Below are 49,161 nucleotides of genomic sequence, written 5' to 3'. Positions count from 1 at the left end.
GCCCTCACAAGGTCTGTACTTACACCGCGCCATCTCTTGACCCTACTTGTTTCAAAGAAGAGCATCGAGAGTACGAGATGAGGAGAGAGGACGAGAAACAGGAAAGAGTTCTCGTCTTCTCGTGAGCGCAGCGAACTCTCGATAATGCTCTTTCCCGATGCTTCTTATTGGTCTCGCAAGGCAGAAACTGGTCTGTGCGAACAGACAGGCTTCAAAATCGCCTCCCGCCGAAGGCAGCCTTGCGTCCCCGGATGCTTTTCCGGGCATTGCATCCTTGCGCGATTTTTGCCAGCATCGCGACCTGGGATTTTCTTCCCAGCCTTGCGTCCGCCGATGTTCTTTCGGCGCCTTGCGTCTAATTTCAGCAGTGACTGGCTTTTCTCTCGTCTTCTCGTGAGTGAGCGAACGCCTCGACAGTGCTCTTTCTCGACGGTCTTATCAGTGAACGGGTTCATGATCTTGAACGGTCAACGGCGAACCATGTTTTAGAGCGATCAGCGGGTCCTCGTTCTTAAGCGCACAGCGGATCTTTGAGCGAGAAGACGCTTTGAGTTTGAGATGAAGCTTCGCTTCGAGAGAAACCCTATTCGAGACTACGAAGAACAGGGAGAAAAAGCAGATCCCGTGCAGGTGCATCACGGGATGACCAGGTAAGTGGATTTAAGGGAAGGTTCTACGGGGATGACAGTCTTTTCTTGCTTTTCGTCATTCTGACGAAGGTCCTGGTCAGAATCTCGATCCACGCGAAAAACGCGAACAGTTGCATGTGCAATGTTGCAAGTTATAAGAGCAAATGCTAAGAAAAAGGTTCTCGGGTTTGATTTCAACGAAGACGGCTCTAAACAGCGTTCAGCGGGTCTTCGTTCTTAAGCGCACAGCGGATCTTCGGTGGACGGAGGACCGTTGACGGACAACGTTTTCTTCGTCAGCGTTCAGCGGTTCCTAGCCCGCGAAGCGGAACTGGCCACCGAAGGTGACTGGCTTTCAGATCGCTTCCTGCCGAAGGCAGCCCTGCGTCCGCCGATGCATTCCGGCGCCTTGCGTCTTACTCCGCTCTTTCCTACCCCCAACCTGCTACCCCCGACCACGTTTCTGCCCTCTGATCCCTTCGGTCAGCTTTCCTTCCCGGCCAATCTTATGCCTTCTTTGGGGCTGTCGACAATATGCAGGTCCAGCTGGCTGAACGGTATCTCTATTCCGTTTTCATCGAATTTCGATTTTATGATCTTCGCGAGTTCTGTGCTTGAGGTGACGAAGTTAGGCCTCTCCACCCAGAATCTCACGACGAAGTCGATCGAAGACGCGCCATACCCGGTGAACTGGATCATGGGTTTGTGATTGTCGTCTACATATAGCTTTTCATAAGAGTTGACAGAATCCTCGAGTATCTTCATCACTTTGTTCAGATCGCTCGAATACGAAACGCCTACCGTGAGATCGTTTCTTCTTATATTTTCGGGCCAGAAGTGAATTATCGTTGCGGCCCAGACGTTTCTGCTCGGTATGGTTACGAGCTTGCCGTCCCAGGTTTTGATCAGTACGTGATTCAGTTTTATTTCCTGAATCCCGCCTGAGGTTCCGCCAATGTCCACGGCTTCCCCTTCGTAAACCAACTTGTTGATCATTATAAGAATTCCACAGATGAAATTGTCTAGAGGCTCTTTGACTGCGAGACCTACAATAATACCTGATACTCCGAGTCCGGCAAGCATAGGAGCCAGATTCTTGAAGAGAACCGAGATGATTATGAAGGCTGCCAGCGCATAGAACGCCAGATTGAAAAGCGTTCTCATGGTCTTACGATACTGAGTGGAGACAACGGTTGTCTTCTCCGCGAATTTCATGAATGCTTTGTAGAAGAGACCTGCCAGCCATTTTGCCAGCAGCAGGATTACAACGCTAATCCCTATTCTGATGGCCCACTCGATAATTGTACTGAGTACTTCATTCATGGTAATCCCTCCTATAGTCTCATGTAGTTATTCTTACATACGATCCTTCAAAAACCCAAATTCGATGAAAACGGAAGCCTTTCTACCGCCTAAGCAGTTTAGAGAAAGCGGCCGAGGTTCTAAGAATCGGAGCGTTTTGCCTTTTGATTACATGGACTGTGAAAAGCCGATCTCTTTCGAGAAGGGGCAGACCCTAATGCAAATACCGCAATCGGTTCCATTCGACCTCCAATAAGAGTAACAGAGCTCGTGACTAATTCTCCATTTCCTGGTTCCGTTGACGATCTCCTTTCCATTGACGGGTATTGCAGAAGCCGGGCACTTTGTCGAGCAAATACCGCAGCTGCCGCAGAAGCTCTCTAGGTCAACAACGATTGACTGGTCGCACTTCAAAGGCATATCCGTAGTTACCAGTCCGAGTTTTATTCTTGGGCCGAACCTGTCAGAGATGAGAAGGCCGTGTCTTCCGAAAACGCCAAGTCCTGAAGCTTCCGCCACCAGAGGGAGAATTGCGAGATAATTTCCGTCCATATGATTTCTAGCCGAGTATCCAAGACTTCGAATGAAATAGGAGATGCTTAGTCCGATCGTGGCTGCCTTCAGATACGTTCTGGAGCTCTCGACCATTGCGGTCATCGCCGGTGCGCTGTCAATCATATCCTTCTTTATTTCAACCGCGAATGCTATTCCAAAAGGAAGTAGATCGCTTATTTTCTTTCCGTAGTGTTCTCGATGCCTGCCTCTGTGGCTGTAATAAAACTCCGGTTTCATTTCTGCCACACCTACTAGATCTGCACCAAAATCGCGGGCGACCCTTTTGACTAGATCGGTGAAGCTTGACGAGTCGGATCGAAATTTGTTATTTGATGGCATACCTTCGCATAGAGGCCGAAGATCTTCTACAAGGGAGAAATTCGAACGGATTTCTGAAGCTTCAATCAGATCATAATAGAGGGAGCTTACGTCGCACAGATCCAGTTTGCTACGCAGTTCGTCATCAACCTCTTTCAGCTCGGGATGTCTAGAGTAGTAGTCACGGTACTCGGGAGATCCTGCTTCGTAGTTCATCCTGGCAAACATCGTGTCACGCTCATCGTATCTAGTCATTCTATTCACCACCGGCCTGCACTGATCATACAATTATACTAGCAGCGACTTTTGCATCCTATGCTGTCGACTGGATTTAAGACAGGCGCGACACAGTGACGGCTTCAAGCAATTTCGGCTCCCGATCACAGACTCTTTCCTTCATTTGTTTTGCTTTGCCCGATGCTAAACTTGTGAGGTATCCAGAGATTCAGTGACTCCAGAGGATCTATAACAGTGAGCAGTTTTTCAGCCTTCTAAACGGATTGCTCGGCCGTTCTGGCTTCATAGAAAAGCAGAACAGGACAGGTTTTCTCTGCCCGATCCTTTGTGGATCATCTTGGTGAGAAATCGCTTAGTCTCTTTCGAAAGAAGATTGAACATAATCACCAACTCATGGCCGATGAAGAGATCAAGAATCGGGCCTTTTGCTTTCAAGTGATTGACCGGGAAAAACAGTGAAAACTGCATGTATGTGGCGAAAATTAGGATGGTGATCAAATGAAGGATGGTAGGAAAAAATTCGACGCGATAGTTATCGGTTCCGGTCAGGGAGGCACTCCTCTGTCGCTTTCGCTTGCAGATGCAGGATGGAAGGTCGCACTTGTGGAAAGAAAGGCAGTTGGAGGTACATGCGTCAATGAAGGGTGTACTCCAACAAAGACTATGATAGCCAGCGCAAGAGTAGCGCATCTGGTAAAGCGCGCAGGAGATTTCGGAGTTCATGCCGGGGAGTTCTCGCTCGATCTGGAGAGAGTTATCCGGCGGAAAAAAGAAGTGGTTGAGAGTTTCAGGGAAGGAAGCAAGAAAAGGATTCTCGATTCTCCAAACCTATCATTGATAGAAGGCAGCGCGCGTTTTGTAAGGGAAAGACAGCTCGAAATAAGTCTTCTAAGTGGAAGTACGGAGTTCTTTGAAGCAGACATCATAGTGATAAACACCGGAACGAGACCTGCGAGACCTGAGATAAGAGGTCTGGATAATTCAGTGGCTTATGACTCGACTTCGATAATGGAGCTCGATGAGCTTCCGGAACACCTCATAATCGTTGGTGGCGGCTACGTTGGTCTCGAGTTCGGGCAGATGTTCCGACGTTTTGGAAGTGAAGTAACCATTATTCAAAGGGATAAACAGTTGCTCTCTCGCGAAGATGAGGATATCGCCGGCATGGTTTTGGAAATCATGAGGGACGAAGGTATCGAGGTCCTTCTAGATAGCGAACCGCTCCAGGCCAGAAGCGCCGGGGGCAACAGGATCAGCCTGAGAGTGCAATCTTCTGAGAAGGAAACGACATTAGTGGGAAGCCATCTGCTGCTCGCGACCGGCAGGTTACCCAATACTCCCGACCTGAATCTGGAAAAGAGCGGGGTTAAGGTTGACGATAGGGGATTCATAAAGGTAAACAACAAACTGGAGACCACGTCGGAGGGAGTTTACGCGATAGGAGATGTTAAAGGCGGACCGGCCTTCACACATATTTCCTACGACGACTTCAGAGTATTGAAACAGAACCTCTTGAACGGAGGAAGCTCGTCGATAGAAGAGAGGGATGTCCCTTATGTAGTATTCATTGATCCTCAACTTGGAAGAATAGGCCTCACCGAGAAGGAAGCATCGAGTCGGGGGTACAGCTATCGCGTGGCAAAGCTGCCTTTTGATAGGGTGGCTCGGGCCATTGAAACGGACGAGACACGGGGAATGATGAAGGCGCTTGTCGACTCAGAGACAGACCGGATTATCGGTGCCGCCATTCTAGGAGTTGAGGGCGGAGAGATTGTATCTGCAATTCAGATTGCCATGATGGGCGGGCTTCCATTCACTTCGCTCAGAGACGGCGTCTTTGCACACCCAACGCTCGTGGAATCATTGAACAATCTCTTCATGACGCTGGATGGCTGACCGTATTTGCAAGAGTATATTAGAATGCTCGCGGAATCTCTTTCGGGGTTAGTCGATGGAGGTAGCCCTTCGGGAAGAAAGGTGGTTGGATTTCGTGGCATTTAAAAGTCAATATTCCCTCGTGGGGTTCTAGTTGTAGCCCCGAATCTTTGTTGGTCTCTGAAAAGATGAGAACAACCTGTGCCTCTCTGTGAATCAGCTGCTTTCAGATTCTCCCTTTTTGGGGTTATCTGTCTGAGCCGAAATGGGAAAGAGGGAGAAACCGGATCTCAGATTCTGGGCTGGAGCTTTCAGTCGGAACATGGATATGTCAACAGAGACAACTGCGCATTGAAAACTTTCAGAGATAGTGTACAATTAAATGGAGTATAATTATCGGCAATACGAATTATGGAGGTAGGTTGTATGAAGAGAATAATGCTGATTGCACTGATACTAATGACGGCCATTGGCTTTGCACTGAAGGGACCGATTACGGTCGCATCGAAGATAGATACCGAAGGCGCACTGTTGGGACAGATGATAGTGATAGTCCTGCAGAAGAATGGCTTTGAAGTGAACGACAAGACTGAGTTCGGAACTACGAGTGTTATCAGAAAGGCGATCATTGCTGGAGAGATCGATATATATCCCGAGTACACCGGCAACGGAGGTTTCTTCTTCGATAACACTGATCCGGGTATATGGAAAAACGCGCAGCAGGGATTCGAGACAGTCAAGAGACTCGACTTTGAGAACAACGGCCTGGTGTGGCTGACCCCCGCCCCTGCCAACAATACATGGGCTCTGGCGATCAGGAAGGATCTTTCCGACAGTGAAGGAATAAAGACACTTGAAGACCTCGCGTCTTACCTGAATCGCGGCGGCTTCATTAAGCTGGCCGCTTCAGAGGAGTTTCTTACCAGACCGGACGCTATGCCGGCTTTTCAGGAGGCTTATGGCTTCGAGCTTTCAAATGAGCAGCTACTTGCCTTCTCTGGAGGAAATACCGCTCAGACCATAAGGGCCGCTTCCCAGAACATTGACGGTGTAAACCTCGCGATGGCATATGGTACTGACGGCGCCCTCTCTGCTCTCAAGTTGGTGGTCCTTGAAGACACCAAGGGAGTTCAGCCCGTTTACGAACCCGCTCCGATCGTTAGAAAGGAGATACATGAAGCCTATCCGGAAATCGAGGAGCTCCTCAAACCCGTTTTCGAGGCTCTTGATCTCGAGACGCTGCAGATGCTGAACGCTTCGATAGCGATAGAAGGTTTAGATGCGGGATACGTCGCCGAGCAGTTCCTCATATCGAAGTCTCTGATTGACTAGAGTTATGACGCTGATTTCCAGACGAAGAGACATGATGGCCATTCTAGGAATGGCCATCATGTTGTTGTCTCTCCTGGTCCCGGGATTCCTTTCAGTTAAGGAGACGAGAATCTCGGAGACATTTCCCGTAGCTTTAGGCAGCTTCTCAAATGTGGGCCTCTCTCTCCTGCTAGTGGCCTCATTTGCAGTCTTGTTTTTGTCCTACGCGGGATTCAGCTTTTTGATGGGCCTCGTGGGAGGGATTGCCCCCGTCTTCGGCTTCTTTCTGGCCGGAAGACATGCCGCCTCTATAGCTTCAAAGGCAGGTCCCTTTGCAAGGGTCTCCCCTTCCACCGGTTTGTGGGTTCTTCTCCTGGCCGGCTACATTGTTGTATTCGCTGCCAGAAGAAGACTGAAGGACAGGAAGATCATCTCATCGCTTCTGGTCTTGGTTCCGATTGGCCTGTTCCTGTTGCTTCTCGGCTCGGGTCATCTGAAAGACCTTGCAATAATGAAGGAGTACGCAAACAGAAGCAACAGATTTCTTGAAGAGACTGTGAGGCATCTCGTAATTGCAGGAGGAGCAGTTCTCGTCGGAGTGCTTATAGGAGTGCCGCTTGGAATAGTTGCCAACAGGTCTCCAAAGATCGAAAGACCTGTATTCGCTGTTGTGAACTTCATACAGACGATCCCGAGTATAGCCCTTTTCGGCTTGCTAATAGCTCCGCTATCCTACCTTTCACGCAGTCTGCCATTTCTTAGGGAGATAGGAATAACGGGTGTCGGCTGGGCTCCGGCCATGATAGCTCTCGTCCTGTATTCGCTTCTCCCGATAGTCAGAAACACTTACTCAAGTCTGAAGGTTATTCCCACAGATACCGTGGAGGCTGCCAGGGCGATGGGAATGAGCAGAATTCAGGTTCTCGGAAAGGTCGAGATTCCGATTTCGCTGCCGGTTGTCCTTGCTGGCGTTAGAACAGCGGCCGTTCAGGCCGTGGGGAACACTACCATGGCGGCCCTGATCGGAGCAGGAGGCCTAGGGGTTTTCGTATTTCAGGGTCTCGGTCAAGCCGCAATGGATCTTGTCCTTCTAGGAGCGTTGCCTATAGTTGCTCTCGCTTTGATAGTCGATTCCCTAATGCAGCTGCTTATAGGAATACTGACTCCTAAGGGGTTAATCTCGGAGGGAGCCAATGATTAGATTTGAAGATGTTACAAAGAAATACGACGAGAATACGCTGGCCGTAGATTCGATTACCTTCGAGATCCCCTCGAACGAACTGACGGTTCTAATCGGGCCTTCGGGATGTGGTAAGACGACTACGCTCAAGATGATAAACAGGATAGTCAGACCGACAACGGGGAAGATCCTGATAGACGGCAACGACGTAACCGTCATGGATGTGAAGCAGCTCAGGAGAGGAATTGGTTACGTAATCCAGAACGTGGGGCTCTTTCCACATATGTCGGTGAAGGATAACATTGCCACCGTGCCGAGACTGCTGAAGTGGGAGAGATCGAAGATAGATAGAAGAATCTCTGAACTGCTTGAGCTTGTAGGGCTTGAGCCGAAATCTTATGCAAAGAAACTTCCGAAAGAACTGTCGGGCGGCGAGGCCCAGAGAGTCGGCGTTGCGAGGGCGCTTGCAGCCGATCCCCCGATAATACTTATGGACGAGCCCTTCGGAGCGGTAGACCCATTAACTAGAGTGAGGCTCCAAGACGAGTTTGCCAGAATTCAGGAGGAACTCCACAAGACGATCGTCTTCGTAACCCACGATATAGATGAGGCGATAAGGCTTGCAGATAGAATCGCGGTCATGAAAGCGGGCAGAGTCCTTCAATATGACACTCCCGAAGAGATCCTGGCGCATCCGAAGGAGAAATTCGTCCACGACTTCATGGGATCAGATAGAGCGCTGAAGAGGCTCTCGAGGATCCCGGTCGGGGAGTATATAGAGGAGAGCTTCGCGATAGACCTTTCAGGAAGCTGGGAACAGCTAGGCAAGATCGAAGAGGAGTTCGTCTGGGCGCTGGACAAGGATAAGAGACTTGTCGGCTGGGTAGATGTCTCCCATTCGAGCAGGGAGAAACCGGTAAGAGAAGCTCTGACTGAAATGAAGGAAGAAGAGATCTTGAGTCCGGACAGCACTGTTAAGGAGGCGCTTTCCAGAATGCTTGAAAGCGGAACCGCGGCGTTGCCGGTCGTCGAGAGAACGGGGCGTTTTCTCGGCCAGATAAGCATGACCAGAATCCAGGAGTTGACCAGAAGTGACAGAGAAGAGAAGTAGAGTCTTATCCTGGGTCTTGTTGGGACTGTTCTTGCTGGCCTTCGTCCTTCTCATCTCTAATATGGCATGGTGGGAGAGCTTTCTGCGATGGTTCTTTCCCGGAGAGAAGCAGGTTCTTCATCCAAGAGGGACTTTGTTGGAGCTAGTGGCCGAACATCTCTGGATGGTCATCGTATCCAGCGGACTTGCCACCATTATCGGCATCTCGATAGGAGTGCTGGTTACACGTCCGATGGGCAGGCAGTACTTGCCTCTCGTTTCAAACCTGAGTTCCCTCGGCCAGACCTTCCCTCCCGTCGCTGTTCTCGCTCTCGCCGTACCGTTGCTGGGATTTGGATTCAAACCGACGGTCGCCGCTCTGCTGCTTTATGGACTGCTTCCCATCTTAAGAAACACAATAGTGGGAATTGAAAGCATCCCCGCAGATGTGCGTGAAGCAGCATATGGAATGGGTATGTCTTCGTGGCAGGTGCTGTTTAGAATTGAGCTCCCGCTTGCGCTCAAAGTAATCATGTCGGGGATTCGGATTTCGGTCGTAATAAACATCGGAACGGCAACTGTGGGGGCAACCATTGGGGCCGGTGGCCTCGGGTCGCCCATTATCGCCGGGCTTGTCGCAGAGAATCCCGCCTTTGTACTTGAGGGGGCCATTCCTGCGGCGCTTCTCGCATTTTCAGCCGATGCGTTGCTCGGTAATATCGAGAAAACGATTTCTACAGCGTAGGATTTGCCTCTTGAATCAGGTGTCCTTTTCGGCGTGCAACTGCGGGCTTTCCGTAAAGAGTTCCTCGGAGTTATCCTGTTCATGCCCTTGCCTCTTGCCGACAAGAAGATCTCCCATCGCCCTCAGGTCGTTTCCCGAAGGATTCTGGAATACCCTCAGATCGAAGTGAGGGAGTGTAGCAAAGATGTGATCGAAAATGTCTGACTGCAGAGATTCGTAGTTAACCCATGATGTGTCTTTACTGAAGGCGTATATCTCCAGAGGCAGCCCGGTATCGGTCGGCTGCAACTGCCTGACCATCATGATAAGATCTTTGTTTGTCCCGGGATGATTTCTGAGGTAGGCGGTCAGGTATGCCCTGAAGGTCCCAATGTTAGTCATCCTTCTGCCGTTGACCGGTTCGGTTACGTCTACCTCGTTCATTCTGTTGAACTCCTCGATCTCCTTCTTTCTGCTTTCGAGGTAAGGTCTCAGAATCTGGATCTTGTACAGCCTGTCATACAGGTCGTCATCGAGAAAGCGGACGGAAGAGGTGTCTATGTAGACAGATCTCTTGATTCGCCTTCCGCCGGCCTGAAACATCCCCTTCCAGTTCTTGAACGATTCAGAGATTATCGCGTATGAAGGGATTGTAGTTATCGTCTTGTCCCAGTTCTGAATTCTTATCGTTGTAAGGGTAATGTCGATTACATCACCATCGGCCTGGTATCTTGGAACCTCTATCCAGTCCCCGATGCTCACAAGGTTGTTCTTAGAAATCTGGATGCTGGCGACGAGCCCGAGAAGTGAATCCCTGAATATGACGAGGAGGACGGCGGTCATCGCACCGATTCCGCTCAGGATACCCCACGGAGAAATCCCCGTCAGAACGGACACCGCAACGACGCCGGCTATGATATACACCATTAGTTTCACAACGGTCATGTAGCTCTTTATCGGCTTATCCTTAGAGGTTTCCAGAGACTGATAAGCGCTTGTGAAAACGTCCAGGAAGGCATCGATCACAACGGCGGCGATGAATATCAGATATGTGGTTACCAGCCTGTAGATTACGTCGCTTATCGCGGGGAATGCAGGAGCGAATAGCGCAATCACGATGGCCGGTATCATAAGGGCAATTTTGTTGAGCAGTTTGTGTTTTACGAGAAGGTCGTCCCATTTGAATGCAGATTTTCTCACAATAAGCTCAATAGGCTTAATCAGGACCTTTTCGAAGATGTATTTGGATAAGAAGGCGACGACTATCATGATTATTCCAACAACTATGTTGGCAAGTACCAAGTCAAAAGTCTCACTGAGTCCGAGAGCCGAAAACCACCCGGCAAAGATATTGACCACTAGATCGCCCCCTCAAAGATATGGTCACTAGATAGCCCGCTCAGACAATAATAACATCACTGACTCCATAACTGCCTCTTCACGTTGGGCTTCCAACATCAGACACTTATCGATTTGCCAATCCCCAAAGTCGAGAAGTGAATGGAATTATTCCGATCAAAACGTCAATCTGAATGGAGGCTTTCAGAGATCGCCACAATGTCGTAAAATAGTGTATTGGAGGTGAGTGAGTTGAAATGTCCCGAATGCTACTCTAGTGACAGTAGGGCGACGCCGCTGAAGAACCCCGAAGATTGCCTCTTGAACCACGTTCAATACGTTTGTTCCACCTGTGGAAGGGCGATCTGTATGGATGACGACGAGCGGGAAAGGCACGGCCCTCGAGCTTCTTTCAGTTCCTTCAATGACGCTATGCTTTACCTCCGGGCAGCCGAGGCGCTGTTCAACGGACCATGCGGGATCTATGAACTGACCGACGGAACGAAGGTCTTCTACAAGATCTTCGTAGACAAAGACGGGTTAATGAACTACCTAATAGAGAATCCCGAGAAAAGGTGCCCTCTGGGAGAAGCTCTTCACGAAACCGAGGAATTCAGACCTGCATCCAAAGGACAGATTCAGAGACTGGATGAAGAGAAAGTAGAGCAGTACATGAAAGAGAAAGAAGAAGTAGATGGCTAGCTTCGAGATTGTCTTTCTTCTCGTTGTCTATGGAATCAGTCTCTTTGAACTAACGTTGCTGTCTCTAAACTACAGGAACGCCAGACTCTCGAGGGTATCCCTTCCCGACAACTTGCGCGACGTCTTCAACGATGACCTCATTGGAAAGTCCGTAGATTACACGAGGGCAAAGGGCTCTCTTGCCATCACCTCGTCGATTGTGAGTCTTGCAGCGTTGAGCGTAGGCATCTTCTGGTTTTTCAGAGCCGTTGAATCCTTAGCGGTTAGAGCGGCGGAAGGGTTCGTGATTCAGGGGCTTTTGTTCTTCATCGTCATTGGAGCGACCGCCTTTATCATCACTTTGCCCTTTTCTATCTACTCGACGTTCGTTCTCGAGAAGAGATTCGGATTCAATCGGACGACACCGGGAACGTTCGTTGCGGACAAGCTGAAGGGAATAAGCCTGGTGGCTGTAATCGGTATCCCTATAGTAACTCTGGTTCTACTAGCCATCGACTCGTTTGCTTACTGGTGGCTGTATTTGCTTATCGGAGTCATAGTCTTCGAGCTTCTGGCCCAGCTGATATTTCCAACAGTAATCCTGCCCATCTTCTACAAGCTCAAACCTCTCGATGATGAAGACCTTATGGGCAGGCTAAGGGCTATCGCCGAAAAGGCAGGCTTTGAAGTGAAGTCGATCCTGGTCATGGATGCTTCGAGAAAGACCGGCCACACGAACGCCTTCTTCACAGGGATAGGCCGCGCGAAAAGGATCGTTCTATTTGACAGCTTGCTAGAGAAGCACACTTCAGAAGAGATACAGGCGATCTTCGCACACGAAGCAGGCCATTTTAAACGCAAACACATCCTGAAGGGGATGCTAGTTTCAAATGCTGCTGCAGCCTTTGCGGTGGTCTTGCTCTGGCTGATCGTCGAGAGCCCTCTGGCTTCTGGTATTTTCGGAATTGAGAAGAAGTTCACCACTCTTCTGTACGCAGGTGTTTTCCTCTCATCGGTCTTCACGATGCTCGACTGGATAGACTCGTTAATAAGCAGAAGATGGGAGTTCGAAGCCGACAGGTATGCAGCCGAGATGCTGGGCACATCGCTGCCCATGATAAGCGCGCTGAAGAACCTGTCCGCGTCCAACCTGTCAAACCTGAGTCCACATCCGCTATATGCGGCCCTCAATTATTCCCACCCGCCGCCATGGGAGCGAATTGAAAAACTGAACAGCATAGTCTCTAATATAAATGAGAGAGAGTAGGGGGTGAGAGCTTGAAACTCAAGTTCATTAACAGCATTACACCTGTGAACAGGCTTGAATGGATTGAAGAGTACCTCGAACTTCCGTTCGAACTGTTCTGCAAGCATGATGAATTAACGGGTTTCATTACGAGCGGAAACAAGATCAGAAAGCTCGAGTATCTTCTGAAAGATGCTCTGGAAAAGAAGGCAGATACGGTATTCACCTGCGGGGGCATTCAGTCTAATCACTGCAGGGCAACGGCCCTTGCCGCTAGATCGCTCGGAATGCAGCCTGTTCTCTTCCTCAGGGGAAGGCCGATGGAGATCCCCCAGGGGAATGTTCTTCTTGACACAATGGTGGGCAGCGATATCCATTATGTGACAAAAGAAGAGTATTCGAAGATAGACGAGATCTTCGCCACGAAGAAGGAAGAATACGAGAAGAAGGGCAGCAAAGTCTACCTGATCCCCGAGGGCGGCTCAAACGCGCTTGGCGCCAGGGGATATGTGGATGCTGTTAAAGAGCTTTCAGGACAGATCAATCTCGACGGTGTCGAAGCCATCTTCACAGCGGTTGGTAGCGCGGGCACCTATGCGGGCCTCGTGGCCGGTCTAAAATCGCTCGGATATAACACCAGAGTGATCGGCATAAACGTCACGAAAGATCCCTCGTCCTTATTTGTGGAAAAGACGAAACAACTAATAGAAGGCCTGAAAGAGTACGGGATAGCCGTCTCGCTTGAAGGCAGTGAAATCGAAATAGTCGATGACTTCTCTGGACCGGCGTACGCCGTGCCTTCGGAAGAGGATATGGATCTCATAAAGAAACTTGCGAAGGAGAGAGCATTCTTCCTTGATCCCGTCTATACGGCAAAAGCCTTCAGAGGCATGCTCGAAATCTCTAGAGGGAGATTTGCCGGAAAGAGGGTTCTCTTTATCCATACAGGCGGATTGTTCAAGCTGTTCGACAATCCGGCAGCTTATGTGAAGTGAAGCCCTGCGTCGCAGGGCTTCATGCTTTCTTTAGATCTTCAAGCCTTTCAAGAAACTTATCTATATTGTCTTTGAACCTTCTGATCCTGACTTCGGCAGATTTAAGATATTCAAGGCCCGCTTCGGTTATCTTATAATTCTTCCGGGCTGGACCTGTGTCTTCAGTATCCCATTCAGAGGTTATAAGACCCGTTTCCTCGAGACTCCCGAGCACCCGGTAAAGACTGCCCATCTGACCGACACCAAAGATAGGGATCTCGAAGTCGTTGATTCTAGAAGACAGTTCATACCCGTGGCCCGGTTTCTCAGCGATGAGGAGAAGCAGATACAACTCGATCCATGATCTGCCCATCCCCATTCGTCTTCCTCTCATACTTCTCATATATGCTCCGTCGTCTTTTTTCTAGTGATTGTGGAACTTTCCATGGTCTTCGGGCTCGTATTCAACGCTGGAAAGTTCGCCTTCAATGTAGGTTCTTACTAGCGCTTCGACGGTCCCGCTGGCCCCGGTAATGGCATGTACGCCCAGCGTCTCGAAGAACTGTCTTGCCCGGCCGCCCATGCCTCTTGTTATTATCACATCGGCGCCTTTACTCTTCACGTAGCCTGGAATCTCGCCCGGCTCGTGCTGTTCAAAAGGGTTCGCTTCGATTTCGTGAGAGACAATCTCGTTGTTCTCCACAGTTACGAATGCGAAGAACGGAGAGTGACCGAAATGCTCTGAAATCTTGGATTTGAGACCGTTATTATCAACAATGGGAATTGCGATCTTCACAAAAACTACCTCCTTACCTATATTCATCTAACATATATTATAGCATTCGAACAAGACTGAGTTATGATAGCATCTGCGATCTGATTTGCTCTTCCTCAAGGGGAGATCAGTTTCACGGCTTTGCCGGAAAGAAATGACTAAAATGCCTCCTGTTTTGAGACTGTCCATCCGTTTCTGGTGAAGCAATAGTTCTTGAGGGAGGAATGAAACGACGGCCGTCTGAATGAGTGATTGTGAGAGAATCATCATGGAGGAGGTGCGGCATGAAAAAGACTTTTGCTTTACTGATAATTGCGGCACTATGGATCACTGCACTTGCGAATGGTCTATTGGTAATCACTCTGAAAGACGGTTCGATTTACGAATTCTACTTGGATGAGATCGAGAGTCTGGTATATGTTGCGGACGATGAGTTTCCCTTGGAATCCAAGTACATGAGCCTTGACAAACTTGTTTTCGTTCCCGGTGAAGAGATCAATCTCTATTTCTTCGGAACTTCGGGACTAGAGTCTTACGCCTGGATCGGAATCGTTCCCTCTGATATTCCACATGGAAGCGAGTCCGAAAACGACCTGCACGACATTCAGTATGCTTACGTCGGCGGCATGACAGACGGTTTGATAGTATTTACCGCTCCATGGGATGCCGGATTCTACGACTTCAGATTGAATGACTCGGACAGCGGTGGTGTAGAGATCGACTTCCTCACGTTCGAGGTCAGGGAGTAGCCCGCAGAGCAACTTTTCATTGTTTGAAAGCTGCTCGGGGCGTCGTTCTGCTCTTGAAAGGTAATCCCAACTGTGATAGAATCTTCGAGTACGGGGCATAGCGCAGTTGGAAGCGTGTCTGCATGGGGCGCAGAAGGTCGCTGGTTCAAGTCCAGTTGCCCCGACCAAGAACCCTCGATTCGTTCGGGGGTTTTTTATATTAGAACGGGTTATACTTTAGATGTCCTTCTCAAGAAGACTCTTGGTTCATGCGTTCTTCCAGGAAGCTATTACAACCAAAGATTCACTGTCAAGAAATCGAAGCTCCAAACAGGCGACAACAACAGGCAGGTCGCCTGTCACTATATATAAAGGGGGTAGTTATGGATTCAATTAAGGCGGTAATCAAGAATGTACCGGAATACGAATACTTCAAGACGGTCGACGAGCTGAACGAGTCGAGCAGGAAACTCGCGGAGCAATACCCCGATCTTGCCAGCTTCTACAAGATAGGTGAATCGATGGCCGGAGATCCGATCTATTGTTTGAAGATCGGCAACGGTTCCAGGGCGATACTGATGTACGGTTTTCCGCATCCAAATGAACCGATAGGAAGCATGATGCTCGACTATCTATCTCAGCAGCTGGTCGAAAATGAAGCCTTCAGAAATACCTTTAAGGACGTGAGCTGGTACATAGTGAAGGTAGCCGACAACGACGGGGCAAAGTTGAACGAAGGCTGGTTCAAAGGACCTTACACGCCCTTGAACTATGCGCTGAACTTCTACAGGCCTGCGAGCTTTCAACAGGTAGAATGGACCTTCCCCATAAAGTATAAGACTCTCGACAACAACGATCCGATTCCCGAGACGAGAGCTCTGATGAACATAATCGAAGAGGTCAAGCCGATCTTCATATATAGCCTCCACAATGCCGGTTTTGGGGGAGTCTACAACTACATATCCGACGATGCTCCGATCCTTTATCCGATATTCGAGAAGGCCTACGAAGACCAGAATATCCCGGCAGCGCTTGGCGAGCCGGAGATGCCGTATGCAGTCAAGTTCGCCGAAGCAGTTTTCAAGATGCCGACGATGAGAGACAGCTACGATTACTACGCAGCCAATACAGACAGGGATCCGGCAGAAATAATCGGGAAGGCGGGAACCTGCAGCTACGAGTACGGAAAGCAGTTCAACGAGAAGGTATTTGAGCTGGTATGTGAAGTTCCGTATTATTACAATCCCAAAATTGAAGATCTTTCCGAAACGGAGTTCATCAGGAGGGATCTTGTGCTTGCCAATATCGAAGACACAAAGCAGGAGGACCAGAAGATAAAAGAAATCTATTTCCCGTTGAAGGACAGGCTCGTGGTCGATACTCCTCTGCGGACCGCTCTCGACGATTTTCTTGAATCCTCCGAAAGGCACCTCCCTGTACAGGAGAACTGGGCGAAGACCGCCAAGGAATTGGAAAAGAAAGCGACTGTGGCCGAAGCCTTCGACAACCAGCAGGTCTCCAAGACCTACAAGATGCTTTTGTGGGGAATGCTCAGAAGGATCATGCTTCTCAACTACGAGAAGACGAACGACGATGAGTTCAAAGCTGCCGCAGAGAAAGCATATCGGCACATGAAGGACATGAGCGACAAACTGGAGAAGGAACTCGAGTACACGATTATCCCCATAAAGAAACTCGTCCAAATACAGCTGATGAGCGGACTATATGCCGCTCTTTATGCTCTCGAAAGAAGCTAGTAGTATCAAGATATTCCTCGGCAGGGCTTAGAGAAAACGATGGAATACGGCTTCGGCATCCAGTTCATACGAGGCGAAAATAGGGACTGACTAGTTCCTCTCTTCTGTCCCATTTTTCGCCGATTTCGGCTAAGCTTGACTTGCCGGAGTTGTAGATGCCTGGCAATCGCTAGACACGAATAAGAGCACATCTAAGCGGAGGTTCAGAAGATGGACAATCTCAGAATGCACGGCGATCCTCCATACAGAGTTGTAGTCGCTCATGGAGGACCTGGAGCGGCCGGAGGAGTCGCGCCCCTCGCGAGAGAGCTGGGTAGGAAGCGGGGAGTTCTGGAGCCTTATCAGACAAAGAAGACGGTGTCCGGACAAATAGAGGAGTTAAGGGAGATTGTCGAGAATTATTGCAGTTCCCCGGTTATTCTTCTGGGACATTCGTGGGGAGCGTGGCTCGTCTTCTTGTTTGCGGCAGAGCATGGCGATCTCGTGGATAGGATAATACTCATAAGCAGCGGTCCTTTCGAGCAGCATCACGCTTCCGGTATTTTGAATACTCGCCTGAACCGTCTTGACGCAAAAGAAAAGGCTAGAGCGGAAGAGCTCATGAGCCTCCTGAACAATGCAGAACTGAAAGATAGAGTACTGCTATCTGAGTTCAGAGAACTCCTGGCCAAGACAGACCACTTCGATCTTCTCGAAGATGCCAAAAGAGTCGAAGTCAATATCGATGCAGAGACATACAAGAGCGTATGGACAGAGGCCTCAGAGATGAGGCTCAGCGGAGAGCTTCTCGAGAATGGCAGGAAGATTCTCTGTCCCGTTCTCGCGGTCCATGGCGATTACGATCCCCATCCGGCAGAGGGTGTCGAGATCCCGCTTTCAAGGGTACTTGAGAATTTCAGGTTCAGACTTCTGGAAAGATGCGGTCACATGCCCTGGATGGAAAGACATGCCAGAGAAGAGTTCTACAGGATTGTAGAAGAAGAACTTGAGAAAAGATAATCTCTCTCGACATCCGAATATGCAGAGGCTGGAATTGACAAAAAACGCTGATTGGTTCAGCAAGATCTCGAAGAAAAGGAACCACGACACAAAACGAGCATAGGGAGCGCAAGGTTCATGAACTGCTTGATGTAATCATTCTGAATCCAGGCGTAAACGGAATTCAACAAACCTCTTCGCCAAAGCATAAACAGGAGTCTGACCCTATTTAATGAAGGCAGTGTAGCTGCTGTAGTATAGATTTAAGTTGTGGAATGGTAAGCTTAACAGCAGATCAACGGCAGATACTTCGAGGTGGTTTATGAAGAATCTGAACTGGCCTTACAGAGGTCTATCTAATTGTCTCCAACCAATAACAAGCGGGCATCTAGTAGTGGTTGGAGGACTCCATATGAGCGGAAAGACAACGCTTCTGCTAAACCTGGCATATAAATTCGCACTTGAAGGTGGGCGGGTTGCCTTTTTATCATGTAGCGAGCCTTCCAAAAACCTTCAGACAAGACTTTTGCGAAGAGTTTTCGGATCACAGCTAAAGCTGGAAGATACGAAAGATCTGCCCACAGATGAATTAGATGAATTGAATCGCAGTTTGTATGAACTGAAGCAGCTCACATTAGATATTGTAGATTTGAAGGAACGTAGCATAGAAAGAACGATAGAAGTTGCTGCCGAACTCCATCACTCTAGAGGGATAGAAATCTTCTTCATCGACGACCTTTACCTCCTGTCAGGAAAGAGGAAAGCTTGTGGCCTTCTAAAGCAAGTTGGAATGACCCTGGGCATTGTATTCATCGTTGCGACCAAGCTGAAACACTCAGCGTACAGAAATGCTGGAAAGATGCCAAGAATAGAGGATTTTGAAGGAAACGGTTCATACTTGGCAGAAGCCGATACCATTATGTTGCTTCATTGCCCATCTGATCATTGGTCAAGTTCAAATGGAATAGACAAGGTTGAAATCACCTTATCCAGAGCCGGTGGCTTCGACGTAGATTTCACCGAAGTTCTTCAATTTGACTGGAGCAAGGCTGTCGTAAACGACTAGACCTAATAGTCAAGAAAGCCTTTAGCCTTGGACAGATGGTGGGTCTAGAGTTGCTTTCTTCGAATGTCAGCTCTTTTTGAAGCGAAGATGATTACTGTTTGCACATATGATTTATGGTGCATGGAAGTTCTTTTACTTAATGCTTACAACTTACTGGATAGGAGTACACTAAGTTTCACAGAAGAAAGAGAGGTGAAAATGGTTGAAACGAAAGGTAGACGAACGGTTGTTAAAAGCAAAAGAAGTCTTGAAAGAAGACTCTGCCTCAAGTTATGCCACGTCGTATTTTGCCGATGATTCAATAATCAAGCCAGCTCAAACATTGATCTTGAATTTACCAGAGTGTGCACTTTCGGGGTTTGCTTTCCAAATATCTCAAAATTATTCCTAGGTCTTCACATTGTTTCATTTGCTTACAAAATGATACAATCTCTCTAGACAAATGAGCTTAACCTGTTTTCTGCAATGTATGAACATATGGAGATACAGAGTTAACATTAGCAATTCGAGATTTCCTGAGAAGTGCATCTCAAGTGTTGAATTTCAAGATGCCAATCAGTTCTGCCAACCAGAATGGACGGATCTTTGATCTAAGTGAAAGAAAGACTCTTCGATGAGTTGAGTCAGCATTTTGCGTGTATCATTTAGTTTATTCAGTTTAGACCGGTAGTATGAGATAGGCTTCTGGAGGGATCCCATGGAAAACAATGACGCTGTTTCCGTTAAGATCGACAAGTGGAAGAAAGCTTTGCTAGATCTCACAATGAGAAACAGATTAATCAACTTCAGGACCAGCAAGACGAGCAATTTGATGCTGATAAACCCTTCAAGCAGCGAGATCTTCAATAAGATCGTTCTCCAAGAAAAACAGATGAGCTTCATTCCCATTCCTCCAGAAGATGATGAAGAGCAAGAGAATAAAACCACTATTTCCCTTAAAGCAAATCAGATACAGGCTGACCGCGAAGAAAAGGAAATGAATCTTGTTCTCAATAGACTAAAACTCAAGTCGAGGACTTCTTACGAGGAAATGGGAATCAATACCCTTTTTATGACTCTCGGTTTCCTCAAGTGGAAAGAAGTTGACTATAACAAGAGCTTTGTGATTTCACCTTTACTCCTTGTTCCAGTTTCCATTAGCCGCGAGACAATTGCCTCACCCTATTCCGTAAGGATCATCGATGACGACATTGTACTTAATCCAACACTTTCCGAAAAACTGCAGGAATTTGGCCTTGACCTGGAATCTACTTATGATCAGGAAATGTCGCTTGAGGAGTCGACCCTAAGAGATCTACTTGTAAAAGTCAGACAGCTAATTGAACCGATCGAGGGCTGGTCGGTTATTGAAGACGTGGCTTTAGGGGTCTTCTCTTTTGCCAAGCTTGCCATGTACAAAGACCTTGAGAACTATGAAGACATGATATTCGAAAACTCTGTGTTGAGAACAATTGCAGAAGGGAAGCCGTTGATTGCACCAGATAATGAACACGACGAGCTTCCAGATTTGGATGTAGAAAACGATCCTCTCAACTGCTATCAGATACTAGATGCCGACTCGAGTCAGCAAGAGGCTATCCTTGCCGTGAAAAGCGGTCAAGACCTCGTGATACAGGGACCTCCCGGGACTGGAAAGAGTCAGACGATAGCGAATATTATTGCGGAGTCCCTGAGTCAGGGTAAAAGAGTCCTTTTCGTAAGCGAGAAAATGGCAGCACTCGAAGTTGTAAAGCGCCGTCTGGATGATTGTGAATTGGGAGATTTTTGCCTGGAGCTTCACAGTAAGAAAACAGGGAAGAGAGTGGTCCTGGACGAGCTGGAACGAGTGCTAAATGAAGCTAACAACCATGCTGTAGATACGAAAAGCCTGGAGCGTGAACTCTCTAGACTCAAGGAGATAAGAGAAAGACTCAACAGCTATGTTAGAAGACTGCACAAAAAGAGAACTTCTCTTGAGATTTCAGCATTTGAGCTTCACGGCAATCTGGCAGCTTTGCATGACGTAGATCTTGTGAGTTTTGATGTAGCACAACTACAAGATCTCACGCATGATCAACTGGACAAGATTATCAACAATCTTGACAACTTGAAGCGCCACGCCGAAATTTATCGCAACCATAAGAAGGATGTCCTTAACAAAGTCAAGGCAGTTGCTCCTGATGCCGTTTTCGTAATGCGCATTCGTCAATCGCTGACGAAGATAAGAGACACTATAGGAAAACTAAGGAAGATAGGCGAGGAAACATCCCTTGAGTGGAGATCGTCTATCAGTAAGGAACTCGAATATGCAAATTCTAGGATTTCAACGATTCTTGACTTGTTTGAGTCCGGAAGTTCGGCCGAAGAAAAGGCCTTGAAGTTGGCAGAGGAGGTTCTTTCTCATGTTTCAACAATTAGGAGAGAACTTCCATCTAGTTATGGAGATTCTTTCATTAACTTAAAGAGCGCGATAGATGAGGTCAAGGTTTCTCACAGTGAAGTCACCCGTCAGTTTGATGCTCTTCGCTCACTTTTGGGAATCTCTAATGCTCTCAAATCTGTCAAGTTATTTGAGGAGACCGTCTCGCTTCTGACGAGATATCGACCGGCCATTCTTCAGTTGAATCACAATGAGCTTCAAAGAAAGTTTTCGAGCTCATACAACAGCTTTTTTGGTAGGTTGTTTGGAGGTTATAAGAAGAATGTCCGCATCCTTTCTTCGCTTAAATATGATGGAGTTTTAAATTACGAGAGAATCGTAGAAGATTTGGAGAAGTCGGAAAGAGTTCTCTCCCAATGTGGACTGATGACAAAAGCCTGCAACGAGAAAGAGTTGATAAGTCTTCTCGAAAGCTCAAAAGGGGTAATCAAGAGCTTCAACGAGAGTTATGATAACTTGGAGAAAGCTTTGAGAAGTAGTGAATCAGACCTTAGGGAGCTGATTGAATACTTCTCATTCTTTTCTATATTGCCGAAAGGAAACCAAAACCAGCAGGCAATATCAGGCAGGAGTGACTGGGTGAAGCGTGCAATCACGGCAACAAATTCATTTTTCAAGGATCTAGAGGAAGTATCCGATATGGTTATCACGGAACCATTTTCTGACGGCAAGTCTCTTTCGGACTTTGAAGGCTTTGAAGATTTTGTCCAAAGACTACAAGAGTCGCTTCCAAAACTTGATGACTGGCTTTCAATGAAGAAGAGTATCATTTTTCTCGAGAAGGCTGGACTGGAAGACCTTCTCGAAAGAGCGAGGGAAAGTGAAGTTGGGTCCGATGTGCTTGACAAAGTCTTCCTAAAGGGTTTTTATAGCAACCTCTTGTCGGAGCTCTACGCAAAGGATGAGGTTTTGAACTCATTCTCCACAAGTGACCACAATCTTCTTGTTAAGGAGTTCCGGCTACTTGATTCAAAACAACAGCTGTATGCCAGAAAGAGACTGGCTTCTTTCCTCGCCCAGAGGATTCCGGTTTCCAATCTTGTGAATTCTGGAAGTGCCGAGACATCTATTCTGAGAAGAGAGATAGCCAAGAAGAGACGAAATAAATCAATCAGAAGACTATTTTCGGAAACGCCAAACCTCCTTCAAGTTCTGAAACCATGCATGATGATGAGCCCTCTTTCAGTAAGCGTATTCACCGATCCGGAAAAGTTCAAATTCGATGTCGCCATTTTTGACGAGGCTTCCCAGGTATTTCCGGAAGACTCAGTGGGAGCAATCATGAGGGCAAAGCAGGTAGTAGTTGTTGGAGATAACAAACAGCTTCCTCCCACAAGCTTCTTCAGAATCTCTGAACCCGATGAAGCCGAAATGACAGATGAAGAGAACGATCTGGAGAGTCTCGAAAGCATTCTCGACGAATGTAGCGCGGTTGGTCTTCCAGAAAAGAAACTTCTCTGGCACTATCGAAGCCGCCACGAATCATTGATAGCCTTCTCAAACTATCACTTTTACATGAATAGACTCAGCACTTTCCCCAGCAGCAGTTTTAACGGGCTTGATTCCGGAATATGCTTTGAATATGTTTCGAATGGAGTTTATGACAGAGCAAAGAGCAGAAAGAACATTGAAGAAGCACGCAGAGTTGCCGAGATGGTTATGAGCCATGCAAGGACAAAGGCAGGTGTTTCATTAGGAGTAGTTGCCTTCAGTGAAGCTCAGCAGACGGCGATCCTTGACCGAATTGAAGAGCTTCGTTCCCAGGATCAGTCTGTCGAGGATTTCTTCGGCGAGGATAAACTTGAACCTTTCTTCGTGAAGAATCTTGAGAATGTTCAGGGTGACGAGAGAGATGAGATGATCTTCAGCATTGGATATGGTAGAGATGCTTCGGGAAAGCTGACCATGAACTTTGGTCCTCTAAACAAAAATGGAGGAGAAAGACGACTCAACGTTGCGATAACGAGAGCCAAGAGGAAAGTCACTGTTGTAAGTTCGATAAGAGGAGCAGACATCTCTGCTGAAATACAGACCCCAGGAGTAAGAGCCCTAAGAGAATATTTGAACTATGCTGAAGAGGGAGGAAGCAGGGAATTCCTTTTGAGAGAGACCGAAAACACTGACGGCGAATTTGAATCGCCCTTTGAAGAGGAGGTATTTGAGGAACTCACCGCACGCCGGTTCAATGTACACAAACAGGTGGGATGCTCCAGCTACAGGATAGACCTGGCAATTGTTGACAATGAACATCCTGGAAGGTATGTCGCAGGAATTGAATGCGACGGAGCCATGTATCACTCCGCGAGAACTGCAAGAGATAGAGACAGGCTACGCCAACAAGTCCTTGAGAATCTGGGTTGGAAGATCATCAGAATCTGGTCAAGAGATTGGATCTTCGACAGAAGTTCGGAAATCAAGAGAGTCATTGCAGAGATAGAAGCTGCTGGCTCCGTTTCAGAAAATACCGAAGCACTTAACATCAATGATGAGCTGATAGTCGAAAATCCTTTGCCATCAATAAAAAGAGAAGAGACGACCCTTCCATTGTATGAAAGATTCTCACCTCATGACCTAACCAAATTAGTCTCATTGCAGAAAGTTATTCAATTGTATAGCCTTATTGGGGCGATAATTGAAAAAGAGGCCCCGGTTCATTTGGATGAGGTAGTGTCGAGGATTATCATGCTTTTCGATACTCGCCCTGATTTACTCCAGGCAAACTGGGATATGTATACAAAATCCGGGAATATCTCCCGTAAGAGTCTACGGGAGTATGTTATGGCACAATTCCCAAGGGATTCATATGTTCTGCAGGGAGATTTTTTGCTCAAGCGCAACGAAAGGATACTTCCAAGACGATCGGCCAGCAGAGATGATATGAGAAAACCCGAACACATCCCGCCTGTGGAGATTCAAGAGGCCATAAAACTCTGTCTGAAACACGCGTTCACAATGGATAGAGAGGACTTGAAGACAGATGTGGCAAGACTATTCGGTTTCAAGAGGACGGGAACGAACATCTCGAATGTCATAGACAATGAAGTCAGCTTGCTTATTCGCAACCATGAGATTCAGATTCAAGATGGGAAAGTGAGTATTAGAAAAGAATAATTGGGCGCATCATCATAAATCTTGCATTATCTACAATGCGGTGGGCTTCCATATTGAGTAAAACTACTATGCCGAAAATACTGAATTCCAACTGTTTCGTATTAAGCGATGGCACTTATTCTGCTGGAACTTTCTCTTCAACAACTATTCTGTATTTTCCGTTTGAGATGAAAATGTCTAGGTAAAAGGTTCCTTTCAAGTAGACATAACTCTCGTCAGAAGAGGGAGATCCTAAACTTATAAGACTTTCTTCATGACCCGATTTAGGTTCGTGCCAATAAATTGAAACAGTATCTTCTGTAGATACCCGAGCCCTCCACTGGGGATAAGTGATCTGAAACATATCCGTTTTCTTTGTTGTCGAATCTCCCATATAGGTTCTTACAACTCGCCATTCCTTTGAGTTGTCAAACTGCCAGCTTCCGTCTTCGTTCAGGATCACGGATCTTCCATTTTCGTCGATTGCATGCATGCTAGGATCCTCCCTCTTGGATGCCACTTGGGCAGCGATTTGAGTAATCGAAAACACACAAGTACAAGACGTCAGGTTTGGTTTGGGTCTGACACAGGGGAAAAAGATGGAATATTCAGTTGATTGCAATATATAACTAGAGGTGGGTTGCAATCTCAAAGATCACAATCGGTTTGGTGACGCATTAAACGGACAACCACAGTAAGTCTACCATATTAAGCAATGTGGGGATCAGTCGATCACAATTGACAGACTGGTTCAGGATTGTCATTTGTTTTCTCCCCGGGTAGTAGTTGCAGATTGGAATACACCAACATTAGAGGCTAAACAGTTAATTCCGGGTTCTGGGTTTTTTTCTGGCCGAATACCGTTCTTCCTTCTTGGCAAGAACAAAAAGAGACATCAATTGGCGTTATCATATATGATAATATACTAATGTAAGTGAGTTTCTATCTAAATCTAAAAGGTGGTGTTATAGATGACAGGCTTTGATAAACTAAAGACTAATCTAATGAAGAACGAGGAATTCGCACGCATATACAATGAGAGAAAACCTTTAAGAAACTTCATAGATGAACTGATTGAACTCAGAGTTGAGAAGGGTATGACTCAAAAGGATCTAAGCGAGCTCACCGGCATAAGCGTTCCGAATATCTCAAGAATAGAGGCAGGAAAACAGAATCTTTCCTACCAGATGATGCACAAACTCGTCAATGCTCTTGGAGGCAAGATCCTAATAACAGCGCAGGCCGATAATTGCATCAGTCTTTCCAACGTGGCAGCGGAGAAACTAAGAGAACTAAGCGACGAGGCTAATACCTCACCAGAAGAATTCCTAATTAACCTTTTACAAAAGGCTTCAGAAGAATCGATAACCGCCTAGATCAGACTCTCAGGTTCATGACTTGCTTTGCTATAAATGTCTCTACCAAACATGAAACTGGTACAAATCGGATTACAAGTGTGTGCTGGAAGTCATTTGAATGTTTGGATATCACTATCGCCACTTGAACAAACAAATACGGAAAGAAAGGGAAGAATTCTTCAGCAGGGATCTGCATTCATCTTCATTACACGTAGCGGTATTTCTCCGGAGTACGAGTCTGACCATTTTTCTGGATTAGTATCTATATTAGAATGGACAGGCAAAAATAATAGGAGTCTGCGTTGACGATCTGGCGATAGTATACGATCTCCGTCGTGGTGCATTCACACCGTTTTCGCGATTTCTGATTCTCGTTTCGTTTTTTTGCTATATTGGCTTTCTCAGAGCTTCACCTGACAAACTATCTTCAATCGTGGAGAAAATGCGAGCTTACTTGATCCAGAAAATCGATTTTGTTTCTTTCCATGGAAAACATCAAGTGATGCTTCATTATGGTCGTGCAACATGCATCTTCTTTTATTGTCGATCACCGTAATGCATCATAATTAAATCTACTCAAGAGAGATCACTCTCTCCAAAGGATGGCAAAGTGATATAATTTCATTGCATGGGGGTGTCCCCGTGGGCGGAGCAGGCAAAGGGCTCCGCTTAACCTTTCTTTTCTATCCTTAGGAATATCCTCACAGAATTATCTTCGATTTCTCGTTTAGTGTGAAAATGGAGTCTGACCCTATTTAACACTATTTAACACAAATTTATATTTTAGAGTTTGTATATGCTAAAACTGCACAAATTGGAACATCGCGTTCCCGCAAGTCCTGAAGCAAGTCCCCTGTGAAAAGGATTCCATAGAAAATAGAAGATAACATTAGAATGATAGCAGATTTGGTTTTTAGATCACAGAAAGGTATCTATAGAAACTTCTCTCATCTATATGCATCTCCGCGTTTGATTATATGAACCACAAGAATTACAAACTCATCTCCTCGCACCTGGAAAATGACTTTGTAATCACCGACCCTCAATCGAAGTAGTCCGTAGTATTTACCCGAAAGACTTTTAACGTCCGGTTTCTCCATCGCCTTTCCGTCGTAGTAATCTACAAGCTGTTGGAAGCTTTTGTCTATTCTATTCTTAACCGCGGTATTGAGCTTTTCATGTTGCCGTTTGCCCACTCTCGTGAAGCTAATCCGGTAACTCATAGCTATCGACGATTTCCAGATCCTCTTCCGTCATCTGATCCAGTATCCTTGTGAGTTCCTCATTCTCTTCGGGGTCGCATGGTTCGGCGTTAGCCATTATCTTGAAGTACAGAGAGTTGTAGCCTTCGGTCTTTATGAGATTCCATAGAGCCGTCTCAATGATTTCACTGGCGCTTTTGCCCTGTACACGACCTAGCTCCTTCAGAACCTTCCATGAAGAAGGCGTCATCATGATGTTGTGTCTCTCTTTGGTTTCCGGAATATCTTTCATGCGATCACCGCCTTATACACACTATGTGTGTATTGAGTATAACACGAAAACATATGATCTCCTGCTTTAGATCAAAACTGTCAGGCTCACTATTTCAATAGCTACGGGTCACTCAACCGATTGGTGGTAAAGCCGTTACAGCAATAGTGGAAACTGCCATTCCTAGAGGACAGGTTGCTATTGGCACGCCCGTTTTGCAACCAACCTGAATAAAATCTCGGTGACACTCATTGTCTGGTAGAATTGCCGATCTGCTCTATAGCTTTGCTGAAGTATGCGTAGGCCTCAGGACTCACCGTGGATAATTTGTTTAGAAATGTAAACGACTCGTCGGTAATCCTTACGAAGAGCTCATCGCCGGACCACCTGAACAGGGCATCACTTTCCCCGAGCAAACAAGCAGATAGATAAGCCACTTTAGCGGCATCGGAAAAGAATTTTGTCTGTTTGTAGTTGAAACCAAGAATATGTGACGACAGACTCGATCTTCCTGAATCCAGTTCTCTGTAATGATCTGGCTCTCTCTTTCCCCTGGCGCCAATTAGGAGTGCCGTCTCAAATACGTCCTTCAGAATATCCTCTGGAGCTAGAGACTCTATTCCGCGGTAATGAGCCTCAGTTAAGGCGATTCTCTTAAACGTATCCCTTACAATTCTAGTGTTTTTGTGATAATCAAAGAGCGTTGCAATATCGAAGAGCTGCTTGCAGATCTCCATTCCTTTTTGCGAACCGTAAGGAATTCCTATAGTGTTGGGTGCAAAAGCCGTTATCTTGTCCCCAATTATCGCATCTATAGATGGTGTTCTTACATTGGTCACCGGGTCCTCAGTCTGAAATATCGAGCTTCTGATTGGTGTCGAAATTAACTCGGTGTGCATAGGTCTCTCATACAAGACATCTAGTAGAATATATGCGTTCTTCTGACTGGGGTTGATCGAGTCATAATAGAACTTATAATGCCTCACGGGAAAGACAGTCTTTCGTATATCCTCTTCATAGCGAAAGAACTTACCGGTCGAAATGACTTTGTCCAAAGCAGTGCTGAAGTCTGCTTCAGGCTCAACAATGATATCTATATCAATGGATAAACGCTGAATTCTATCCAAGAGCAGGATTAGGGAAGTTCCTCCTTTGAACGTTAGATCCACACCGTTGATTATCAGCAACTCCAGAAGCTGAAGACCCTTAATCGTCTTTTCTAGCAGTATCTGGTCACAACCCAGCTTAACTCGTTTAGCCTCAAGATACTCCCTGGTCAAACAACTATCGGAGATCATCCAATACCTCCCTGTAACCTGTCAGCTTCTTTGAGGTAAGGTAGTCAGACATTTCCTGTTTTTTACCTCTCCTTGTGGCATATCTTATGATGGTATTTACGTTCAGAGCGTATGTATTGAAGGCATTTCTGAAAACTCTGTCCATTTCGGCACCACCAAAAGGCTCAAGAACGGGCCCCCCTGAGAACAAATCCACAAGCATTTTTTCGAGCCTCGGTACGATGACTCCATCACTCTCCCTTACCGGTGCTTCAGTGATGAGTCTTCCGACAACTATTGCGGGAGACTGACCTGAAACATACAGATCGATATCTTCGGCAGAGGGATTTAGGAGTAGCAGAGTTCCGGTAAGGGAGGAGTTCTTCTCCAACGATTCCTGCAGCACTTCAAAGACGGCCCTTTCAGTTTCTCTCTCTGATTCAACAGCTATTGTCTGCATAGAGAATATGTGAAGTGCGAACTCGTTCAGCCAGGAAGGCCTCCAGACGCATATTCTTGTCAGCGGCAGCCGTTTTCTTAGCTCGAGATATACTTTTCTAAGAGTTTGGTCTATCTCTGGAGTATAATCGTACAGCTTTTTGAGAGTGTACAGACCCCTCCCGACAGGAGTTATGACTCCGCTCCTTTTCAGAGCATTCAGCCTGGTGCGGACAGTAACCGGGCTTATCTCTTCTCCTGGAAGAGTAAGAAATGGCTTGAGCTCCCCTGTAGAAAAGGAGTCCCTATCTTTAAGCTCTGAACTTATTCTCTTACCACTACGCTTTGAGGACCAGGTCTCGTCTTTCAAATCGATCAACTCACTTTTAGAACAACTGGCAATTTATAAGCATATTGCCTTTTGTTCTAATTATAGCAGATAGTCTTTCCTTTCCAAGCAGGAAAGACTAAGAGTACTTTTTAGAATGTGCTACCGTGTCAATCCGAATCTCTGGCTTCACCAGGTAATTTATCACAAGAGAATTCTGTTCAATATCAATCATTGGCAGCCCTGCAAAATAACCTGGTTCGCCCCTTAAGCTTTTTGTAATCTTGCAGGTTCAATAATCTCTTTTTCATCGAATGACTAACATTATTAGCCCTCATCCACAACTCTTATCCAATGAGGGCTTTGTAGTTTAGTTCGTTATACTTATTGCCGGATCACATTATATAACGTCGATTTTGTTGAACTCCATATTGCGGAGCATCCTTATCCGCTTTTATGAATCGAGTTGTGTTATTCTTTCAACAAGCTTTTCCCGAGTTAATGATTTTGTAAGTGATTCTCGTCGGATCGATCGTCTACCATTATCCTCTGAAATGATTTTCAAATAACACTTCTAGACCTATTTAGAATCATTCTTGTACAGTTTACATAGATTCGACTGGCAATTGGTCATGTGATTGAAAGCGAAATTGACAGCTGTTTTCTTCTGTGAGCTTTTGCCGAAGGGTATCTCGCCGGTATTTTCCATGATAGATCTTTCTTAGAAGATACCGGCATGTTCTTTCTTCGAAAAACTACGAGGCTTTCTCGAATAAACTCTGAACAAATCTCCAAAACGCAATGTTTACGGCTATTGCAAGAGCTGACCATTTAGTTGATTCCACCTCCTAAAAACCTGTATAATATCTTTGTAATAGAAGCGGTTGCGTGAGAACCATAGTGGTATGGAAACCCTCCCGGTTGTCATACTTACCTTCCATAATTTTTAGGGTTGCGTGAGAACCATAGTGGTATGGAAACTAGCCGGAACTCATTCAGAAGAGGATCTTGTGATAAGTTGCGTGAGAACCATAGTGGTATGGAAACGCCTTACCGTCCGCTTCGCTATGTTCTCGTACTCCTGTTGCGTGAGAACCACAGTGGTATGGAAACGTAGTGTGATTGTCCATTATAGCAATAAGCTGAAAGGTTGCGTGAGAACCATAGTGGTATGGAAACATATACTCGCCGTCTATTGAGACGACGTGATATATGGTTGCGTGAGAACCATAGTGGTATGGAAACCTAGCAACATTGCCTTCAATGTCTTCTGCGTAACGTAGGTTGCGTGAGAACCATAGTGGTATGGAAACCGATTAACATCGAGAAGGTGTGATGAGATGGGTAACGTTGCGTGAGAACCATAGTGGTATGGAAACATATGTAGCTGATTTCCTTACTTCTTTTTCTGGTTTGAGTTGCGTGAGAACCATAGTGGTATGGAAACAGATGGTGCTGGAGATTCTGACTGCAGGAGGATTACTGGTTGCGTGAGAACCATAGTGGTATGAATCGCTGCCTTTGGCAGGACGCTGTGCCGGGAAGATCATCCCGGGAAGTGATGCGCCGAGAACCATCGGCGGACGCAATGCCCGGAGAAACATCCGGGGACGCATGGCTGGCTTCGCCAGGAGGGAGAAGCTTTCTAGGGGCAGGACGTTAGGTTGTATGAACCAACTCAACTGGTCATCCTGACGTGCTCTTGGTCAGGATCTGGTCTTTGATCTTATCGGAGGACGGGTCCATGCTCTTGGACGGTCAACGGAGGACGGCTCTTATATGAACCATAGTGGTATGGAAACTACTTTCTTACTAAACAGAAATCCAACTCAAGCATTTTAATAACCAACTTCAATTTAACTTAAGAGTATTATGTTAAATTCATCTGTTCTCTTCTAGCCCACTCCCAGTAAAGGCTTCATTCGAAACTCTACCTCTTCTGTTTGCTCTCTTTGATTTTGTATTTTACACAGTATGTGATATTATCTATTTATGTTAAATTAATGAATTTAGACACGGAGGCCCAAAATGCCGTCAGTTTACCTGGAGAAAGTGTTGCCCGAAAATAATATGAAGAGGTTCTATTTTATAAGCGATGAACGCCAGAGTACCTTTACCGGGTATCCGGTTACCATCATTTTCGGGCGGATCTCCGAGCGCGCCACATTCGTGACCAAAATATTCCCGAGTCAAGCTATGGCAACCAGATATGTACATAATAAGCTCAGGATAAGACATAGACACCATTATTCAGTGGTTAAACCGAGGTATTTGAGGGATGGAAAAGACTCCAAGCCTGTCCAGCTCGGTCTATTTCCCTATTAAACGCCCCATCCTGCGCTTTTGATGGTGCTAATACATATATGAAGGTGCGACAAAAGAAAATGCGTTAGAGAGCGTTTTACGAGGTGTAGTTATGAAGGAAGTGCAGCCAATTAGGGATACGAAGAAAATCGATGCGATGAAGTCAATTATGAAGGGTGAATCCAATTACCGGGACCTTCTTTTATTCGTTTTGGGAATAAATACAGGCCTTCGAATATCTGACATACTCGCCCTGAAGTGGAGCAGTTTCATAAACGGTGGTGGAAGACTCCTTAAGGCAGGGGACCAGTTGAATGTTGTGGAGATTAAGACCAAGAAGATAAAAAACTTTATGATAAACAAGTCAGTCGCGGAAGCCTTGAAGCTTTACTACGATTCTCTGGGAAGTGTCAATCCTGATGATCCAGTATTCTCGTCCCGCAAGACAGCCGACGGCACCCTGCAACCCATAAGTCGCATAGCCGCCTGGCAGATGCTAAACAGATACGCCAATATGGTGGGACTGAATGACGGGATCGGAACACACACACTTCGTAAGACCTTCGGCTATCACCTGTACAAGAAAGGCGTGGCTCTGGAGTACATTCAGAAGATGCTAAACCATTCTTCGCCGGCGATAACCTTGCGGTATATTGGGATCACCCAGGAGCAGCTGAACGATATCTATGTTGAGCTGAATTTATAACAGCTGGATACTCCTACGATGTCGGACCGTTATTATCCTGAAGGCCATAGAACCTCCAATATCTTCTGCGTCTTCTCGCGCTTGCGGGCTACTCCGTGCCCGGCGCTCGAAGCCGCAGCAAAGGGTAAAAATGTAAAAAGGCTAAAGTATGAATCAGAACACCGTCCTGCAAATACGGAACCCGAGGTAGCTGTACGAGCTAGCGGGCGAGTCGAAGTAGCGAATCGCAACCCGTGCGCGCGCCGCAATGTTGCCCCAGCTACCGCCACGATTCACCCGAAGGGAACCAGCTGTGCTGTTGTACGGATTCGTCTGTGCAGAACTGGAGTAGTTTCCATACCAATCTGAGCACCACTCCCATACGTTTCCGCTCATATCATAGATCCCGAGCTCGTTCGGCGCCTTCTTCCCGACTTCCTGTGTCTTGTTCCCAGAGTTTGAATCGTACCAGGCAACATCACCTACATTGTCACTCCCGGAATACTTGTATCCCTTACTCTTGTTACCACCACGAGCCGCGTATTCCCATTCAGCCTCCGTAGGCAGTCTGTATCCGAATACCTTCGACGGATCAGTAGTCACTTTTCCATCCTTATCCAGCAAGTTACCGTTATTGTCATACGCCTTCGGTAGCTTCTCTTTCTCGCTCAGCCAGTTGCAGTAAGCTATAGCGTCGTTCCAGCTCACGTTTATAACTGGTCTATCTCCCCTTCCCCAGCCTTCATCGCCAGGTTTGCTCCTGCCCGTGGCCTCACAGAAGGCGTCGTATTCGTCGAATGTAGTCTCGTATTTGCCAATGTAGAAGTTATAGCTGAACGTGACCTTGTGGGTCGGTTTTTCATCACTATCTCCTCCACCCCACGTGTCGCCCATAGTGAAACTTCCTTTCTCGACCAGAACGAAGTTTCCGGCGGCGTTAGGACGGCTCATTATTATGGACGGTATGCTGTCGGGTATATACCCTTCCTTGAAGAATATCCTGTCTATCCTATCCTGATAAACCTCTATCACCGATCCAACGTCCAGCTCGATTTCTATGTCCTCCGTCTCCAATATCCCCTGCACGGTGTCTCCATTTGTCATCTTCACTGTTGTGAGCGGGTTGGCGTCCCCTATGAGCGTTATTGATTCGGTAGTAGCGAAATCGAGCGGTATCTTCGCGTAAGTTGTGGAGATCGTTATGTCTTGTGTCAAAATCTGCCCGTGGAAGTAGTCTCCGTTCTTGAGCTGCATAAACTGCCTCCACTTCATTCCCGCCGTCTCCTGAGGCCTCTGTCTGAATACTATCTTCAGGACCTTCTCACGCCTTATCTCCAGCTGCGGACCGTTTGTCAGTTTGAAACTTATGAAGGCATCGTCTATGAACCCCGAGAAGCGGTTGTTGTTAACCGTGATTATTGACTCTATGTTGTTCGCCCCGCCTTCCAGGTTTATCCCGGCTATGTATTTGCTATCTATGTCTATGTGAGCGTAGGAGGTTCTTATAGAGAAGCTGTTGTTCATCACGGTACCCGTCAGTTTGTCCCCGTTTCTCAACAACAGTATATCCACGTCTTTCGGCCTTTCTGTGTCAAGAACCGTCTCTATCGCGGGCATAACCGGTTCTGTGTTCGCCAGTCCAAACACCGCCAACAATATAACGCAGAGTATAAGCAATACCGTTCTCTTCATTCCCACACCTCCCGACTTATGTTAGTTACAGGTTACTGCACACCGATTATGTAAACCTTCGTCCCGTCTCATTCGCGCCACTGGTGCAGAGGATCATGCACCGGCGCTTTGAGACGCAGCAAAGGGTAAAAATGTAAAAAGGCTAAAAGTGTAAATCAGAACACCGTCCTGCAAATACGGAACCCGAGGTAGTAGCCCGCGTCAGTGGGCGAGAGGCGGCCGCGATCCGCTACCCGTACGTACGTCGCATTGCTGCTCCAGCAACCGCCACGATCCGCCCGGCGGGAACCAGGTGTATAGTTATACGAATTCGTCTGTGCCGAGCTGGAGTAGTTTCCATACCAATCATTGCACCACTCCCACACGTTTCCGGACATATCGAATATATTCAATTCATTAGGTTGAGTCGTTCCAACATCGTGTGTATGACCTCCTGAGTTGTCATCGTACCAGGCCACGAAGTACACTTCGTCTCCTCCGGAATACTTGTATCCCTTACTGTATTTGCCACCTCTGGCAGCGTATTCCCATTCGGCTTCGGTCGGTAGTCTGTATCCTTCAACATAAGAAATGTCTACTGCAATTCTGCCGTTCTTATCCAGAAGATTTCCTTGGCTATCATATGCCTTGCTCAATCCTTCATTTTCGCTAAGCCAGTTACAATATGCTATCGCATCGTTCCAGCTCACGTTGATTACAGGTCTGGTTCCTCTTCCCCAACCCTGATCGTTGGGTTTGCTCCTTCCGGTAGCCTCGCAGAATGCGTCGTATTCATCGAAAGTCACTTCGTATTTGCCTATGTAGAAATCATATGTGAACGTAGCTTTGTGGGTCGGTTTTTCATCATCGTATCCATCTCCCCAGGTGTCACCCATAGTGAAAGTTCCACCCTCCACATACACCATCTCTACTCCGGAGGGGGTCTTCAGAAAAGCTCCCACTTTTATCGTGCTGAACTTCCATATCGGGCTCTCGCTCCTGTTTCCCATCGTATCTTTGGCTATTACCTTCCAGTAATAGTCCTTGCCTTCCTGAAGACCCTTGTAGAAGAACATCTTCTCCGTCAGGTCTCGCACTATGTATGTCAGGCTTTCCCGACCGGTACCGGCCATCACATCGTACGTAACGGTCCTGCCTTCCGTGTCTGGCATCTCCCACATAAGCTTTACCCAGTTTTGATTGTATGAAGGTAGTATCTGTATATTGCTCTCTCCATCTTCAGGCAAAATATTTGTGGGAACCGGAAGCGGTTTCACTTCAGTAATCAACGTTTCCTCTCCGCTTCCCAGGTAGTACCCAACATTCTTTATAAAGCTCCTGAACGTGCCGAGTCCCGAGTTTATATGATTCATCACACCCGAATCTTCTTTCTGAAGGTATTTCAGGTGCAGCCTTATGTAACCTGCCATCACCCGGTAGTATGCGTTTTCGATTGCCGCTGCCCTCATTGCCGCCCTTGCCATCCACGCGCTGTCGAATGTTACTTCAGCACTCTGTATTTCGCATTGGAGTTTGTCCAGATTCCTCGACAGATCCACAAGCAGTCCTAGATGGATTATGGAAGCGTTCAGGAATAAATTGAGGCCTTCGGCATCCTCTTTTATGCCTTTGGGAGCGATTTCAACCGTTGCTAGGTCCAGCAACGAGTCGTCTATTATCTCCAAGAGTCCTTGAACCGTGGATAACGTCGCCGGTTCGAGGACCATCATCGCCGTGGATGCCTGCAGATTCATAATCTTGTTCATTGCGTCTATGAACTTTATCTCAGAGTCAGCGAGCATTATTGCGTTCTTCTTCTTTTCAAGCGCTTCCAGCAACGCTCTTGCCTCGTTAAGACTGTTATGTTCCACAGCAGACATCGCAAGATAAACGCTTATGAAGTCTTCCTTATCCGTAGCCAACGTATCCGCAATTGTGTTCAGACCTGCTGAAGTCAATCCAAGAGCTATGGAGACCAGCTTGCCCGCCTCGAACACCGTCTTCACACTTTCCGGCAGACTAGCTCCAAGAGAGAAGAGGTCTCCTACAAGCATAGTTATCCCCGTTCCCAGGAGTGCGCTTCCCCCTTCTATGAGCAGTGTGCCTATAGCCGTTCCCATACGCTTTGAAGATACTTCGGACAGTGTTTCGCTCCAGTAATTTGTCCAGTATTTCCAGTCTTGATTCCACCAATACCAGTGCTTCCAGATGAAATAGATACCGAGGTTCTCATCGTCGAGCTTCACCCTCCCGGTATCTGTCATTTCATATACGGTGGGCAGTACGTGAACGTGTAGATACTCGTCGTATGCTACTTTTAACGCCCGGTCTCTGAAAGCGAATGCCTTTATCTCCGTGTTCGCAAACGTGACACATAGAAAGACAATCAGAAACAGAAGAAGGAATGTTCGTTTCATAACCCACCTCCATTAATGAGGCTTCGCACTTTAAGTAAGCACGTGAAGACTCAGGCAATATACAGAAAGAAGTGCAATGCACTCATACAATTAATATAGCAGTTGTTACATTCTATACAAAGTCAAACTCTGTTCCGTGAATTCCTGTCACTGAAGGTTGTTGGCGATTGTGGTTGATTTCCGAAGTGGTGTTCTCTTATCAATCATCGAGCCTGGCGCATAGAAGCTTCTCCCGGGCCGGCCATAAGTGATGGGGTGATTTCGGATACAATAAACGGCTAATCTGTTAGGTTTCGGAATTAATACCCAATAATGATAAACTTCAGTTACAGAGAAGAAATAGCGAGAATATGCAGGGTAGGTGTAGTATGGGCGCTAATATCCCAGAAGCTGGAAGACTTGCCAGAGTTAGGGACAGAATCTGGCTGATCAGTGATGTTTCGTTCTCTGACGATGTAGTTTCTAACCCCGCAACGCTGGTGACATTAGAGAGCTTAGAAGATTCGGATCAGGGAAGCAAGACATCCGTCGTATTTGAAAGAGAAGTTGACTTCCAGGTTCTGCCCGAAAACATACTCCCCGACATTGGCAATTCACTCGACACTCCCACTGTATTCGACAGCTTCGTCAATGCCCTGAGATGGACAAACAAGAGCATACTCAGCGGTGGTGTTATTCGGGCTCCGTTTTACGGTGCCATACAGCAGCAGACATTTCAGCTAGAGCCAGTGATCAAGGCTCTGTCTATGCCAAGGATAAGCCTTCTCATAGCAGACGATGTTGGCCTGGGTAAGACAATTGAAGCAGGTATGATCATCCAGGAACTCATTCTGAGAGGCAAAGCTCGCCGAATACTTCTTGTTTGCCCGGCATCTTTACAGCTCCAGTGGCAGTGGGAAATGGAGAACAAGTTCGGACTTGACTTCAAAATAGTAGATAGCAACCAGATAACGAAATTCAAGAGGGAGTACGGGATAAATGTCAACCCCTGGTTAGCCTACCCCAGGATAATCGCCTCAATGGACTTTATCAAGATGGAGGGCAGGAAGACAGAATTTCTCCGCTCTTGCGAGGTTAATTCGGGTAAGTATATCCGCTCCTGGGATCTCCTGGTAGTAGATGAAGCCCACAACGCTATGCCCCAACCAACGAAGAACTACTATCGAGATTCAGACAGGACGAAGATGCTCAATGAGATAGGAAGACACTTCGAGCATAAGATCTTCCTTACCGCTACACCCCACAATGGACGAAAGGAATCCTTTGTCGCCTTTTTGGATATGCTGGATCCTCTAAGCTTCAACAGAGGGGAAGATCCAGCGCTCAATAAAGCCAGCTTCAAAAGAAGGTTAGATCGAATAATGGTACGAAGATTGAAGAGGGGCCCCACAGGCGTTAAAGACTCTCTCGGTCGTGCAATGTTTGCAGGCAGAGAGATCGTTCCCTTAGACATAGATCCTTCAGAGGACGAGAAGAAGTCGTTGAGCTTGCTCAATCAATACATTCACCAAAGGGTGCGTGGTGGAGAAAACGGCGAGAAAAACAGGCCTCTCGAGTTCGCTATGACGATCCTGAAGAAGAGGCTTCTCTCTTCACCAAGAGCTTTCTACAATTCAATTGTAGTTCACACGGAACACTTAAACGATGCGAAAGACTCTCCGAAGTACCTCCAGCTGATTGTGGATAGGCTTGACGAAGACTGGGATAATGACGTCGTCAGAGAGCAGACCGAACAGGAGTTAATAAGCGCTACGGCAACCGACAACGGGAAGAACTACCTGAGTGAACTAATAAGCGTCGCCTCCCGCCTCAGAAACAAGCCAGACAGTAAAGTGAAAGAGCTTATCAGATGGATAGACAACAACCTCAAAGAGAACGGCCGTTGGAACCGCGAAAGAGTCGTCATATTCTCAGAATTCAAAGACACAATGGAGTACATCACAGACCAGTTGATCGATCACGGTGTTGAAGAGGGGAGAATCCTCCAGCTCTATGGCGGTATGGAAATGGAAAAAAGAGAGGCCATAAAGGCGATGTTCGAAACCGATCCAGACGAATCACCCGCGAGAATACTCGTCGCAACCGATGCCGCCTCTGAAGGAATAAACCTTCAGCAACACTGCAGATATATGTTCCATATGGAGATCCCCTGGAATCCAATAAGACTCGAACAGAGAAACGGCCGAATAGACAGACACGGTCAGTCTCGCAACGTCACCATATATCACCCCGTATACAAAAACGATTCAGATAGCCAGTTCCTGAAAACTATAGTGAGAAAGGTGGAACAGATCCGCGAAGATTTGACCACGATGAACCCTGTGATCGCGGATAAGATTCAGAAGCAGATGCTCGGGATTGAGAAGATGGACGAAAAACTACTGGACGCGATGAGAGATGATTTGACAAGAGACCTGTTGGACGTCAGGAGTGAGGCCGCGAACCTCGGCCAGAAGATAGCCGAATCGAGAGAGAAACTCAATCTTACCCCTGACACAGTGAGAGAGCTGCTAGATAGCGCTATCAAATTGAACGGTGTTCCCTCAGGTGTTAAGCCTGTAGAAGGAAATCTGTACAAGATAGAGAGACTGCCTGACGGCTGGAAAGAGCTTCAAAAATACATCCTCCAGGACGGCAGGACAAGACTCTTATCCTTCGTACCGCCAACTGGAGCCAAGGCCCAGCACCTTCATCCCAACCATCCGCTTGTGAAAAAGGCCATAACGTACTTCCGAGCGAATATATGGTCAAAGGGGATTGAAGGCACAAACCAAAAACTGAACAAGGTAACCTGCAAGGTAGTTCCTTCAGGGAAGATGGATGTTCCTCACGTGCTTCTGTATGTTAGGGCTCTTGCGATCAACAAGCTCTCGCAACCACTTGTTGAAGAAGTGGATGTCATTGGCGGAAGGTTCGAGCAGGGGGAGTTCCTCCCGGTTTCGGATACCTCAAGCCTCCATCATCTCGATTCTCTTGCAGTATTTAACCAGGGGGCTTCCTCGCTCGTCCCCGACCTGAAAAAGGTAATGAAGATGAATGAGAAAGCAATACAGGATAATGTAGAGAAGTTCAAACGTAACTGGAAAGACAGACTCAACAGAGAATTGAAAGAAGTGACCTCAACCGAGAAGACGACACTTCTGGAAATGATAAAGGAACGGGCGAAAGAGATAGACAAGACGATAAACAAGCTAAGTAGTTACGAAGGAACGATGTTCGAAGATCAGATGCAGTATTCCGAAGACATTCGTCTTCTGAAGAACAGACAGGAATATCTTAAATCCCAGCTTGAGGGGATTCCAAAGAAGATAGAAGAAAAATACACACTCAAAGGCGATCCTCTGGTCAATGTTGTCGCCCTCTGCTTCCTCATTCCCGAGGAGATGATCAGATGAGCACAACAATGAAGACCAAATTCGACTGGTTTGGCGTTCTGAAGATGTCGGGCCTCCTGGTCTCTGAAGTCATTTATCGCGATCACTTCGAGAAGACAGAGGGTATCAGCAGGGACGAACTCTTCAGAATTCGAAGGTTTATTGACCGCTTCAACAGCGAAAGCTTCTCTGTTAATGATCTGGTTAAGGGCCTCCTTTTCGACATTCTCGCTCACGATCCAAACAACTGGAAATTCGGAAGAGATGTCTCGGCTTTCTCAGTCAAGGAAAGTGATCACGATGAGCAACTCGCTTCCGACTTTGTTCTCCTATCTGACGATAGAAAAACACCGGTCTTCATAATAAAGGCACTGGACAAATACAATGAGCTTGACAAGAGAAAGCCTGTTGGCAGCGGAACCTGGCGGGCGAGTGAACACATAAAATTCGAGACGTTGCTTAGACTTTCAGGCTGCCCTCTGGGGCTTCTCACTAACGGTTATGAGTTCAGACTGTTTTTCGTTGAGGAAGGCCTTTCGGCAGCATACATATCCTGGAAGCAAAGCGACTGGCTTGAAGAAGAATCAACCTTCGAGGCCTTCAGAAATCTCCTGAACGCAGAGACCCTCCTTCCAAGCAAGAAGAAAGGTCTTTACAACATAGTCAAGGAAAGTCACGAGAAGCAAGCTGAAGTTACTGACGCTCTGGCCGATCAGGTCTATCTGGTCATTAACAGGATTCTCGATTATACAAACCAGAGTGCAATAGACGTCGAGCCGGACAAGATATACGAAGCAGTGATAAAGGTCGTTATGAGGTTAGTCTTCATACTGTATGCCGAAGAGAATTCTCTGCTTCCTCACGGATTCCCCGAGTACGATGACAATTACGGCCTAATCCATTTAGCCAATTCGCTCGAGTCTGAGAGGAGCTTCCTCGGAGAGACAGACTTCAACTCTGTTGCTTCTTACAGATATGATGCCTGGTACAGGATACTTGCGTTGTTCAACCTTATCTATTACGGCTCAGATCACCAGGAGCTGAAGATAACTGCTCACGGTGGCGCCCTATTCTCGCCCGACGAGATTCTTCCCCTTCTCAAGAGAATTAAACTGAACAACAGAGGCGTAAGGGATATTCTCCACGATCTCCTGTATATGAAAGGCCTTAGGCTAAGTTATGCTGCAATAGACGTCGAACAGATAGGATACGTGTATGAAGGCCTCCTGGGATACACCGTTTCACGGGCAAGTGAACCTCTTGTAGTAACGGCAAACGAGAAGTTCGTCCTTCCTCTTAGTGAACTGGAAAAACGTACACCAAAAGAGATAAAGGGGCTGCTGAAAGAGGTCGATTCAAGGATAAACAACATTCCAAATTCGTTCACCGATCCTACAGATGATTCGATACAGGCAAGGGTAGCCAAATATGGGGTGATACTAGCCCCGGAAGACGAAAGGCTCATACCGGAGGGTTCCTATTATATGTCATCCTCCGGTGCCAGAAAGTCTAGCGGGAGTTACTACACTCCAAAGCAGCTGACAACGTATCTGGTTAAGGAGACGCTTGGACCGCTGTGTATGGATGAAGAGAAAGACAGGGTGAAGAGCTCTTCCGAGATTCTTTCAATGAAGATAGTCGATCCTGCTATGGGTTCGGGAGCCTTTCTCGTACAGGCAACGAATTTCGTCGCGGAGAAGCTCTTGAAGGCCTGGGAAATAGAGGGCAAAAATACTGAGATTCCAGATTCAGACAGAGAGATCCTTGCACGAAGGAACGTTGTTGAACACTGTATATACGGGGTGGACATAAACCCCACGGCCGTAGAGCTCGCGAAGATGTCTCTCTGGCTTAATACCTTCTCCAAAGATAAGCCATTTACATTCCTCGATCATAAGCTGAAGTGTGGCAACTCCCTTGTGGGGGTCTTTCACGGCTGGGAGGATACAAGCGTTATTCACCCGGAGGTGTACAAGGCTTCGGGGAACGCCAGTAAAGAATGGAAAACTAGACTGATTGAACTGAGAAAGACAAACGCAAAATACAAACCTTCTAAGAAGGAAAGCCAGGCGAAGCATCAGAGTAGTATGTTCTCTCTTACAGGCTCTCCGGACAATGAGTTTGCGAGAATAACGAGTGAGCTCGCAAAAGTCTCACACCAGATAGATGTCGCCGGTAGAGAAACAGAAGATTATTTTGCCAAGGAACAGGTTTACAAAGAGCAGTTCCTTAGGAACAGAGATTACGAAATAGAGAAGCTTAAGGATAATGTGTGGGTAGCTCAATGGTTCGCAAATGAGATTGATGGAGTCCTTCCGTTGACAACCGGAGAGCTTCAGGATCTCTACCAGGGAATAGACAAAAACCAGGATAGCAGATCGGTTCTTATGGAAATCTCTGAACACATATACTGGACAGAAAGGATAAGTAAAGAACAACGTTTCTTCCACTGGAAACTCGAATTCCCGGATGTATTCGAGGCAGGGGGATTCGACGCGGTAATTGGTAACCCGCCTTGGGAAGTGCTGAAGCTTAAGGAAAGAGAGTATTTCGCAGGAAAGGACCTTGAAGTTTATTCCAGCAAGAAGACGAATGAAAGACGGTCACTTATAGCAGGATTAGAGACAAGTAACCCAGAGCTGTTCAGATCGTATATGAAGGAACTGGAGCAATACTCGTCTACAGGCAATTACGTATCTAATAGAGCTCTATACAGTTTGACAGGCAAAGGTGAATTAAACACTTACCAGCTCTTCGCCGAGCTTTTCTTGAAGATGCGCAAAGAAGAGGGAAGATCTGGCGTGATAGTTCCAACAGGAATTGCGACAGACAAGGGAAACAGTATCTTCTTCAAGTATGTTGTCGAGAATAAATTGCTTTCCTCATTAGCTGATTTTGTTAACGGTAGCATTTTCAAAAACATAGACTCCAGAATGAGATTTAGTCTTATAGTATTCGGGTACACGGAACAGTCGAAGATGCTCTTTGTCTTGCGAGACCCCGATCAGCTCTATACAAAAAGCTTCTTGAAGCTATCAGCTGAAGACCTGCTCTTGGTCAATCCAAACACCGGAACTGCTCCGGTGTTCAGTTCGCAGAGAGATATGGACCTTGTGCTTAAGATATATAGAAACAGCAAGATTCTTCTGAGGGAGTACGAAGACGGTAAGACGGATAACCCTTATGGTATAGAAGTCTCCACGCAATTCCATATGTCAAACGACTCCGACAAGTTCGTTCGAGAGCAGGAGCTTATAGGGAGAGGTTATAAGAAGAACTGGATCTACTACGAGAAAGACGGTGAAAGATACGTCCCGCTTTGTGAGGGCAAGACCTTCTACATTCTTGATAGCCGTTACAACCACATAGCAGATGACGGAAATGGTACGAATTGCACTGCTGAGGAGAAATCCGATCCGCGGTTCTTCCCTAGGACAAGGTATTTTGTTAAGGAGAGCGATTGTAAGGCTTTTTATGATGCCAAGCAGTGGGAGAGAGAATGGGTGGTTGCGTTTAGAGATATCACAAACGCAACAAATGAAAGAACATTGATTTCATCGATGATGCCAAAGGTTGGGTTTGGGCATAAAGCACCTATTGTTAGGGCGAAGTTTCTATCCCTTTTTGGGCTTGCCAATTCTCACATATTTGACTACGTTACTAGACAAAAGTTTCAAGGGACAAGCATGTGCTATTTCATTCTTTACCAGCTGCCGGTGCCCGACCCCTCAAAGTTCAAAGAACTCCCGGGACTGGATGCTGGAGACACTTGCCTTGAAGATTCTGTAATCCGACGACTTGTGAAGTGTGTGAACTACTCCTATGATATGGAACCGTTTGTGAAGGATATGGGCTACGAGATAGAGCCCCGTCCGTGGAATGAGAAAGAAAGACTTGGATATATGGCACAGCTTGACGCAATAGCTGCGCACCTTTACGGTATAGACTTTGAAGACCTGAAGTATATCTTCACAACATTCCCAATAGAGAAGCGAGAACAGGAAAAAGAGTATGGGACTTACTTATCCAGAGACCTTGCCCTGAAGTACTTTGAAGAATACAGACCTAAACTCTTTCAGGGAGGAAATCTATATTGATGAGATACGTACTTCCTTAAGAAATTTGATCCAGAATATCGAATGATTCAGAGGTGGTCCTATGTCCATTAACCCTGTCGTCTTCAGTAAAGAGACCTTCGAGAGCTTTACAGATTTTCTTATAAGTACCCTAAATATCGCAGATGAAGGTCTCGAGAATCAACTCAAGGATCTAATAGCCTATGATCTTCTAAGAGGATCTCGCCTGGTTAATGGACCATACATCTACCTAAATCGCCCTTTCGTAAAAGGCAAAAGCATAAGAGAGTTCACGGAAGCACTCAACCTTGATCCGGTATTGAATACAGTATTCACATACGAAAACTTACATAAGCATCAGGAAGAAGCGGCCGAGAGCATTGTAAACAAACATCACACCATAGTCTCAACAGGTACCGGCTCCGGAAAGACCGAGTCCTTCCTCCTGCCAATAATCGATCGTGCGAAGAAACAACAGGAGAAGAAACTGCTGGCGCTCCTTATTTACCCTATGAACGCCCTGGTTAATGATCAGCTAAGACGACTCAGAATGATGCTTGCAGGAACCGGCGTGACGTTTGCCAGATACACCGGAGATACTCCTGAAACCCTTCCTTCGAATATCCGGAGACCTGCAAATATGGTGAGGTTTACGGAAGAGCAGCTCGAAGAGGTCATAAAGGGTACACTGGCGCCCTGGGAAGAACGCCTCTGCAGAGAAGAGATCCGTGAAAACTCTCCCCAGATAATGCTCACAAACTACTCTCAGCTTGAGCATTTGCTTCTTCGAAACAAGGATCTAGATATTTTCAGAGACTCCGATTTACAGTTCATCGTTATGGACGAAGTGCATAGTTATGTCGGAGAACTTGGCTCGGAAGTGGCCTGTCTCCTGAGAAGACTGAAGCTCGTTGTTCCGCATCCGGAAAACATCACCTTCATTGGCACCTCTGCGACGGTTGCCTCTCGTGACGAAGAACCTGAAACGGTAGTAAAACGCTTCGGTTCAAGACTCTTTGGTGTTGAACAGGACCATATTAGGCTGGTAACCGAGTCTTACATAGAGCTCGAAAGAGAACCGGATGAATACGTTCCGCTATTCCCCAGAGATCCCGGAGAGATTCTAAAGGAGATGGTATATGAAGTTTCTCAGATTCCTGAAGATGGAGAACCGAGGGCAGAATTCTACAAGCTGCTGACGCAACTTACCTACAAGACCATAAACAAAGACAACGCTTACACGACATTGAAGAAGAACGTTATTATAAGCGAATTGCAGGAGCTTTTCAGCAAGCCCACGCTTCTGGAAAAGGCTGTTGAGAGGATCAGGGCATTATCCGGAAGAAAAGATGCTGGCAATGATGCTCTCGCGGCGGAGGTATACTCCTATCTACTTGCCGGGCTCATAGTAAAAGAAGACAACGAACCTTTACTCCGCCCGAAGATCCACTTCTTCGTAAGGGGCATTCAAAACCTAAAAGTCGCATTTGTAGATGGCCAGAGACAGATAATACTGAACGATATAGATGAGCTTCAGGATCACTACTATTTCAGCCTTTACGGTTGTGCTAGATGCGGCCAGCATTACTTTGTGATTCCCTCGGCATCTGCTAACCAGGCTGAAGGAGTCACTTTCTACACACCCGTTGGTATGGGGGATGAGCCTGAAGAAAGCCGGATGGTTCTCCTTACAGATGTGATTACCGGGGACGAACAGGCCTACCTCAGTCAAAATGTATGGGTCTGTGAGAAATGCGGGACTGTTCACGAAGCACCTGTGCAGAAATGTAAGAATACTCTTTGTGGTTCAGACAAACTTATTCAAATGAAGAAGGTTCCAATTGCAGCACGGCTTAGATGCCTCTCCTGTGGTGTTTCGCTCGGGAAAGATGATGAGGAGGATAGATCCTCGAACCTAATGCCCTCTGTGTCAAATGAAGCTTTGGACATTCTCATTCTCGCTCAGAATATGCTTAATTCTGTTTCCAAAGATGCGGCAAAGCTTCTCGTATTCACGGACAACCGGCAGGAGGCCGCCTTCCAGGCAGCCTTCATAAACCAGAGGTCGAAACGGTTTAGGCTCAGAGACTATCTCTACGCTGTTCTAGAAGAGGACCGAGCATACACAAGCGATGAACTGGCTGGAGAAATAGCTGAACGCATTCGTGAAAAGGGTGAATACAGAGACTTTGAAGTTGAAAATGCAATGAGGCCTAATTACTTCAAAGATTCAGTAGAATGGTTTCTTCTAGAAGATTTCTTTATGCCCCGCTATAGACGCGGAAGTCTTGAGAACCTAGGGCTTGTTAAACTTACTTACGGGAATGTAGTTAGCAGCAAGGAATTCGTGAAACACTGGGCAGAAGAATTCGGAGCCCCTGTAGAAGAGATACTGGCAATAATTGAAAACCTTCTAGACCATATGAGAGTGAACACAGGTGTAAGCCATAAGCTTCTCGGAATAACAAACCGGGATCCCCGAGTTGCTAGCGGTTATATAAACCTTAGTAAGTGGTTTGGCCCCGAAGTTTACACACTGAACGCACCTGTCTACAATGCTCAGAGCAATCTTAAATGGTGGATTTCAAACAGTGGGACTTCATATTATCAGAGGTTTCTGAAAAAGGCATTTCCGGAAAAGAAGGATCTCACAGATGATTTTCTAAGTGAACTTTGGCGCTTTCTGGTGGATGAAAGGGTCCTAGTCGAACGCGATAACTCACATTTCGCCATAAACAGTGAAGCGGTTCACTTCCGTAAGGCACCTAAGACAGAAGACGATGATCTTCCTCATCTTTACGAGTGTAAAAAGTGCGGTACGAGAACCTTCAGAAAGACGCCCGGCCTGGTTTGCCCCAGGCACAACTGTGATGGTCAATTAACTGATGTATCAGTCGATACGGACGATTATAATGTCAAGAGACACTTATCAAACAGAGAGATCAGAAGTCTGAAGGCCTTTGAACATTCCGGCCAGGTTCGTAGACCCGAAAGGGAGAGAATCGAGAAGGAATTCAAAGATGAGAATGGAACGGTAAACTGCATTGTGGCAACTCCTACACTTGAACTGGGAGTGGATATAGGGAAACTGGATATGGTTCTTTTGAGAAATGCTCCGCCCACACCGGCAAATTACGATCAACGAGCTGGAAGGGCCGGAAGGAGACACAGGATAGCCGTCGTTACTGCATACTGCGGGCGAAGCTCCCACGATCTGTACTTCTTTTCAAGACCGGAGGAGATGATTACAGGAAAGATAAAGGTTCCAGCCTTCTCTATGGTGAATATTCCGCTAATTGCTAAACACTGTCACTCGGCAATCACGACAAAACTTCACAGCGTTACGAATATAGAAGACAAAGCATTGATGGAGGCCTATCTTCCTAATTACATAAACGCCTTCTTCAACGGGATAGACCTGTTTGCGGATAATGCAGCTGAAACGCTTAAGAACCTATTTGGTTTCTCGAAACCCCTGGAAGAACTGATAAACAGACATTACGAGCTTCTCAGAGAAGAGTTAGAGCGTTTCTTCAAGTACTGGCCATCTGAAGCTTTGAAGACGTTAAGGGAGTCGGTGGAGGGAGAACTGGAAGACTTTCTAATAAACGGTTCTCCGGAACAGCTTGATAAGATATTTATTCACATACGCGACGACCTCATTTTCCTGATAAACGAAAGGGCCGAGTTGTTTAGACGTGGCTCTACTTCGAGAGAACTCAGTTCAATTACAAAGCACTTGAATGCCTTTATGCATCCACAAGGCGGTGAGAACTCAGTCAGTGATTTCTACACGATCTCCGTGCTGATCAAGTATGGGTTTTTTCCCGGTTATTCACTTGCAAAAGGCCACGTTACTGCCCGCTGCCTGGACAACGAAGGTTTCGTTGAAATCGACAGAAATTACAATATCGCTCTAAGGGAATTTGCACCGCTTTCCAGGCTTTACGCGGTAGGGAAAAAGTACCGACCGACACGGTACAACTTCTATAACGCCGACACAAAGGCGGGCTTTAGGCAGAGATTCATCATAGTCGAAGACTGCATAATGCCTGAAAAACCCGATGAACCTTCTTTCGATAACCCAGCTCAGTTGAAGCTTGATTCAATACACCTCACGGACCCCAAGTTGACTCTCGAAGGCAGGCCCGGGGATAGTGAGAATCGTAGAGTCATTATGGGCTACGACATAAGAGGAATCGTTAAGGGAAATCACCTGGGAGGATTTACTGCCAAGTCTGACGGAATGATTACTTCTTTCAGGAGAAAAGACGTAGTTGTCCTCATAAACGTTGGTTCGAAACGCGATATACCTAACTATGGCTATGGTTTCTATATTTGTCCCGAATGTGGAGTGATAGAAGAGAATACTTCTAGCGGGAAAGATCACTTCAAAAGACACTTGGAAGCCGTCCATAACAAACATATTCAAGAAGAAAGACTTAACGAGTATAGGAGAGGCATTCACGCAGAATTCGTGTCTGATGTAATGGTTGTGGGCCCTTTCAAGAGCTTCGAAGAGGCAGCCAACTATATGGAAGCGATGAAGGTGGGGGCATCTATTGACCTGGATATTAGCACCAGTGAAATTGATAGCTTCATAAACGGGCTTGAAGAGAACTACCACGTCACTTTCTTCGAAACAGTACCGGGTGGCTCGGGGTACATTGAGGTGTTGTTCCAGTACAGAGAAAGTGTAATGAAGACCGCAAGGACACTTCTCGATTCCTGCGATTGCAAGACTGCCTGTTACAGATGCCTGCTGAGCTTCTGGAATCAACCCTACCATTCAGTTCTCAATAGGAAGAAAGCAATCGAAGTACTTGACTTCATACAAACTGCAGGGGCTACTACAATGGTGAAAATACCCGGCACCAGGCGAGAGAAGACTTCCGATGGGAACCTAGAGTCGCCGGCCGAGGCGAAGTTCCTTAACATTGTTAGGGAGTTCGGGCTTCCAGATCCTCATCTTCAATACCAGGTAACCATCTCAAATATGACGACCATCGCTGATTTTGCATATCCAGATAAAAAGCTCCTTATCTACATCGATGGCTACACTTATCATAAGGGCAAAGGGCAAGGGAAAATAGACCTTGATAGAAGGCAAGAACTAATACTCAAAGCCAGCGGCTACGAAGTCATTCGGATCGGAGCCAAAGACCTGGATGATGACGAGATAATGGAACTATATCTTAAGTCAATATCCAAGATATTTGACTAGTAGTGTTCCGTCAAGAAAGCAACTCATTAGTACTGCCCAAGCTTGCTTTGGAAAACCTTTGCTTGAGTTTATCACTTAATCTTCTGAAAACAGCTAAACAAGCGAAAGTATTTTTAGAAACGAAGAATTTTGCCACTACAAACTCTGTATTCAGAGAGCGAGTTCTTCTTGAGGCGTTACCTTGTCGGGTTGTGTTATCTTCATTAATGAAAGAATCTTCGAAGCAAGGGGTAGTGATTTCGCTTTCATGTAGTAACTTTGCT

At 46.6% G+C, this 49,161-nt stretch carries 31 protein-coding genes, 1 tRNA gene and 1 CRISPR repeat array; of the genes, 20 read left to right on the top strand and 12 right to left on the bottom strand.

The features are described from left to right. Positions 1–1,112: 1,112 nt before the first annotated feature. Positions 1,113–1,952, bottom strand: coding sequence for a mechanosensitive ion channel family protein (locus tag Q502_RS12255; RefSeq protein ID WP_102818809.1), 840 nt, complete (start codon positions 1,950–1,952; stop codon positions 1,113–1,115). Positions 1,953–2,099: 147 nt separating this feature from the next. Beyond that, positions 2,100–3,059 (bottom strand): 4Fe-4S dicluster domain-containing protein, encoded by a 960-nt coding sequence (locus Q502_RS12250; protein ID WP_102818808.1) that lies wholly within the window; start codon positions 3,057–3,059, stop codon positions 2,100–2,102. Between the two features lie 480 nt (positions 3,060–3,539). Here Q502_RS12250 and Q502_RS12245 point away from each other — a divergent pair, with 480 nt between their 5' ends. The 5 genes from Q502_RS12245 to Q502_RS12220 all read left to right on the top strand — a co-directional run bounded on the left by Q502_RS12245 (position 3,540) and on the right by Q502_RS12220 (position 9,242). Further along, positions 3,540–4,937 carry a mercuric reductase gene (locus tag Q502_RS12245; RefSeq protein ID WP_102818807.1) on the top strand — a complete coding sequence of 466 codons (1,398 nt, stop codon included), beginning with the start codon at positions 3,540–3,542 and terminating at the stop codon, positions 4,935–4,937. A 405-nt stretch (positions 4,938–5,342) separates the two neighbouring features. Beyond that, complete coding sequence (locus tag Q502_RS12235) at positions 5,343–6,248, top strand: ABC transporter substrate-binding protein (protein WP_099831004.1); 906 nt, start codon at positions 5,343–5,345, stop codon at positions 6,246–6,248. Further along, positions 6,241–7,428 (top strand): ABC transporter permease, encoded by a 1,188-nt coding sequence (locus Q502_RS12230; RefSeq protein WP_258001647.1) that lies wholly within the window; start codon positions 6,241–6,243, stop codon positions 7,426–7,428. Before Q502_RS12235 ends, Q502_RS12230 begins: the two co-directional genes overlap by 8 nt. Next, on the top strand, positions 7,421–8,518 hold the full coding sequence (locus tag Q502_RS12225; protein ID WP_102818805.1) for an ABC transporter ATP-binding protein: 1,098 nt from the start codon (positions 7,421–7,423) through the stop codon (positions 8,516–8,518). The genes Q502_RS12230 and Q502_RS12225 overlap by 8 nt, the downstream gene beginning before the upstream one ends. Next, positions 8,499–9,242 carry an ABC transporter permease gene (locus tag Q502_RS12220; protein WP_102818804.1) on the top strand — a complete coding sequence of 248 codons (744 nt, stop codon included), beginning with the start codon at positions 8,499–8,501 and terminating at the stop codon, positions 9,240–9,242. Before Q502_RS12225 ends, Q502_RS12220 begins: the two co-directional genes overlap by 20 nt. 15 nt (positions 9,243–9,257) lie before the next feature. On the opposite strand, the gene Q502_RS12215 is transcribed toward Q502_RS12220, so the two are convergent. Beyond that, a complete protein-coding gene (locus Q502_RS12215) occupies positions 9,258–10,580 on the bottom strand; it encodes a mechanosensitive ion channel family protein (RefSeq protein ID WP_102818803.1) in 1,323 nt (440 codons plus the stop codon). A 231-nt stretch (positions 10,581–10,811) separates the two neighbouring features. On the opposite strand from Q502_RS12215, the gene Q502_RS12210 reads away from it, so the two are divergent. The 3 genes from Q502_RS12210 to Q502_RS12200 are packed head-to-tail and all read left to right on the top strand — an operon-like array spanning position 10,812 to position 13,481. Next, complete coding sequence (locus Q502_RS12210) at positions 10,812–11,261, top strand: hypothetical protein (protein ID WP_102818802.1); 450 nt, start codon at positions 10,812–10,814, stop codon at positions 11,259–11,261. Further along, positions 11,254–12,507, top strand: a complete 1,254-nt coding sequence (locus Q502_RS12205; protein ID WP_112109549.1) for a M48 family metallopeptidase — start codon at positions 11,254–11,256, stop codon at positions 12,505–12,507. The genes Q502_RS12210 and Q502_RS12205 overlap by 8 nt, the downstream gene beginning before the upstream one ends. 11 nt (positions 12,508–12,518) lie before the next feature. Next, positions 12,519–13,481, top strand: a complete 963-nt coding sequence (locus tag Q502_RS12200) for a 1-aminocyclopropane-1-carboxylate deaminase/D-cysteine desulfhydrase (protein ID WP_099830998.1) — start codon at positions 12,519–12,521, stop codon at positions 13,479–13,481. Positions 13,482–13,500: 19 nt separating this feature from the next. Here Q502_RS12200 and Q502_RS12195 read toward each other — a convergent pair whose 3' ends face one another. Next, entirely contained in the window at positions 13,501–13,839 is a 339-nt protein-coding gene (locus Q502_RS12195) for a PadR family transcriptional regulator (protein ID WP_243392454.1), read from the bottom strand. A 45-nt stretch (positions 13,840–13,884) separates the two neighbouring features. Then, the gene (locus Q502_RS12190) at positions 13,885–14,256 is read right to left on the bottom strand and encodes a NifB/NifX family molybdenum-iron cluster-binding protein (RefSeq protein ID WP_112109550.1); all 372 of its coding nucleotides are present in this window, start codon (positions 14,254–14,256) and stop codon (positions 13,885–13,887) included. Between the two features lie 263 nt (positions 14,257–14,519). Here Q502_RS12190 and Q502_RS12185 point away from each other — a divergent pair, with 263 nt between their 5' ends. From Q502_RS12185 to Q502_RS12155, 6 genes are all read left to right on the top strand, one after another. Further along, the gene (locus Q502_RS12185; protein ID WP_258001642.1) at positions 14,520–14,984 is read left to right on the top strand and encodes a hypothetical protein; all 465 of its coding nucleotides are present in this window, start codon (positions 14,520–14,522) and stop codon (positions 14,982–14,984) included. A gap of 91 nt (positions 14,985–15,075) precedes the next feature. Beyond that, a tRNA-Pro gene (locus Q502_RS12180) sits at positions 15,076–15,151 on the top strand. Between the two features lie 195 nt (positions 15,152–15,346). Then, positions 15,347–16,720, top strand: a complete 1,374-nt coding sequence (locus Q502_RS12175) for a M14 family zinc carboxypeptidase (protein WP_180977891.1) — start codon at positions 15,347–15,349, stop codon at positions 16,718–16,720. A gap of 210 nt (positions 16,721–16,930) precedes the next feature. Continuing rightward, positions 16,931–17,719, top strand: a complete 789-nt coding sequence (locus Q502_RS12170) for an alpha/beta fold hydrolase (RefSeq protein ID WP_102818800.1) — start codon at positions 16,931–16,933, stop codon at positions 17,717–17,719. A gap of 301 nt (positions 17,720–18,020) precedes the next feature. After that, positions 18,021–18,764, top strand: a complete 744-nt coding sequence (locus Q502_RS12165) for a DnaB-like helicase C-terminal domain-containing protein (RefSeq protein ID WP_102818799.1) — start codon at positions 18,021–18,023, stop codon at positions 18,762–18,764. 697 nt (positions 18,765–19,461) lie between these two features. Beyond that, on the top strand, positions 19,462–24,294 hold the full coding sequence (locus Q502_RS12155; RefSeq protein WP_102818797.1) for a DUF4011 domain-containing protein: 4,833 nt from the start codon (positions 19,462–19,464) through the stop codon (positions 24,292–24,294). Between the two features lie 115 nt (positions 24,295–24,409). On the opposite strand, the gene Q502_RS12150 is transcribed toward Q502_RS12155, so the two are convergent. Then, positions 24,410–24,766, bottom strand: coding sequence for a hypothetical protein (locus Q502_RS12150; RefSeq protein WP_102818796.1), 357 nt, complete (start codon positions 24,764–24,766; stop codon positions 24,410–24,412). A gap of 478 nt (positions 24,767–25,244) precedes the next feature. Between Q502_RS12150 and Q502_RS12145 the strand changes: the two genes are divergently transcribed. Beyond that, positions 25,245–25,649: a helix-turn-helix transcriptional regulator gene (locus Q502_RS12145; RefSeq protein ID WP_102818795.1), complete on the top strand. Its 405-nt coding sequence runs from the start codon at positions 25,245–25,247 to the stop codon at positions 25,647–25,649. Between the two features lie 929 nt (positions 25,650–26,578). Here the strand turns inward: Q502_RS12145 and Q502_RS12140 are convergent. From Q502_RS12140 to Q502_RS12125, 4 genes are all read right to left on the bottom strand, one after another. Further along, positions 26,579–26,854 carry a type II toxin-antitoxin system RelE/ParE family toxin gene (locus tag Q502_RS12140; protein ID WP_258001641.1) on the bottom strand — a complete coding sequence of 92 codons (276 nt, stop codon included), beginning with the start codon at positions 26,852–26,854 and terminating at the stop codon, positions 26,579–26,581. Beyond that, positions 26,838–27,125, bottom strand: a complete 288-nt coding sequence (locus Q502_RS12135; protein ID WP_102818793.1) for a hypothetical protein — start codon at positions 27,123–27,125, stop codon at positions 26,838–26,840. Before Q502_RS12135 ends, Q502_RS12140 begins: the two co-directional genes overlap by 17 nt. Positions 27,126–27,352: 227 nt before the next feature. Next, positions 27,353–28,402, bottom strand: a complete 1,050-nt coding sequence (locus Q502_RS12130; RefSeq protein ID WP_102818792.1) for a nucleotidyl transferase AbiEii/AbiGii toxin family protein — start codon at positions 28,400–28,402, stop codon at positions 27,353–27,355. Continuing rightward, positions 28,389–29,189: a DUF6577 family protein gene (locus tag Q502_RS12125; RefSeq protein ID WP_102818791.1), complete on the bottom strand. Its 801-nt coding sequence runs from the start codon at positions 29,187–29,189 to the stop codon at positions 28,389–28,391. The genes Q502_RS12130 and Q502_RS12125 overlap by 14 nt, the downstream gene beginning before the upstream one ends. Before the next feature lie 841 nt (positions 29,190–30,030). Beyond that, a CRISPR array of direct repeats spans positions 30,031–30,662; the repeat unit is 30 nt; unit sequence GTTGCGTGAGAACCATAGTGGTATGGAAAC. A gap of 513 nt (positions 30,663–31,175) precedes the next feature. Between Q502_RS12125 and Q502_RS15145 the strand changes: the two genes are divergently transcribed. Continuing rightward, on the top strand, positions 31,176–31,472 hold the full coding sequence (locus Q502_RS15145) for a WGR domain-containing protein (RefSeq protein WP_102818790.1): 297 nt from the start codon (positions 31,176–31,178) through the stop codon (positions 31,470–31,472). 91 nt (positions 31,473–31,563) lie between these two features. After that, entirely contained in the window at positions 31,564–32,157 is a 594-nt protein-coding gene (locus Q502_RS12115; protein WP_102818789.1) for a site-specific integrase, read from the top strand. A 153-nt stretch (positions 32,158–32,310) separates the two neighbouring features. Here the strand turns inward: Q502_RS12115 and Q502_RS12110 are convergent, their stop codons facing one another. Then, positions 32,311–33,828, bottom strand: a complete 1,518-nt coding sequence (locus tag Q502_RS12110; protein ID WP_258001640.1) for a formylglycine-generating enzyme family protein — start codon at positions 33,826–33,828, stop codon at positions 32,311–32,313. Between the two features lie 155 nt (positions 33,829–33,983). Beyond that, positions 33,984–36,224, bottom strand: coding sequence for a formylglycine-generating enzyme family protein (locus Q502_RS14905; protein WP_258001639.1), 2,241 nt, complete (start codon positions 36,222–36,224; stop codon positions 33,984–33,986). A gap of 368 nt (positions 36,225–36,592) precedes the next feature. Between Q502_RS14905 and drmD the strand changes: the two genes are divergently transcribed. The 3 genes from drmD (at position 36,593) to Q502_RS12090 (ending at position 48,898) form a co-directional block, all read left to right on the top strand. Next, a complete protein-coding gene (gene drmD, locus Q502_RS12100) occupies positions 36,593–39,619 on the top strand; it encodes a DISARM system SNF2-like helicase DrmD (RefSeq protein ID WP_181456433.1) in 3,027 nt (1,008 codons plus the stop codon). Beyond that, entirely contained in the window at positions 39,616–43,695 is a 4,080-nt protein-coding gene (locus Q502_RS12095) for an Eco57I restriction-modification methylase domain-containing protein (RefSeq protein ID WP_114794175.1), read from the top strand. The genes drmD and Q502_RS12095 overlap by 4 nt, the downstream gene beginning before the upstream one ends. Before the next feature lie 61 nt (positions 43,696–43,756). Next, positions 43,757–48,898 carry a DEAD/DEAH box helicase gene (locus Q502_RS12090; RefSeq protein ID WP_102818784.1) on the top strand — a complete coding sequence of 1,714 codons (5,142 nt, stop codon included), beginning with the start codon at positions 43,757–43,759 and terminating at the stop codon, positions 48,896–48,898. Positions 48,899–49,161 lie beyond the last annotated feature (263 nt).

It is taken from the genome of Mesotoga sp. Brook.08.YT.4.2.5.2. (genome assembly GCF_003351125.1).
Classification (GTDB): domain Bacteria; phylum Thermotogota; class Thermotogae; order Petrotogales; family Kosmotogaceae; genus Mesotoga.
The sequence above is the reverse complement of the archived record's forward strand: the minus strand, read 5'-3'. Positions and strand labels throughout refer to the sequence as shown.

Bases quoted from the DNA above. Each gene is read 5' to 3' on its own strand.
- Q502_RS12255 (WP_102818809.1), bottom strand. From the start codon at position 1,952: ATGAATGAAGTACTCAGTACAATTATCGAGTGGGCCATCAGAATAGGG.
- Q502_RS12250 (WP_102818808.1), bottom strand. From the start codon at position 3,059: ATGACTAGATACGATGAGCGTGACACGATGTTTGCCAGGATGAACTAC.
- Q502_RS12245 (WP_102818807.1), top strand. From the start codon at position 3,540: ATGAAGGATGGTAGGAAAAAATTCGACGCGATAGTTATCGGTTCCGGT.
- Q502_RS12235 (WP_099831004.1), top strand. From the start codon at position 5,343: ATGAAGAGAATAATGCTGATTGCACTGATACTAATGACGGCCATTGGC.
- Q502_RS12225 (WP_102818805.1), top strand. From the start codon at position 7,421: ATGATTAGATTTGAAGATGTTACAAAGAAATACGACGAGAATACGCTG.
- Q502_RS12205 (WP_112109549.1), top strand. From the start codon at position 11,254: ATGGCTAGCTTCGAGATTGTCTTTCTTCTCGTTGTCTATGGAATCAGT.
- Q502_RS12195 (WP_243392454.1), bottom strand. From the start codon at position 13,839: ATGGGGATGGGCAGATCATGGATCGAGTTGTATCTGCTTCTCCTCATC.
- Q502_RS12185 (WP_258001642.1), top strand. From the start codon at position 14,520: ATGAAAAAGACTTTTGCTTTACTGATAATTGCGGCACTATGGATCACT.
- Q502_RS12175 (WP_180977891.1), top strand. From the start codon at position 15,347: ATGGATTCAATTAAGGCGGTAATCAAGAATGTACCGGAATACGAATAC.
- Q502_RS12170 (WP_102818800.1), top strand. From the start codon at position 16,931: ATGGACAATCTCAGAATGCACGGCGATCCTCCATACAGAGTTGTAGTC.
- Q502_RS12165 (WP_102818799.1), top strand. From the start codon at position 18,021: ATGAAGAATCTGAACTGGCCTTACAGAGGTCTATCTAATTGTCTCCAA.
- Q502_RS12155 (WP_102818797.1), top strand. From the start codon at position 19,462: ATGGAAAACAATGACGCTGTTTCCGTTAAGATCGACAAGTGGAAGAAA.
- Q502_RS12150 (WP_102818796.1), bottom strand. From the start codon at position 24,766: ATGCATGCAATCGACGAAAATGGAAGATCCGTGATCCTGAACGAAGAC.
- Q502_RS12145 (WP_102818795.1), top strand. From the start codon at position 25,245: ATGACAGGCTTTGATAAACTAAAGACTAATCTAATGAAGAACGAGGAA.
- Q502_RS12140 (WP_258001641.1), bottom strand. From the start codon at position 26,854: ATGAGTTACCGGATTAGCTTCACGAGAGTGGGCAAACGGCAACATGAA.
- Q502_RS12135 (WP_102818793.1), bottom strand. From the start codon at position 27,125: ATGAAAGATATTCCGGAAACCAAAGAGAGACACAACATCATGATGACG.
- Q502_RS12130 (WP_102818792.1), bottom strand. From the start codon at position 28,402: ATGATCTCCGATAGTTGTTTGACCAGGGAGTATCTTGAGGCTAAACGA.
- Q502_RS15145 (WP_102818790.1), top strand. From the start codon at position 31,176: ATGCCGTCAGTTTACCTGGAGAAAGTGTTGCCCGAAAATAATATGAAG.
- Q502_RS12115 (WP_102818789.1), top strand. From the start codon at position 31,564: ATGAAGGAAGTGCAGCCAATTAGGGATACGAAGAAAATCGATGCGATG.
- Q502_RS12110 (WP_258001640.1), bottom strand. From the start codon at position 33,828: ATGAAGAGAACGGTATTGCTTATACTCTGCGTTATATTGTTGGCGGTG.
- Q502_RS14905 (WP_258001639.1), bottom strand. From the start codon at position 36,224: ATGAAACGAACATTCCTTCTTCTGTTTCTGATTGTCTTTCTATGTGTC.
- drmD (WP_181456433.1), top strand. From the start codon at position 36,593: ATGGGCGCTAATATCCCAGAAGCTGGAAGACTTGCCAGAGTTAGGGAC.
- Q502_RS12095 (WP_114794175.1), top strand. From the start codon at position 39,616: ATGAGCACAACAATGAAGACCAAATTCGACTGGTTTGGCGTTCTGAAG.
- Q502_RS12090 (WP_102818784.1), top strand. From the start codon at position 43,757: ATGTCCATTAACCCTGTCGTCTTCAGTAAAGAGACCTTCGAGAGCTTT.